This is a genomic window from Streptomyces sp. NPDC089424 (genome assembly GCF_044749345.1).
Classification (GTDB): domain Bacteria; phylum Actinomycetota; class Actinomycetes; order Streptomycetales; family Streptomycetaceae; genus Streptomyces.
The window spans coordinates 426,853-481,423 of the sequence record NZ_JBIVHU010000006.1; the positions used below are offsets into that span (position 1 = coordinate 426,853).

Here is a 54,571-nt window from a genome sequence, read left to right on the forward strand (position 1 = left end):
GGGAGACCTTCCTGAACCCGGCCCTGGCGACGATCTTCTCGACGTCGGGCACGTAGCCCGGTGTCATCAGCACGATGACGTCGTCGATGGAGTCGGCCTTCTCGAAGGTGGTCAGGGTGTGCTCGATGACTGCCTTGCCGGCGATCTTCAGCAGCTGCTTGGGGATCGACAGACCCACGCGCTGACCGGTACCACCGGCCAGGATCACGGCGGTGGTTCGGGGCTTGGCTATGTGCTGTGACACAGGTGACCTACCTCGTGGCGACTGGGAACTCGCAAAGGGTCGCACTTGCGGTAACCGCTGTGCAAGGCGAGGGACGGCGGCCGAAAATGTACACGCAACCTGCCATTCACCTTGCACTTCCCGTGCCCCGCGCGACGTTCCCCGAATATGCGTGCAAATGTTGTGAGTAACTCCACAAGGAGTTGCGATCTTCGGGTGACGCGCGAGTTCCGCGCACGTTCACCGCAAGGAACGCGGGGAACTTCACCAATTCCCGGCGAGAAGTCCGGGAAACCGGACGCGACATGGCGGTGCCGCGGTACCGCACCCGCACCCCGGCCGCGCCGGACGGGAGAGATGGCTCACTCGGCGGGTGCGGCCGGTGCCGATCTTCACAGCCCGCGGAGAAGGAGTGCACGCGTTCTTCATATGCGTCACGGCTTCCTTGCGGGAGATCCAGGAATACAGCTCGCCGTGCGGTCCATTGGCCCGCAATTCACTGCCGGGGATTGCGGGGCATTTCGGTCCCGGCGAGCAGATGTGAGCGATTCGCCGTATCCGCGACGGAGTGGAGCGACTTCTCCGCAAGGCCGAGGAGTGTCTCGAACATGCCCATCGGGCCGATCTCGTCAGGGTCGTTCACAATCACAACGACAACCCGCTCCGAGCCCGGCCCTCGGGCCCGTTCCCCGGCCCCGGAAGGCGTCAGACCACCCGCACTCCGGGACGTCCGGCGTCCACCCGCAGCCGCGCCAGCGTGCTCGGCGTCGCCCGGGGGCCGAGCACGGTGTCCACGATCCGCACCTGAGCGTCGATGCCGTGGCGGCCGATGTCGAACAGGTGGTAACCGCGATGGGCGTGAAGTAGCCGTGCTGCCGGTTCTGGCACGACGCCAGGGCCAGGCGCAGGGTGCCGGCGGAGCTCAGGGGGTGGGGCGCGGTACGGGTGCGGCCGACGGGCGAGATCCTGCCGCCGGCGCGGAAGCGGTACCAGTACGGGCGGCCCGGGCGCAGCCCTCGTACGTCCACGTGGACGCTGTGCCCGTACTCGGGCCGGGCCTGCGCCACCCCGCTCCGCAGGGGCCGCCCGAACCGCTCGCTCTCGCCGATCTCCCACTCCACCGGCACGGCGCGGTCGGGCATGCCGTCGCCGTTGAGCGGGTCCGGTGCGAGCCGGGTCCACAGCACGACGCCGTCGGGGAGCGGGTCGCCGGAGGCCACACCCAGAGCGAACACGTTCTCGGGCAGCGGGGTCCCGGCGGCTCGCGCGGCGGACGGCCGCCACAGGGGCGGAGGCGGCGGCCCCGACCGTCCCGGCCGACGCCGCGACGAAGCGGCGCCGGTCGGGTGACACGGGTCCGGTCTGTGCGGTCGTCCTGCGGAACTCCCTTGGGGCGACGGCCTCTTGGACCCTTCGGAAGCTCCACGTCCGGTTGGTCCGCCCGCTGAACCCAGGGAAGCTCGTGCATGACAAGTGGGCAGACGGAAAGGGGCCCGTTGCGGCAAGGCGACGGCGCGTGAAAACGCCACCTTGCCGCAACGGGCCCTCGGACCTTCTGGAGCCCCCCGCGGGGCCGGCCGTCTAGAACGGCTCGAAGTCGTCGAACTCCTTCTGCAGCTCGTCCCGTTCGGCCTGCCGGTCGCGGCGCCGCTGCACGGCCGGGCGCTGCTCCTCCAACCGGTGGTCCTCGCCACGGCGGCCCAGCATCTCCGCACCGGCCATGACGGTCGGCTCCCAGTCGAAGACCACGGCGTTGTCCTCGGGGCCGATGGCCACACCGTCTCCGGACCGGGCGCCGGCCTTGACCAGCTGCTCCTCCACGCCGAGCCGGTTGAGCCGGTCGGCGAGGTAGCCGACCGCCTCGTCGTTGTTGAAGTCCGTCTGCCGCACCCAGCGCTCCGGCTTCTCGCCCCGCACCCGGTACAGCCCGTCCTCCTCGCGCACCACGGTGAAGCCCGCGTCGTCCACGGCCTTGGGCCGGATGACGATCCGCGTCGACTCCTCCTTGGGCCGGGCGGCACGCGCCTGCGCCACCAACTCCGCCAGCGCGTAGGACAGTTCCTTCAGCCCGGTCCGGGCCACCGCCGACACCGTGAAGACACGGTAGCCGCGCGCCTCCAGATCCGGCCGCACCATCTCGGCGAGGTCCTTGCCGTCCGGTACGTCGATCTTGTTCAGGACGACGATCCGCGGCCGGTTGTCGAGGCCGCCGTACTCGCGCAGCTCCGCCTCGATGACGTCGAGGTCGGAGACCGGGTCGCGGTCGGATTCCAGCGTCGCGGTGTCCAGCACGTGCACCAGCACACTGCACCGCTCCACGTGCCGCAGGAACTCCAGGCCCAGCCCCTTGCCCTGGCTCGCGCCCGGGATCAGGCCGGGCACGTCGGCGATGGTGTAGACGGTCGAACCGGCCGTCACCACACCGAGGTTCGGCACCAGCGTGGTGAAGGGGTAGTCGGCGATCTTCGGCTTGGCGGCGCTGAGCACCGAGATCAGCGAGGACTTGCCGGCGCTCGGGTACCCCACCAGCGCCACGTCGGCGACGGTCTTGAGCTCCAGCACGACGTCCTGGAGGTCGCCCGGCTCACCGAGGAGCGCGAAACCGGGCGCCTTGCGCCGGGCGGAGGCCAGCGCGGCGTTGCCGAGCCCGCCCCGGCCGCCCTGCGCCGCGACGAACGCGGTGCCGTGTCCGACCAGGTCGGCGAGGACGTTGCCCGCCTTGTCGAGCACCACGGTGCCGTCCGGCACCGGCAGCACCAGGTCCTGACCGTCCTTGCCCGAGCGGTTGCCGCCCTCGCCCGGCTTGCCGTTGGTGGCCTTGCGGTGCGGCGAGTGGTGGTAGTCGAGCAGCGTGGTGATCGACTGGTCGACGGTGAGGATCACATCACCGCCGCGCCCGCCGTTGCCGCCGTCGGGTCCGCCGAGCGGCTTGAACTTCTCACGGTGGACGGAGGCACAGCCGTGGCCCCCGTTACCCGCGGCGACATGCAGTTCGACGCGGTCCACGAAGGTGGTCATGGTGCGGTGCCTCCAGTTACATACGGGAATGTCTCTTGTACAACACGCGAAAGGCGGACCCGCTTCCCCGGAGGGAAGTGAGGCCCGCCTCGCGAAAGCTTCCGATCAGGCGACCGGAACGATGTTCACGACCTTGCGGCCACGGTGGGTACCGAACTCCACCGAACCGGCCTGCAGCGCGAACAGCGTGTCGTCGCCGCCACGGCCCACACCGGCGCCGGGGTGGAAGTGCGTGCCACGCTGGCGGACCAGGATCTCGCCCGCGCTGACGACCTGACCGCCGAAGCGCTTCACGCCGAGGCGCTGAGCGTTGGAGTCACGACCGTTACGGGTGGACGATGCGCCCTTCTTGTGTGCCATCTCTCCTCAGTCCCTTACTTCGCAGCCGCGGGGATCTCAGTGACCTTGATCGCCGTGTACTGCTGGCGGTGGCCCTGACGACGGCGGTAGCCGGTCTTGTTCTTGTAGCGCAGAATGTCGATCTTCTGGCCCTTGTGGTGGTCCACGACCTCGGCCTGGACCTTGATGCCGGCCAGCACCCACGGGTCGCTGGTCACAGCGTCGCCGTCGACAACGAGCAGGGTCGAGAGCTCGACCGTGTCGCCAACCTGGGCGGTGGAAATCTTGTCAACCTCAACGATGTCGCCGACAGCAACCTTGTGCTGGCGACCACCGCTGCGCACGATGGCGTACACGCGGATCTCACTCTCTCGCTCGGGAACGGCACCCCCGCAGTCCAGCCACCGACATACCGACCGGCAGCCTCTCCCGACCAACCGAGTGCCCGGGAGGAAGAGGGTTTACGGGGATGTGGCGTGTTCGATGGACACGCCGACGGTCAAGGTTACGGGGCGGTGGCCGAGGGGGTCAAACCGGGCCCCGTCGGGTGGGGTGTGCGGCCGGTCACCCGGACGCCCACCCCACCCACGGCGTCAGCCCTCGTCGGTCGAGACCGACACGGTCGGCTGGGACTGCTCGGCCGCCGCCGTCTTCTTCGACGTCGCCTTGGTGGCCTTGGCGGCGGTCGACTTGGCGGTGGACTTCGCCGCCGCCTTCTTGGCCGTCGCCTTCTTCGCGACCGTCTTCTTGGCCGCAGTCTTCTTGGTGGCGGCCTTCTTGGCCGTCGCCTTCTTCGCCGTCTTGCGCGCGGCCGTCTTCCTGGCCGGGGCGGACTCGTCGCCCTCGGTCCCGGCGACGGCCTCGGCGGCGGCCTCCCTGGCCTCCACGAGGGCCTGCTCGGCCTCGTGGGCGGCCTGCTGCGCGACCGGCTCCTGCGTCTCCGCCGACGGGACGACCAGCACGGCCGTCTCCTCCGACGCGGTCGGCGCGGTGGCCTTGCGGACCGCACGGCGGCGCGGACGGGCCGGGGCGGCCGCCTCGGCGGGCGTCCCGTCCTCCTCCGGCTGCGCCACGTCCGCCACCGGCGCGGCCTCCGGCTCGGGCGACGGCACGGTCTCGGCGGCCGTCACCACCGTCTCCGCCGACGCCGAAGCCGACGCCGAAGCGGGCGAACCGGCCGGTGCGCTCACCTTGCGGGTGGCGCGACGGCGCGTACGGCCCTTGGGCGCGGCCTCCTCGGCGAGGACCGGGGCGGCCTCGACCACCGGGTCCTCGACCGCCATCGGCTCGGCGTGCGCCGCGGCGGCCGGCTCCGGCCGCACCGGGCGCGCGACCTCCTCCTCGGCCGTCACGTCCTGGGCCGTGGGCACCTCCACGCCGGTCTCGCTCTTCGGCGCGGGCGCGCCCGCCGGAGCGGACGCCCGGCGGCTCGAACGACGGCGCGAACGACCGCGCGACGCGGCGGCCTCGGCCTCGGCGACGCTGCTGTACAGCTCCTCGTCCGGCGCGAACTCCGGCGACGCCAGCGCCAACGGCTCGGCGACCTCGGCGGCGACCTCGGACTCGGTCTCCGCCTCCTCCTCGACGGTCCCGCCCGCCACCGCCTCGTGCGTGTGCTCCGGGTGCTCGCCGCCGGCCCGGGCGCGCTTCTTGCGCTTGCCGCCGCCGGCGCTCGCCGTCGGCTGGTCCAGGTGCACGATGACGCCGCGCCCGTTGCAGTGGACGCAGGTCTCGGAGAACGACTCCAACAGGCCCTGCCCGACCCGCTTCCGGGTCATCTGGACCAGGCCCAGCGAGGTCACCTCGGCGACCTGGTGCTTCGTCCGGTCCCGGCCCAGGCACTCCAGCAGACGCCGCAGCACCAGGTCCCGGTTGGACTCCAGCACCATGTCGATGAAGTCGATGACGATGATGCCGCCGAGGTCGCGCAGCCGCAGCTGACGCACGATCTCCTCGGCCGCCTCCAGGTTGTTCCTGGTGACCGTCTCCTCCAGGTTGCCGCCCTGGCCGGTGAACTTGCCGGTGTTGACGTCGACGACGACCATCGCCTCGGTCCGGTCGATCACCAGCGAACCGCCGCTGGGCAGCCAGACCTTGCGGTCCAGCGCCTTGGCGAGCTGCTCGTCGATCCGGTAGGTGGCGAAGACGTCGACCTCGGAGGTCCACTTCGACAGCCGCTCGGCCAGGTCGGGCGCGACGTGCGCGACGTAGCCGTGGATGGTGCTCCAGGCGTCCTCGCCGCTGACGACGACCTTGGAGAAGTCCTCGTTGAAGATGTCGCGCACGACGCGGACGGTCATGTCCGGCTCGCCGTACAGCAGAGTCGGCGCGTTGCCGCTCTTCGCCTTCTTCTGGATCTCCTCCCACTGCGCCTGGAGCCGCTCGACGTCACGGCGCAGTTCGTCCTCGCTCGCGCCCTCGGCCGCGGTGCGCACGATGACGCCCGCGTCCTCGGGGACGATCTTCTTGAGGATCGTCTTCAGCCGGGACCGCTCGGTGTCGGGCAGCTTGCGGCTGATACCGGTCATCGAGCCCTCGGGCACGTACACGAGGTAACGGCCCGGGAGGGAGACCTGGCTGGTCAGACGCGCGCCCTTGTGGCCGATCGGGTCCTTGGTGACCTGCACGAGGACCGACTGGCCGGACTTCAGGGCGGACTCGATGCGGCGCGGCCCGTTGGCCATGCCCAGCGCCTCGAAGTTGACCTCGCCGGCGTACAGCACGGCGTTGCGGCCCTTGCCGATGTCGATGAAGGCGGCCTCCATCGACGGCAGCACGTTCTGCACCTTGCCGAGGTAGACGTTGCCGACGTACGAGGTCGACTGCTCCTTGTTGACGTAGTGCTCGACGAGCACGCCGTCCTCCAGGACGCCGATCTGCGTACGGTCGCCGTGCTGACGCACGACCATCACGCGCTCGACGGCCTCGCGGCGGGCCAGGAACTCGGCCTCGGTGATGATCGGCACCCGGCGGCGGCCCTGCTCACGGCCCTCGCGGCGGCGCTGCTTCTTGGCCTCAAGGCGCGTGGAGCCCTTGATGGACTGCACCTCGTCGGAGGGCTCGCCCTTCTCCCGCGCGGGGCGCGGCTCACGGACCTTGACGACCGTGCGCTCCGGGTCGTCGGCGGACGGCTCGGCGTCCGGACCGCTGTCACCGGCGCGGCGGCGACGACGACGGCGACGACGGCTGCTGGAGGACGAACCCCCGTCACCGGCGGACCTGTCGTCCTCGTCGGCGTCCTCCTCGAGCTGCTCGGCGGTGTCCTCGGCGTCCTGCGCCGCCTGCTCGGCGGCGAGTTCGTCGCCGTCACCGTCGGCGAAGTCACCGGACTCGCCCCGGCGGCGGCGCCGGCCACCCCGGCGACGACGGCGACGGGAGCCGGTCTCCTCGCCCTCGTCGTCCTCGACGGCGTTCTCGGCGTCGCCCTCCTCGGGCTCCTCCGTCTCGTCGTCCACGACGGTCTCGGCGGTCTGCGTCTCGGGCTCCTCCGCGGGCCCGGCACCCCGGCGCCGGCGGCGACGCCGCGACCCGGTCGGCTCCTCGGGGAACTCCTCGGCCTCGGGGGCCTCGTCCGCCGCCTCGGCGGCGGCCTCGGCGGCCGCACGCTCGGGCGTCTGGAACCTCGGCTCGGTGAACACCGGCGGCTGGAACACCGCGACCGCGGGGCGCGCCGGCGGACGCAGCGCGTCTCCCTCGCCGGCCCCCGACTGCGCGGGTGCGGCGAAGCCGGTGGCCGCCTTGCGCACCACCCGCCGCCGCGCACGACGCGTGGCACCGCCCTGGTCGGCGGCCTCGGCCTCGCCGCCCTCGGCGGACCGGAGGGACTCCGCGGGCGTGGGCTCGGGGGCTTCGGCGGCGGCTTCCCGGCGGCGGCGCGTACGACGCGGCGCGGCGGCCTCGTCGGCCTGCTCACCTTCGGTCCCGGTGCCCTGCTCACCGGTGGCCTCGACGGCCTCGGCCGTCTCGACGGGCTCGTCGGCGGAGTCGCCGGCCGGCTCGGCGGGCGCCGTCACGCGGCGCGTGGCCCGGCGACGGGTGCGGCGCGGAGCGGCCTCGTCGGTCGTCGCGGACTCCTGCGCGCCGGTCGCGGCCGGGGCCTCGACGGCGGGTGCGACGTCGTCCTGCGGCAGCGTCTCGGCGACGGCTGCGACGCCGTCCTCCTGAGGCACGGTCTCGGCGGCGGCCGGTGCGTCGGCGGGCGCGGAGACGCGGCGGCTCGCCCGGCGGCGCGTGCGTCCGGCGGGGGCGGGCTCCTCGACGGGCGCGGACTCCCCGGCGGCGGTCGCGGCAGGTGCGGTGGACTCGGTGGGCTCGGCGCCCTCGACGGTCACCGGGGCACCGGCGGGCGCGGACGCCCGGCGGGTGGCACGGCGGCGCCGCGGCGCCGCGGGCTCGTCGACGACGTGCGCGACCGCGCTCTCGTCCACCGTCTCGGCGGGCGCGGTGGTCGGCACCACGGTCTCGGCGGCCTCCGCGGTCACGGGCGTACCGGCGGGCGCGGACGCCCGGCGCGTGGCGCGACGACGCGGACGTCCGGCGGGCGCTGCCTCCTCGGGAGCCTCGGGCTGTGTGGTGGCCGCCTCGGCACCGGCCTCCTCTGTCTCGGAGGCCTCCAGTGCCTCCTCGACGTCTCCTGCCTCCTCGGAAGCCGCGGAGGAGAGATCGGTCGAGGCGAGTGCGTCGGCCTCGGCGGAGGGCAGGTCGCCCGAGGCGAGCTCGGCGGCCTCGGCGGCCGGTATGGCCGGCTCCACCGTCTCCGCGGGCGTCCCGGAGGTGTCGACCGGCGGGCCCGCCGGTCGGGAAGCGGCCCGGCGCCGACGACGCGGCGGCAGGGTGTCGCTGGGTGTATTGAGTTCGGAACCCTCGGCGGGTTCGATCGGCTCGAGCATGCGGGCGTTTCTCCCGTCAGGCTCCCGGGCGCCGCACCTGGTCCGGCAGTGGTGCCGGTGACGTCCGCGGCTCGCGCGATGCGCGACTGCCGCCGTCCGGGGCGCGGGCGCCGCACGGGAGCTCTCTGTTGTCCTGTCTCGCCGGTTCCGTACGCCGTGTTGCGTACGGCCTGGCGAAAGTCTTCTGGTCGGTGCGCCGCCCGACCCAGGTGGCTCCCGAGTACGAGGGCTGCGCTACGACGTCCGTCCTACGCGGGACCCGCCTCGCGGTCAGGCGCGAGCGGGTCTGTCACCGTGCCGGTCTCTTCATCGAACAGCCCCTGCGCCAGCCTGGTCACCGCTGCGGGGACCGGCGGCGCCAGGTCGGCCACGGCGCGGAGACCGGACAGGACGTCGTCGGGTCGTACGGCAGGCGTCACGTGCCGAACAACCAGCCGCAGTATCGCACAGGGCTGGTCGGTCGGCCTATCAGCCTGCGAAAGCTGCGTTTCCGAAGCCGTACCGCCGTCACCGCTCTCGAGGCTCACGACGGCCGGCCGGGCGTCGAAGGTACGGACGCCGTTCTTGGTCATCCGCTGCACCTCGACGGCCTCGGCCGCGTTGAACGCGGCCACGGCGCGCGCGGCCTCGGCCGGGTCCACACCGATCAGGCGCAGCTCCCAGACGGAGGCCGTCAGCCGGTCGGCGAGGCCCGGCGTACGGGCCTCGACCGCGTCGACGATGTCGAGCCCGGTGGGCAGCGACTCGTCGAGCAGGATCCTGAGCTTGTCCGGATCGCGCGGCGCGGTGAGCGCGATCTCCAGGTACTCCGCCTCACTGCCCGTGCCGGTGGGTGCGGCATTGGCGTACGACACCTTCGGGTGCGGGGTGAACCCCGCCGAGTACGCCATGGGCACCTCGGCGCGGCGCAGCGCACGCTCGAAGGCGCGCTGGAAGTCACGGTGGCTGGTGAACCGGAGGCGGCCGCGCTTGGTGTAGCGCAGTCGGACGCGCTGCACCGCGGGTGCCGGCGGCGGGCCTTCGGGCTGTCGCTTGCCCAGTGTCTCAATCCTTCGTGAGAGCGGTCGTACTGCTACCAAGAGTACGTGTCTCGGCGGCCACAGGTTCCCGCCGGGCCACCGTCCGCGGCTGCCGGGCCCCCTCCTGCGGCTGCCTGGCCGCCTCCCGCGGCCGCCGGGGCTCGCCGAGGAGCATCCGCCGCAGGTCGGCCCGCGCCTGCCGCACGCTCGCCCGCGCCGACGCCAGGGCCTGCCGGGAGGCCCGTGCCGCGGCGCGCAGCGCCTCGCCCACCGGCCGCAGGACCGCGTCCCGCACGAGATGACCGGCGGGCGTGAGCACACGCGCGTACACCCAGCGCGCCGGATCCACGAGGATCCACCGCAGGAGCGTCCCGAGGAACCGGCCCACGGCGCGCGAGACATGCCCGGCCACCCGCCAGGCATGCCCCAGGGCGGCCCCGACCTCCCGCCCGACGACCGCGAGCACGTGCCCGACGGGCACCAGGACCCAGCGCCACACCGCGAGCGCGGGCAGCACGAACAGGATCCGGCAGATCCAGTACAGGGCCATTCCGACGCCCGTGAACAGCATGCCCACGAGCCGTACGAGCCCCGTCAGGCACCACACGATCGCCCGCCCCACCGGCGCGAGCACCCACGTGTACAGCAGGACGGCGGGCGCGACCAGGAGGTGGCGCACCAGCCACGCCACGGCGGTGAACACCCCGGCACCCACGGCGGCGAGCACGGCCCCGACGCCCCTGAGGACCCACATGGCCCCGTGTCCGAGGGGCGTGAGCACGCGCGCGTACACCCATGCACACCCGGCGGCGAAAACCCGGCCGACGGGGGTCAGGACGTATCGGTACAGCCATCCGCACGGCACGACGACGAGCACGTTCGCGAGCCAGGCGAGCGCCCGGCCCGCGGGCACCAGGACCCAGCGCCACAGCGCGACGAACGGCCACACGAACACCGCCCGCCCCAGCCACAGCAAGGCCCGCCCCACCGGCCTGAGCACCGTGTCGTTCAGGAACCGCCCCGCGACGACCAGCACGTCCCAGACCATGCGCACCGGCAGGACGAGGACGAGCATCACGATCCGCACCGGCACGCGGATCGCGACCGCGAGGCACCCGTCGGGCGGCGGCTGAGCTGGCGGTTTTTCCGGATCCATACCTCTGTGGACGCCACCGGACGGCCTTCGGATGCGTCGCGCCCCGAAAACCTGCTGACCGGAGCGATACAGGTGGAGGTTTTGGGAGACACGGGTGATTGACGATGGTTGGTGATGATATGCCCGACAACGAGCCCGGGACCGAGAGAGTCCCGGCACCGGAAGCGATGCGGCAGGCGTCCGAGCAACTCGCGGAGCTGCTCGGCCGGCGACCCGAGTCCGTCTCCGCGCTGAAGCCCACGGACGACGGCTGGGAGGCCGAGGTCGAGGTCCTCGAACTGGAGCGCATCCCCGAGACGACGAGCGTGATGGCCAGCTACGAGGTGGCGATGGACCCGGCCGGCCGGCTGCTGGCCTACAAGCGCAGGCGGCGCTACACGCGCGCCCAGCTCGACCGCAACGAAGGGAGCAGATCGTGACTGTGACGCCGGGCGGCGGTGCGGTGCCCGCCCCCAGTTCGGGCTCCGGGAACCTCTACGACGTACTGGAGTTGGTCCTGGACCGCGGTCTGGTGATCGACGCGTTCGTCCGGGTCTCCCTGGTCGGCATCGAGATAGCCAAGATCGACGCCCGTATCGTCGTGGCCAGCGTGGACACGTATCTGCGCTTCGCCGAGGCATGCAACCGACTGGACCTGGAAGCGGGCCGCAAGGCCCCGGCCCAGCTGCCCGACGTGATGGAGCGCGTCACCGAGGGCGGCGCCAAGGGCAAGAGCAAGGGCGCGCTGACCGGCGCCGTCGAAGCCTTCACGGAGTCCCTGCAGGGCGGCCGCGACGAGATCGAGAGCGGCGAACGACCCCGGCGCGGCAGGAGTGAGCGGCGGGAGCGGGAACGCGAACCGGTCGAGCGGAGCGAGCGCCGTTCCTCCAAGGACCGCGAGGAGTGAGCGATGTCCCTGTACGTCTACGCCATCACCAAGACGTCGCACCCCCTGCGCCTCGACGGCCTCAAGGGCGTCGGCGAGGGAGCCTCCGAACTGCGGGTGGTGCGCGGCGACTCGCTGTGCGCCGTGGTCAGTGAGGCCCCCGCGGACCTGTCGGTGGCCCGCCGGAACCTGGAGGCGCACCACACGGTGCAGGAGCGGCTGTGGTCCGACGGCGTCTCGCTGCCGTTGGGCTTCGGGTTCGTCGCCCAGGACGACGACGCGGTACGTGTCGTCCTGGAGCAGGGCGCCGACCAGTACACCCAGCGGATGGCGGAACTCGCCGACCGGGTGGAGTTCAACGTCAAGGGCGTGCAGGACGAGGACGCGCTGCTGCGGCGGATCATCGAGGAATCCGACCGGATAAGGGAGTTGAACGAGGCGACCCGCGAGGGCGGGCGTCCCGAGGAGCGGATGGAACTCGGCCAGCTCGTGGCCCAGGAGGTCCAGGCCCGCGAGGAGGCGCTCGCCACCCAGGTCGTCACCGCGCTGCGGCCCTTGGCGCAGGCGGAGAGCCTGTCCCCGTCCTCGGAGCAGTACTTCGTCAACGCCTCGTTCCTGGTGGACGACGAGAGCTCCGACGACTTCACCGAGGCCTGCGGGGAGCTCGCCGGGCAACTGCCCGAAGGGGCCGAGCTACGGCTGCGCGGTCCTCTGCCGCCCTACAGCTTCGCCTGACACCCGACGACGGCACTTGCCGCACGACACAAGGAGGCACCGTGGGACTGGTCTTCGAGGTCCTGGCACTGCCCTTCGCACCGGTGCGAGGCGTGGGCTGGGTGCTCGACAAGGTCGTTCAGGCCGCGGAGAACGAGTACTACGACCCCACCCCCATCCAGGCGGCACTCGCCGACCTGGAGCGGGCGCGCACGGAGGGCCGTATCGACGAGGAGGACTTCGCGGCACGCGAGGAGGAACTGCTGGGGCGGCTGGAGGAGATCAGGCTGTACCAGCTCGGAAGGTCGGCATCATGAGCAACGCCAAGATCGGAGCCGCCCTCGTCGGCGGCTACCTGCTGGGCCGTAACAAGAACGCCAAGGCCGCCCTGGGGCTCGCCATGGCCATCGCCGTGAAACGGGCGAAGGCCGGAGACCTCGCCGAGGTCATCGCACCCGTGCTCGGCAACCTCAACCAGCAGGCCCGCAATGAACTGGCCGGTGCCACCAAGGCCGCGGTGGGCTCCGTACTGAACGCCCAGGCAGGCCACCTGGCCGACGCCCTGCACCAGCGCACGGCAGGACTGCAGGGGCTGGCGGAGCAGACGGGGCAGACGGGGCAGAAGGGCAAGCGGAGCCAGGACGCGGACGAGGACCGCGACGACGAGCGCGACGAGCAGGACACGCACGACGAGCAGGACGAGCACGACACGCACGACGAACGGGACGACGAGGAACCGCGCGAGGAGGAGCGGCGGCCGCGGCCCAAGGCCAAGAAGACGGCACGCCGGCCCTCGTCGCAGTCGAAGTCCGGCAGCGGGGCGCCGCGCAGGACGTCCTCACGGTCCGGCGGTTCCTCGAGAGCGAGGGAGTCCGACGATGACTGACGGCAAGACGTCCGGACGTGGCTCGCAGGGCGGTACGGGACTTCTGAAGAGCCCCGGCGGCAACAAGCTGGTCGAGGAACTCGGCAACTACGCCGAGGCCCGTCTGGAACACACCCTGACCGGCGTGGGGCACAAGATGGGCGCCGCGGCGACCCGGATCGGCTCCGCCCACGTGGGGCCCGGCCCGCTGGTCCACGCCCTCGGCAAGGGCGGCAAGCTGCTCGGCGGGCAGGTGGCGTCCCAGGCCAAGGACACCGCCACGCACGCCAAGGACGCCGTGACGGACAAGCTCAAGGAGGCGACCGGGCACAAGCACGGGGCCTCGCACGGCGGCGGCGGCAAGAGCATCACCATCATCGAGGACATCGACGTCGGCGTCCCGGTGCGCGAGGCGTACGACCAGTGGACGCAGTTCACGGAGTTCGGCCGGTTCACCAAGGGCGTGGTCAGCGTCGAGCAGAAGGACGACACCACCACCCAGTGGCAGGTCAAGATCGCCAAGGCGAGCCGGGCGTGGACCGGGACGATCACCGAGCAGGTGCCCGACGAGCGGATCGCCTGGACCTCCGAGGGGGCCAAGGGCACCACACGGGGCGTGGTCACCTTCCATCCGGTGGCCGAGAACCTGACCAAGGTCCTGCTGGTCCTCGACTACTACCCCAAGGGCCTCGTCGAGAAGACCGCCAACGTCTGGCGGGCCCAGGGCCGCCGTACCCGGCTCGACCTGAAGCTGTTCCGCAAGTTCGTGATGCTGCGCGGAGAGGCCACGGGCGGCTGGCGCGGAGAGATCCGCGAGGGCGAGGTGGTCCGGGGCCCGGACGAGGAGGCCGAGGGCGAGGAGCGCGACGACCGCGAGGCCCGGGGCGAGGACGAGGAAGACGAGGAGGACGAGGAGGACGGCGAGGACGAGGCACAGCCGGAGGACCGCTACGACGTGCGGGACGAGGACGAAGAGCAGGACGAGGACGAAGAGCGCGACGAGGACGAGGAAGACGACGAGGACCGGGCGTCGTACGACGACTACGACGACGTGGACGACTTCGAGGAGGAGGACGAAGAGCCCGAGGACCGCGACGAAGAGGAACCCCCGGCCGAGAGCCGTCGGCGGAGCAGGTAGCCGGCGCGCCGAGCCGCTTCCAGGAACGAGGTCGAGGACACCGTGACCGAGCCCCCAGCTGCCGGCCCCTCCCCTGCGCGGACGCTGCAGCCGTACAACCAGGGAACGAGTGCCAACCTCGCCGACATCCTCGAGCGCGTGCTCGACAAGGGCATCGTCATCGTCGGCGACATCAAGATCGACCTGCTCGACATCGAGCTGCTCACCATCCGGCTCCGCCTGCTGGTCACCTCGGTGGACAAGGCCAAGGAGATCGGCATCGACTGGTGGGAGCGCGACCCGGCCCTGTCCTCGCGCGCCGACGGCACCCGCGACCTGGAGGAACAGAACGCCCGCCTGCGCGACGAGGTCAAGGAGTTGCGCAGGCAGATGGCGGAGTCCCAGGGCGAACTGGCGGAGGGCGCCGGCGCCTCCGGCGGACGCCGCCGCACCCGCGAGCGCGACCGCGATCAGGACCGTGAGCGAAGCCGTGACCGCGATCAGGACCGTGAGCGAAGCCGTGACCGCGATCAGGACCGTGAGCGAAGCCGTGATCGGGAGCGTGACCGGGATCCCGATCGGGAGCGTGATCCCGACGCCGAGCCCCGGCGCAGGCGGCGCAGGAGCGCCGAGGACGACGACGGCCGGAGTTGACCCATGGACGACCGACTCAGCTACGTGTACGGCGTGCTGCGCCCGGACGCCGCCTCCCCCGAGGACGCCGTGCCCCCCGGCGTCCGCGGCGTCGAGGACGCGCCCGTCGCGCTGGTGCGGCACGGCGGCATGGCGGCGGCGGTCAGCCACGTCGCGAAGTCGGACTTCTCCGAGGCGGCCCTCAAGGCCCATCTGGAGGACCTGGACTGGCTGGAGGGCGTCGCCAGGGCCCACGACGAGGTCGTGGCCGCGCTGGGAGCGCGCACCACGGTGCTTCCCCTGCGCCTCGCGACGGTCTACCTGGACGACAGCCGGGTCCGCGACATGCTGGAGGAGCGCGAACGGACCCTGACCGAGCTCCTGGACCGCCTCGCCGGCCAGGTCGAGTGGGGCGTGAAGGTCTACGCCGACACCTCCCCCGCCGCCGCCCGGCCGCAGGCGCCCTCCGGCGCCCCCGAGCCGCCCGATTCCGGCCGCGCCTACCTGCGGCAACGCCGGCAGCAGCGGCACGCGCGGGAGGACGCCTGGTCGTCCGCCGCCGAAGCCGTACGCCGGGTCGAGGCGCAGGCCGGCAGTCTCGCCGTGGCGCACGCGCGGCACCGGCCGCAACAGGGCCGGCTGGCCGGCGGCACCGGGGAGAACGTCGCCAACGACGCCTATCTCGTCCCGCGCGACCGCGCCGAGGAGTTCCGCGAGCGGGTCCAGGGGGCCGCCGAGGGGCTCGACGGCGTCCGCGTGGAGGTCACGGGGCCCTGGGTGCCGTACTCGTTCGCCCAGGTGCCGCATGACCCGGCCCCGGAGGAGGCGGGACAGCGGTGACCGCGTACGACGACCCCCCGCTCGCCCGGCGTCAGGTGGCCCTGATCGACCTGCTCGACCGGCTGCTGAGCGGCGGCGTGGTGCTCACCGGCGACATCATCCTGTCGATCGCGGACATCGACCTGGTCAGGGTCTCGCTGCGCGCGGTGATCGTCGCCGTGCAGGAGCAGCAGTGGGACGTCGCGCTTCCCGCGGAGGGCGCTGCGGCGCTGCCGGGAGCGGCGCCCGTCGAGGACGGCGGCCATGACGGGTTCCGCTGACCACCGGCCCTTCGATCCGCACTCCGGGGGCCCGCCCTCCGCGAGCGAGCCCTCCGAGGACCCGCGCTCCGGTCGCTTCGACGAGGTCGCCGACGCGGCCGCGCGTGCCTTCGCGCTGCTGCCCGCGCGGCCGGACGAGGTGCCGCCGCTGAGCGAGGACGCGGGGTCCTCGGTGGCCCGGCGCCTGAACACCGACCCGGAGTCGGTGGAACGCGACCTGGTGAAGCTCGTGCTCACGATCGTCGAACTGCTCCGCCAGCTGATGGAACGCCAGGCGCTGCGCCGTGTCGACCAGGGCGGGCTCAGCGAGCAGCAGGAGGAGCGGCTGGGCCTGACGCTGATGATCCTCCACGACCGTATGACGGAACTGTGCCGCCGCTACGACCTCACCATGGACGACCTCAACCTCGACCTGGGCCCCCTCGGCCCCCTCCTGCCGCCGCCCTGATCGCTAGGGCCGGATCTCGCTGGTCAGGCGCCCGGTCCAGGGGCACCAGTACAGGCCGGGCAGGAAGGGTCCGCCGGCCTCGTCCAGGTGGTCCTCGACGTAGGGGATCGTCGCGTCGCAGACCTCGATGGCCATGTCCGCGAAGCTGACGGTGTCCGGGTTGTAGTGGTAGCTCCACCGCCAGTTGTACGCGGCCTGCTGCTTCACGATGCGGCCGATGACGATCTTGCGCTCGCCGTTGGCGACGATCTCGCGGGCCTCGCTGATCCGCTGCGGATCGGTCAGCTTGATGACGAAGTCGGAGCCGGTGATGTCGCGCAGATTGAAGTACGCGGCTTCCGCCGCGGCGCTCGGGGCCCGCGTCGGCGGCCCGTCCGCCTGTGCGGCCGCGGTGCCGGTGAGGGTGAGCAGCGCTGCCGCCGCGAGGGCTCCGAACCTGCCGATGAAACGTCGCATGAGGCACAACTCCGTCCACTTCGGGCCGTGTTCGTCACGACCGCCCACCACTGAAAGTAGTCGTTCGACTACTTTCAGTGGTGGGCCGGCGGGCATATTCCTCCGGGATGATGGCGCGGAGCGACGGCGGGGACGCCTGATTCGCGCGTCCCGCTCGACTCTCGCGCACATGTACACGAAGCGACCGACCACACCGCCCTACGGCGCGCCTCCGGACACCAGCGGTGCGGGCCGAGGCGCCAGCAGGCCGGGCAGCAGGCGCACGGCGTCGACCGCGGTCAGGGCCTGCGCCGCGGACAACGCGGCGACATCGGCGGGCAGTTCCGCCCCGGCGCGGGGCACGGCGAGAACGGCCATCCCGGCGGCCGCGGCCGAGAGGATGCCGGCGGGAGAGTCCTCGACCGCCAGACACCGCTCCGGTGGAACGCCCAGTTCGGCGGCGGCACGCAGATACGGGTCCGGCGCGGGCTTGACCCGGACCACGTCCTCCCCGCACACGACGGCGCTCATCTCCCCGGCCAGACCGAGCCCTTGGAGCGCCGCGAGCACGAAGCGGCGAGGACTGGCGGTGGCCACACCCACGCGCCCGTGCCGCGCCGCCTCGCGCACCAGCTCCACCGCCCCGGGCAGCGCCCGCACCCGCCCGGCGGCGCAGTCGTCGACCATCGCGCCGGTGCAGACCTCCACCACCTCGGCACCGCTCACCGAGCCGCGGCACAACCCCGCCACATACGACGCCCATTCGCCGTTGCCATGGATCGCCACGTCGTCCTCGGCCCGCCACCGGTGCCCGTGACGGGCGGTGAAGGCGGCGCACACGCGCCCCCACGCCGCACCGCTGTCGATCAGGGTGTCGTCCAGGTCGAAGACCGTCGCCCGCCGTTCGGCCCTCACACCGAGGCCTCGTCCGGACGCCGCGGCAGCGCCCCCGAAAGCTCTTCGATCGACACCAGCGCCAGCGCGTGCTCGTCCGCGAACGCCCGCAGCCGATCGGACCGGGCCACCGAACCGTCGTCCTCACAGACCTCGCTGATCACTGCCACCGGGGACAGCCCGGCGAGGCGCATGAGGTCGACACTCGCCTCCGTGTGCCCCCGCCGCTCCCCGATCCCCCCGGGGCGGGCACGCAGCGGGAACACATGCCCAGGGCGCGTCAACCGGTCCGGGAGGCAGCCGGGTTCGGCGAGCGTCCGGACGGTCAGCGCCCGGTCCGCGGCCGAGATCCCGGAACCGACGCCGACCGCGTCCACGGAGACGGTGTACGCGGTCGCCTCCACACCGTCGGCGGCCGGGACCATCAGCGGCAAGTCCAGCCGGTCGGCGACCTCGGACGCCATCGGTACGCAGATCAGGCCACTGGTCCAGCGCACGAAGAAGGCCAGGGCCTCGGCGGTCGCGAACTGCGCCGCCATGACGAGATCGCCCTCGTCCTCACGATCCGCGTCGTCCACCACGATCACGGGCCGGCCGGCCCGCAACTCCTCGATGGCGACCGCCACCGTGCCGAAGCCCGCATCCGGACGCGGCACCGAAACTGACGTCACAGGAACCAGCCTTTCTTGAATCACCGTTCCTGCCCCATGGATCGGTGACCGCACCGGCGAGCTTGAGGCATCCCACAACGGCGCACGAATCACTACCGCCCCACAAAATCACCCCTCCCCCACGCCGGGCGCACACCCCCACGACGTACTGCTTCGCTCGGCCGCGCCGCCCTCGCCGCCCCGATCCGCTGCCGCCCCCTGCTGAATCCGCGGGACGCTCCGGCCCACCCCGCTGACCGGACAGCAGTGAGCCCCTCTGAAGTCAGAGGGGCTCATCATCGCCGTGCGGATCGCTCACTCAGTGCGTGTGACCGCTCGCCGCCGGCGCCGCGTTCTTCACCGTCAAGGGCAGCAGCTTCTTGCCCGTCGGGCCGATCTGGATCTGGGTGTCCATCTGAGGACACACCCCGCAATCGAAGCACGGAGTCCACCGGCAGTCCTCGACCTCGGTCTCGTCGAGGGAGTCCTGCCAGTCCTCCCAGAGCCAGTCCTTGTCGAGGCCGGAGTCCAGGTGGTCCCAGGGCAGGACCTCCTCGTACGTCCGCTCGCGGGTGGTGTACCAGTCGACGTCGACGCCGAACTGCGGCAGCGCCTTGTCCGCGCAGTCCATCCAGCGGTCGTAGGAGAAGTGCTCGCGCCAGCCGTCGAAGCGGCCGCCGTCCTCGTAGACCGCGCGGATGACCGCGCCGATGCGGCGGTCGCCGCGGGAGAGCAGGCCCTCGACGATGCCGGGCTTGCCGTCGTGGTAGCGGAAGCCGATGGAACGGCCGTACTTCTTGTCGCCGCGGATCTTGTCCCGGAGCTTTTCGAGACGGGCGTCCGTCTCCTCGGCCGACAGCTGCGGCGCCCACTGGAACGGGGTGTGCGGCTTGGGCACGAAGCCGCCGATCGACACCGTGCAGCGGATGTCGTTCGCGCCGGAGACCTCACGGCCCTTCTGGATCACGCGCGTGGCCATGTCGGCGATCTGGAGGACGTCGTCGTCGGTCTCGGTGGGCAGGCCGCACATGAAGTACAGCTTCACCTGCCGCCAGCCGTTGCCGTACGCCGTCGCGACGGTGCGGATCAGGTCGTCCTCGGAGACCATCTTGTTGATGACCTTGCGGATGCGCTCGCTGCCGCCCTCCGGCGCGAAGGTGAGGCCGGACCGGCGGCCGTTCCTGGTCAGCTCGTTGGCCAGGTCGATGTTGAAGGCGTCCACGCGGGTCGACGGCAGCGACAGTCCGATCTTGTCGTCCGTGTAGCGGTCGGCGAGGCCCTTGGCGATGTCGCCGATCTCGCTGTGGTCGGCCGACGACAGCGACAGCAGGCCGACCTCCTCGAAACCGGTCGCGTTCAGCCCCTTCTCGACCATGTCGCCGATGCCGGTGATCGAGCGCTCCCGCACCGGGCGGGTGATCATACCGGCCTGGCAGAAACGGCAGCCGCGCGTGCAGCCGCGGAAGATCTCGACGGACATCCGCTCGTGGACCGTCTCCGCCAGCGGCACCAGGGGCTGCTTGGGGTAGGGCCACTCGTCGAGGTCCATCACGGTGTGCTTGGACACCCGCCACGGCACACCCGACCTGTTCGGTACGACGCGCCCGATGCGCCCGTCCGGCAGGTACTCCACGTCGTAGAAGCCGGGCACGTACACGCCGCCGGTGCGCGCCAGGCGGAACAGCAGTTCCTCGCGCCCGCCCGGGCGGCCCTCCGCCTTCCAGGCCCGGATGATGTCCGTCATCTCCAGGACGGCCTGCTCGCCGTCACCGATCACCGCGCAGTCGATGAAGTCGGCGATCGGCTCGGGGTTGAAGGCCGCGTGGCCGCCGGCCACGACGATCGGGTCGTCGAGGGTGCGGTCCTTGGCCTCCAGCGGGATCCCCGACAGGTCCAGCGCGGTCAGCAGGTTCGTGTAGCCCAGCTCCGTGGAGAAGCTGACGCCGAGCACGTCGAAGGCCTTGACGGGGCGGTGGCCGTCCACCGTGAACTGCGGGACGCCGTGCTCCCGCATCAGCGCCTCCAGGTCCGGCCACACGCTGTACGTCCGCTCGGCGAGGACGCCCGCACGCTCGTTGAGGACCTCGTAGAGGATCATGACGCCCTGGTTGGGCAGACCCACCTCGTACGCGTCGGGGTACATGAGCGCCCAGCGGACATCACAGGCGTCCCAGTCCTTGACGGTGGAGTTGAGCTCTCCACCGACGTACTGGATCGGCTTCTGCACATGCGGGAGCAGGGCTTCGAGCTGCGGGAAAACCGACTCGGCAGACATCGTGGGACTTTCGTGAGCTGACTGGGGGCATCCCCCGGCCGGAGGCTGGGGGCGGGTGACCATCAAGCCTAACGCGACCGGGGCACCCCTCCGCACGCTCAGATCCCCGCCGTCCCCCTCGTCGCCTTCCAGACGCCCGGCAGTTCCTCCTCCACCTCGGTGGCCCGCCGCGCTTCCGCCGTGTGGAGCACGCCGTACGTGAACGAGTGCTCACCGGCCGCGTGCGCCTGCTCGGCCAGCTCCTTCAGGGTCTCCCGGCTCATCACGCTGTCCTGGTGCTCGCCGAGCAGCTTCTGCAGGTCCTTCACCGACGACACCAGCTTGGAGGCCGGCTTGCCGAGCGCGGGAGCCGCCAGCTCCGCCGCGTAGCGGACCCGCTTGGCCTTCTTGCGTGCCTCGTGCAGTGCCAGGTCGCGGTCGGTGCCGGGCGGGGTGACCAGGGCGTGCTCGACCAGTCCGGCGAGCACGTCGTACGACTTGTGCACGGCCTTGGCCAGCTCGGTCGACGGTTTCCCGGACGCCGCCGCGCGCAGCGGGGGGTCCGCGAGGAACGCGTCCAGGGAGTCGAGGAGCGCGAGGTAGCGGGGCCCGTTGAGCACGTCGACGATCTCACGCTTCGCGTCTCCGGCCCGCGCCGTGGACCAGGTCCGCATCCGGTTGCGGACCGGCCCCACGACCAGGGCGGGGGGCAGCTTCGCCACGGCCTCGCGGAGCCGCTCGGCCAGTACCTCGTGGTCCCGGCTGCCGCCCAGCTCGCCCGCCAGCCACTTCAGCTCGGCCCCGATCGGGTCGGTGACGGCCCGGTCGAGGATCTTGCTGTACGACCTGAAGGTGCTGCGCGTCCGGCGGGTGGCGACCCGCATCTGGTGCACCGAGTCCTCGACGTCCCGGCGGACGGCGGGATCCAGCTCGACGATCACGTCCCGCTGGGCCCGGACGTACGCGAGCACATGGTCACCGGCGGTGACCGGCTCGGCCCGGTCCTCCTTGCGGGGCTTTCCCTTGCCGCCGGTCTCGGCCAGTGCCTTGGCCAGCTTCGACGGGGCCGCGGAGGGGCGTACGCCGGCCTTGCGCAGCCGTTTGTCGACCTTGTCGAGGAACGCCGGGTCGCCGCCGTCGGCGAGCTCGACCTCGATCTCGGTCCACTCGGCCTTCCCGCCGCTGCCGGTGAGCCGCTCGGCTCGTACGGCGTCCAGGGCGACCTCGGCGAGCAGTTGCCCGTCGGCGTCCACGAGGTGGCGTACGTCACGGGTCGAGCGCAGCCGGACCACGGGGGCCAGCTCGTGGTCGCGTACCCGGGAGCGGACGAGGGCACCGAGGGTGGACGGCACGTGGTCCGCGAGCGGCGCGTGGATCTCGTCGCGGACGCCGGTGGCGACCGGGAGCTTCAGATGCCATCCGGCGTCCGAGCCGCCGGTGCGGCGCCGCAGGGTGATCGAGGCGTCCGCCAGTCGTTCGTCGAGGGTGTCGTAGTAGGTGGCGTCCAGTTCGGCGACGCCCTGGTCGAGGACGGCGCTCACGCCGGCGACGCCGGTCAGGTCCGGCAGCCCGCTGTCGTCGGACTCGTACTTGCGCTCGATCTCACGCTTCGTATCCGCCATGCCCCGAATCTAATGCGCGTCGGGGCACAACGGCAGGTGACCAGAGGGTTGAATCGGGAGAAACTTCGCGCGGCCCCCGGTTCGACGGGCACCTGGGGCTACGCGGACATGGGTCTCTGGACCCGGATGGACTGGAGCAGTCCGACCGCCACCCAGATCGCGAACATCGACGATCCTCCGTAGGAGACGAACGGGAGCGGCAGGCCGGTGACCGGCATGATCCCCAGGGTCATCCCGATGTTCTCGAAGGCCTGGAAGGCGAACCAGGCCACGATCCCGGCGGCGACGATGGTGCCGTACAGCTCGGTCGTCTCCAGCGCGATCCGACAGGCCCGCCAGAGCACCACACCCAGCAGAAGGATTATCAGGCCGCCGCCGAGGAAGCCGAGCTCCTCGCCCGCGACGGTGAACACGAAGTCCGTCTGCTGCTCCGGCACGAACTGTCCGGTGGTCTGCGAGCCCTGGAACAGGCCCGAGCCGGTCAGGCCGCCGGAACCGATGGCGATGCGCGCCTGGTTCGTGTTGTAGCCGACGCCCGCCGGGTCGAGGTCGGGGTTGGCGAACGCCGCGAAGCGGTTGATCTGGTAGTCGTCGAGGATGTGCAGCTGCCAGACCGCGATGGCGCCCATCGCGCCGGCGCCGAGCAGTCCGAACACCCACCGGTTGGACGCGCCGGACGCCAGCAGGACGCCCAGCACGATCACCACCATGACCATGACCGACCCGAGGTCGGGCATCAGCATCACGATCATCATCGGAACCGCGGCCAGGCCGAGCGCCTGAAGGACCGTGCGATGGTCGGGGTACGTCTTGTCGCCCGCGTCCACCCGGGCCGCCAGCAGCATCGCCATGCCGAGGATGATCGTGACCTTCACGAACTCGGACGGCTGGAGGGAGAAGCCGCCGCCGACCGCGATCCACGAGTGGGCGCCGTTGACCGTGGTGCCGAGCGGGGTCAGGACGAGCAGGACCAGGAAGACCGACGCCCCGTACAGGACCGGCACCGCGCCGCGCAGGGTGCGGTGGCCGAGCCAGACCGTGCCGATCATCAGGGCGAAGCCGATGCCGGTGTTGAGCAGGTGCCGCACCAGGAAGTAGTACGGGTCGCCCTGGTTGATCTCGGTGCGGTTGCGGGTCGCCGAGTACACCAGCATCGCGCCGATCAGCGACAGCGTCAGCGCCGACAGCAGTATCGGCCAGTCGAGCCGCCGGGCGAGCGAGTCACGGGCGAACAGCCGGGTCCAGCCCGCGCGCTCGGGTCCGTAACCGGAGACCTGGAAGCTGTTCGCGCCCGTCATGTGAGCATCCTTCGGCTGAGCGCCCCACGGCGGTTGCGGGGGCCCCGGCGGCCCTGCCGTCGGGTGTTGCGGTTGCCCTCGGGCGAGGACGGCAGGGTCGCCGCCGTCTGTACCTGCCCGCCCTCGTCCACCGGCGCCTTCTGGCTGGCCTGCTGGTCCTTGGCCGGGTCCTTGGAGACCTTCGGCGCGATGATCGAGCCGTCGGGCTGGATCTTCGGCAGGTTCTTCTGCGGGGTGGGCAGCAGGGCGTTCTTCTGGTTGATGGCGCCGTCGTCGGCGACGCCGTACAGCGCGTCGTAGATGTTGCGCACGGCCGGGCCCGAGGCGCCGGAACCCGTACCACCCTGGGAGATGGTCATCACGATCGCGTAGTCGTCGGTGTAGGTCGCGAACCACGAGGTGGTCTGCTTGCCGTAGACCTCCGCCGTACCGGTCTTGGCGTGCATCGGGATCTTGTCCTGCGGCCAGCCGCCGAACCGCCAGGCCGCCGTGCCCCGGGTGGCCACGCCCTCCAGTGCCTCGTCCATCTGGGCCAGCGTCTGCTGGGTGACCGGCAGCTTCCCGTGCGACCTTGGCTTGATCTCCGAGACGCGCTTGCCGTCGGGGCTGATGATCGCCTTGCCGACGGAGGGGTCGTAGAGCGTGCCGCCGTTGGCGATGGCCGCGTAGATCGTCGCCATCTGAATCGGCGTCACCAGCGTGTCGCCCTGGCCGATGGAGTAGTTGATCTCGTCACCGGCGCGCATCTTGTTGCCTTCGAGGCAGTTCTCGTAGGAGATGCGCTGGACGTAGTCGCCGTCCTTCTTGCCGGTCTTGCACCAGGCGTCCTTGTTGGCCTCCCAGTACTGCTGCTTCCACTGGCGGTCGGGGACGCGGCCGGTGACCTCGTTGGGCAGGTCGATGCCGGTCTCCTTGCCGAGGCCGAACTGGTGGGCGGCCTTGTAGAAGTGGTCCTTGGGCTGGCCCTTCTTGGGGTTGATGCCGCCGTCCTTCTTCCACTCGTTGTGCGCGAGCTGGTAGAAGACCGTGTCGCAGGAGACCTCCAGGGCGCGGCCCAGGCTGATCGGGCCGTGGTTCTGCGATTCGAAGTTCTTGAAGACCTGGCCGCCGACCGAGTAGGCGCTGGAGCAGTTGTAGCGGCCGTCGAAGGCGTAGCCGGCCTGGACCGCGGCCGCGGTGGAGACCACCTTGAAGATGGAGCCCGGCGCCGCCTGACCCTGTATGGCCCTGTTGAGCAGCGGGTAGTTGGACTTCTTGCCGGTGAGCTGGGCGTAGTCCTTGGCGGAGATGCCGCCGACCCAGGCGTTCGGGTCGTAGGCCGGGTTGGAGGCCATGGCGACGACCCGGCCGGTCTTGGCCTCCATCACCACCACCGCGCCGGAGTCGGCCTTGTAGCGCTCGTTGGTGTTGCGGTCCCACTCCTTGCGGGCGGTCTTCATCGCCTCGTTCAGCTCGAACTCGGCGACCCGCTGGACGCGGGCGTCGATGCTGGTGACGAGGTTGGAGCCGGGCTCGGCGGCGTCCGCCTCGGCCTGGCCGATGACGCGGCCGAGGTTGTCCACCTCGTAGCGGGTGACGCCGGCCTTGCCGCGCAGCTCCTTGTCGTACGTCCGCTCCAGGCCGCTGCGGCCGACCTGGTCGGAGCGCAGATAGGGCGAGTCGGTGTCCTGGGCCTGCTGGATCTCCTGGTCGGTGACCGGGGAGAGGTAGCCGAGCACCTGGGCGCTGTTGGCCGCGCCGGGGCTCGCGTACCGGCGGACGGCCTGCGGCTCGGCGGTGATGCCGGGGAAGTCCTCGGCACGCTCACGGATCTGCAGGGCCTGGCGCGCGGTGGCCTCGTCGGTGATGGGGATCGGCTGGTAGGGCGAGCCGTTCCAGCACGGTTGCGGCGTCTGGGAGTCGCACAGCCGCACCTTGGCCATGACGTCCTTGGGCGCCATGCCGAGCACGGCCGCCAGCTTGGTGAGGACGGCCTTGCCGTCGTCCTTCATCTTCAGCAGCTCGGTGCGGGAGGCGGAGACCACCAGCCGGGTCTCGTTGTCGGCGAGGGCCACTCCGCGGGCGTCCAGGATCGAGCCGCGCACCGCGGGCTCGACCACCTGCTGGACGTGGTTGCCCGAGGCCTCCTTGGCGTAGGCCTCGCCCTCACGGATCTGGAGATACCACAGCCGGCCTCCGAGGGTGGCCAGGAGGGAGAGGACGAGGATCTGGATCACGACGAGCCGGGTCTGGACCCGTGGGGTCCGTCCGGTCTCGGGAATGTTGGTCACTGCGGCTGCCTCCCCCTCTCAGAGCGCGTACGCGTGTGCGGGTACGAGTGATGAACGGCCGACCCGCGAGGCCGGGTTCCTCCTGAGCTCCCCCGTTCGGGTGAACTGACCTGCCCTCACAGCCGCTTGACCCCCTTGATGCGCCCGGCCCGGGCCACCCGCGCTCGGGCCGCCTTCACCTTCAGGCCCCCGAATCCGCCGCGCTGGCCTCCGATGCGCAGGCCGGTCCCGGAGGAGAGCCAGCCGGAGGAGATGTCGGTCGCCTTGGCCGACGAGCCGGCCTCCAGCGGGTTGTTGTCCGCGCGGCGGGCGAGCGCCATCAGTCCTGGGACGACGAAGGGGGCGAGCAGCAGGTCGTACAGGGCGGCCGTGAACAGCAGTCCGGGCAGGCCGACGTGGCGGGCGGCGGTGTCGCCGACGAGTGCGCCCACCCCGGCGTACAGCAGGGTGCTGCCGACCGCGGCGGCGACGACCACGGCCATCGGGCCGGTCGCCGACTTGAGCTGGCCGTTCTCCGGCTTGACCAGGCCCGCGAGGTAGCCGATGACGCAGAGCACCAGCGCGTAGCGGCCGGCGGCGTGGTCGGCGGGCGGGGCCAGGTCGGCGAGGAGTCCGGCGCCGAAGCCGATCAGGGCGCCGCCGACGTGTCCGTAGACCAGGGCGAGGGCCAGCACGGTGAGCAGTACCAGGTCGGGGACGGCGCCCGGGAGGTGCAGCCGGGCCAGCACGCTCACCTGGAGCACCAGGGCGACGACGACCAGTGCGGAGGAGAGCAGAATCCTGTTGAAGCGCATGGGTACAGCTCCCCCTACTGGTCTTCCTCTTGCTGGGACTGGCCGTCGTCGGGTGACGGGTCGTCGGTGGCCGAGTCGCTGTCGGTCGCCGCGTCGCCGTCCGTGACCGCGTCATCGTCGGCGGACGCGTCGGCGTTCTCCGCGCCCGGGGTCACGGTCACCGTGACGGTGGGCGTCGGCGTGGGCTTGGGCTTGGCCGGCAGCACCGTGTCGCGCGGGTCCCGCTCAGGCGTCTGGACGACCACGCCGACGATGTCGAGCTTGCTGAAGCCGACGAACGGGGTGACGTACAGGGTGCGGGTCAGGCCGCCGCCGGAGGGGTCGACGCGGGAGACCACCCCGACCGGGACGCCGGGCACGAACGGCTTGTCGGCCTGCGAGCCGAAGGTGACCAGGCGGTCGCCCTTCTTGATCTGGGCCTTGCCGTTGAGGAGTTCGACGCGCAGCGGGCGGTCGCCCTGGCCGGAGGCGAAGCCGAGTTCGTCGCTGCCTTCCATACGGGTGCCGACGGTGAAGTCGGGGTCGCTGGCGAGCAGCACGGTCGCGGTGTTCGGGCCGACGGTGGTGACGCGGCCGACGAGGCCGTCGCCGTTGAGGACGGTCATGTCGCGCTTGATGCCGTCGTCGGCGCCGATGTCGATGGTGATGGTCCAGGAGAAGCCCTGGGCCGCTCCTATGGCGATGACCTCGGCGCCCTTGATGCCGTACTGGCCCTGACCGGCGATCTTCAGCATCTTGTCGAGCTGCTTCAGGCGGCTGCGGTTGCGGTCGTCGCTGCCGAGCTTCGCCTTCAGATCGGCGTTCTGCCGCTCCAGTTCGGCGAGTCGGTCGTGCCGCTCGCCGGAGTCGCGGATCGCTGCGATCGCGTTGCCCACCGGGTCGACCGCGGACGACACGCCGTTCTCGACCGGGCCGAAGGCGGCGGCCGCGGCACCACGGGCACCGTCGACCGGTGAATCCTCCCCGCCGCGAATGTCCACCGTGATCAGCGCGAACGCGATGGCGACCAGCAGCACCAGAAGCAGCCGGCTCTCTCGTGTGTCCCTCACGTGCGGCGGCCGTGCCCTTCCTCATAGGAATCCGGGAAATCGGGTGGCCCGCCGGGAATCCGAACGGCTGATTCCCACGGGCTGTTTGTGGCAGCTTATGCCTCTATATCAACGATCCGCCGTACGAGAGGCGATGGTCTCGTACGGCGGAATCGAAGAGTTACCTCATCTGCGCGGCTGGGCGTCCAGAACCTGCTGGAGCGCCTCGAACTCCTCGACGCACTTGCCGGACCCGAGCGCCACGCTGTCCAGCGGGTCCTCGGCGATGTGGATCGGCATTCCGGTCTCCCGGCGCAACCGCTCGTCCAGGCCGCGCAGCATCGCGCCGCCGCCGGTCAGAACGATTCCGCGGTCCATGATGTCGCCGGACAGCTCGGGCGGGCACTTGTCGAGCGTCGTCTTCACCGCGTCCACGATGGCGTTGACAGGTTCCTCGATCGCCTTGCGGACTTCGGCGGCCGAGATGACGACGGTCTTGGGCAGCCCGGAGACGAGGTCCCGGCCGCGGATTTCGGTGTGCTCGTCGGAGTCGAGGTCGTACGCCGAACCGATCGTGATCTTGATCTGCTCGGCCGTGCGCTCACCCAGCAGGAGCGAGTACTCCTTCTTGATGTGCTGGATGATCGCGTTGTCCAGCTCGTCGCCCGCGACCCGGATGGACTGGGCGGTGACGATGCCGCCGAGGGAGATGACCGCGACCTCCGTGGTGCCGCCGCCGATGTCCACCACCATGTTGCCCGTGGCCTCGTGGACCGGCAGGCCGGAGCCGATGGCCGCGGCCATGGGCTCCTCGATGATGTGCACCTGACGGGCGCCGGCCTGGGACGACGCCTCGATGACGGCGCGGCGCTCGACACCCGTGATGCCCGAGGGCACACAGACGACGACCCGCGGACGAGCCAGATAACGCCGCTTGTGGATCTTCAGGATGAAGTAGCGGAGCATCCGCTCGGTGATCTCGAAGTCGGCGATCACGCCGTCCTTCAGCGGACGGACGGCAACGATGTTGCCGGGCGTGCGCCCGATCATCTTCTTCGCTTCGGCACCGACCGCGAGGATGCCACCGGTGTTGGTGTTGATCGCGACGACGGACGGCTCGTTGAGTACGATCCCGCGACCCCTGACGTACACCAGCGTGTTGGCGGTCCCGAGGTCGACAGCCATGTCACGGCCGATGAACGACATTGAGTTCCCCATCAGGATTCGTCTGGCCTTCCCACGGAGCTTTTGAGGGCTTTTCAGGTCGGCGAGGTGGGTGCTGTGACGTGAAGGCTTCCATCGTAGACGCGCCTTCGCGAACACTGCGCGAGGGTCTTCGCCATTGTCATCAGATGGCGCGTCGCCTCGCTTGTGGAGACGGGCCATCGGGGGCACTCGTTCCCCCGATCGGCACGGATATGCGGCGGGACGGCCGGAAATGCGCGGCCGCCCCAGGTCAGACGGTTTGAAAAGGTGACGGTCCCTCAGAAGGACGCGCGGTGAATTCGTTCCGCTTCCGCGGCGGCGTGTCAGGCGCGACCGGGGAAGAAGATCTTCACCTCACGTTCGGCCGACTCCTCGGAGTCGGACGCGTGGATCAGGTTCTCCCGGACGATGACGCCGTAGTCGCCGCGGATCGAGCCGGGCGCGGCGGCGATCGGGTCGGTCGGGCCGGCCAGCGCGCGCACCCCCTCGATGACCCGCTCGCCCTCGACGATCAGCGCCACGACCGGACCGGACGCCATGAACGCGACCAGCGGCTCGTAGAAGGGCTTGCCCTTGTGCTCGCCGTAGTGCAGCTCCAGGGTCTCCTGGTCCAGGGTGCGCAGCTCCAGCGCCGTGATCCGCCAGTCCGCCTTGCGCTCGATGCGGCTGATGATCTCGCCGGTCAGGCCACGACGTACGGCGTCGGGCTTGAGCAGGACGAGGGTGCGCTGGGTCACGACGGGGCTCCTTCTGGGATCACGCGATGTGCGGGGTGATGAGGCTACAGGGCCCGACCGGGCCTTCGTCACGCAGTGTCAGCCTGGGCGGCGAATCGGGCCTTGGCCTCGTCGATCTTCCTGCCGTAGTGGACGGAAGCCCACCACAGCGCGGCGAACATCGCCCCCAGAAAGAACATCGTGGGGACGAAGAATCCGGAAGCAATGAGTCCGAGCTGGAGCGCCCAGCCCATGGCCACCCCGCCCGGCCGGGTCACCAGGCCGCACAGCACCAGGCACAGGAACATCGCGATGCCGCTGACCGTCCAGACCGTCGACATGGCCAGATCGGGGTCCTTCATCGCGACCAGACCGGCGAAGCCGATGACGAAGACCTCGCCGATGAGGGTGGAGGCGCAGAGCGTACGCATCGAGGGTCAGCCCCTTCCCAGCAGCAGTCGGGCCTCGCCGACGGTGATGACGGATCCGGTGACGAGGACGCCGCCGCCCGCGAACTCGCCCTCCTCCTCGGCCAAGGTGATCGCGGCCTCCAGCGCGTCCGGCAGCCGCGGCTCCACCTGGACCCGGTCCTCGCCGAACACCTCGACGGCGACGCCCGCCAACTCGTCGGCGTCCATCGCGCGGTGGCTGGAGTTCTGGGTGACGACGACCTCCGCGAACACGGGCTCGAAGGCCTCCAGCAGCCCGCGTACGTCCTTGTCGCCGCTGGCTCCGACGACCCCGATGAGCCGGCTGAACTGGAAGGCCTCACCGACCGCCTCGGCGACGGCGCGGGCGCCCGCCGGGTTGTGCGCGGCGTCGAGGACGACGGTGGGCGAGCGCCGGACGACCTCCAGGCGGCCCGGCGAGGCGACGGCGGCGAAGGCCTTGCGCACGGTGTCGATGTTCAGCGGCTCGGGCCGCTGCGCGCCGACGCCGAAGAACGCCTCCACCGCGGCCAGCGCGACGGCGGCGTTGTGCGCCTGGTGCGCGCCGTGCAGCGGCAGGAACACCTCGGGGTACTCGCCGCCGAGCCCGCGCAGCGTCAGCAGCTGGCCGCCGACGGCGACCTGCCGCGACACGACGCCGAACTCCAGCCCCTCACGGGCCACGGTCGCGTCGACGTCCACGGACTTCTTCAGCAGCACCTGCGCGGCGTCGACCGGCTGCTGGGCCATGATCACGGTGGCGCCGGACTTGATGATCCCGGCCTTCTCACCGGCGATCTCGCCGGGCGTGCCGCCGAGCCGGTCGGTGTGGTCGAGGTCGATCGGCGTCACGACAGCGACGTCGGAGTCGATGACGTTGGTGGCGTCCCAGCTCCCGCCCATGCCCACCTCGACCACGGCGACGTCCACCGGCGCGTCGGCGAAGGCGGCGTACGCCATGCCGGTCAGCACCTCGAAGAACGACAGCCGGTAGTCCTGCTGGGCGTCGACCATCTCGACGTACGGCTTGATGTCCTGGTACGTCTCGATGAAGCGTTCGGCTGCGATCGGCGCTCCGTCGAGGCTGATCCGCTCGGTGACGGACTGCACGTGGGGTGAGGTGTACCGCCCGGTCCGCAGCTCGAAGGCGCCCAGCAGGGCCTCGATCATGCGTGCGGTGGAGGTCTTGCCGTTGGTGCCCGTGATGTGGATCGAGGGGTACGCACGCTGCGGCTCGCCGAGCACGTCCATCAGCGCGGTGATGCGCGTGACGGACGGCTCCAGCTTGGTCTCGCCCCAGCGGGTCGCGAGCTCCGCCTCGACCTCACGCAGCGCCTTGTCCGTCTCGGGGTCCTCGGGGCGCGCCGGTACATCGGGCTCCGGCGGGCCGTCCTGCGTGCGCAGGGTGCGGCTGCCTGCCTCGATGACGGCGAGGTCGGGGTCGCGCTCGGTCTCGGCGGCGATGATCTCGTCGAACGACTCGCCGGGGTCGGACTGGTCGCCGCTGTCGTGCGGGGGGAACTCACTCACGGGGACCAGTCTACGGAGGGGGGCCGACAGCGCGTGCGGTGGCTTCTCGGTGGTGCGGGGCCGCGGGGTGGGTGGCCGGGTTCGTCGCCGGGTGCGGGGCGGTACGTGGTCGCTCGCGCGGTTCCCCGCGCCCCTTGGTGGCGTACACGTTCCGTGCGTCGGTCAGGGGTCGGGGTCCCCGGTGCCGTGCAGGCACCGGGGCCCCGTACGCAGGGGGTGTCGTCAGGACTGCGGCAGACGCTCCAGCTGGGACTGGATGCGGGCGATGTCCTCGTCCGCCTTGGCCAGCCGCGTGCGGATCTTGTCCACGACCGCGTCCGGCGCCTTGGCGAGGAACGCCTCGTTGCCGAGCTTCGCCGTGGCCTGGGCCTTCTCCTTCTCGGCGGCGGCGAGGTCCTTGGCGAGCCGCTTGCGCTCCGCCGCGACATCGATCACGCCGGAGAGGTCCAGCGCGACCTCGACCCCCGCCACCGGCAGCGTCGCCGTCGCCGCGAAGCTCTCGCCCTCGGGCTGGAGCCGCAGCAGCTGGCGGATGGCCGGCTCGTGCGGAGCCAGCGCCGTACCGCCGAGGCCAAGGCGCGCCGGCACCCGCTGGCCGGGCTGGAGGCCCTGGTCGGCGCGGAAGCGGCGGACCTCGGTGATGACCGACTGGAGCGTCTCGATCTCCCGCTCCGCGTCCGCGTCACGGAAGCCGCTGTCCGTGGGCCACTCGGCCACGACGACCGACTCGCCGCCGGTCAGCGTGGTCCACAGCGTCTCCGTGACGAACGGGACGACCGGGTGGAGCAGCCGCAGGGTGACGTCCAGGACCTCGCCGAGGACCCGCTTGCTGACCTCGGCCGCCTCGCCGCCCGCCTGGAAGGTGGTCTTGGACAGCTCGACGTACCAGTCGAAGACCTCGTCCCACGCGAAGTGGAACAGGGCGTCGGACAGCTTCGCGAACTGGTAGTCCTCGTAGTACGCGTCCACCTCGGCGACGACCGAGTTGAGGCGCGAGAGGATCCAGCGGTCGGTCGGGGACATCCTCGACGCGTCCGGCAGCGGGCCGTCCACCGTCGCGCCGTTCATCAGCGCGAAGCGCGTGGCGTTCCAGATCTTGTTGGCGAAGTTGCGCGACCCCTGGACCCAGTCCTCGCCGATCGGGACGTCGACACCGGGGTTGGCGCCGCGGGCCAGCGTGAAGCGCAGGGCGTCGCTGCCGTACTTGTCCATCCAGTCCAGCGGATTGACCACGTTCCCGAAGGACTTGGACATCTTCTTGCCGTTCTGGTCACGGACCATGCCGTGCAGCGCGATGGTGTGGAACGGCGGGGTGCCGTCCATCGCGTACAGCCCGAACATCATCATCCGGGCGACCCAGAAGAAGAGGATGTCGTAGCCGGTGACCAGGACGGAGTTCGGGTAGAACTTCGCGAGCGACTCGGTCCGCTCGGGCCAGCCCAGCGTGGAGAAGGGCCACAGGCCGGAGGAGAACCAGGTGTCGAGGACGTCGGAGTCCTGACGCCAGCCTTCACCGCTCGGCGGCTCCTCGTCGGGGCCGACGCAGACGACCTCGCCCTGCGGGCCGTACCAGACCGGGATGCGGTGGCCCCACCACAACTGCCGCGAGATGCACCAGTCGTGGAGGTTGTCGACCCAGTCGAAGTACCGCTTCTCCATCTCCTGCGGGTGGATCTTGACCTTGCCCTCGCGGACCGCGTCACCGGCGGCCTTGGCGAGCGGGCCGACCTTGACCCACCACTGCATGGACAGGCGCGGCTCGACGGTGGTCTTGCAGCGCGAGCAGTGGCCGACGGAGTGGACGTAGGGGCGCTTCTCGGCGACGATCCGGCCCTCGGCGCGCAGCGCGGCGACGATGGCGGAGCGGGCCTCCAGCCGGTCCAGGCCCTGGAAGGGGCCGTGGGCGGTGATGACGGCGTGCTCGTCCATGACCGTGATGGCGGGCAGGTCGTGACGCCGGCCGATCTCGAAGTCGTTCGGGTCGTGCGCCGGGGTCACCTTGACGGCGCCCGTGCCGAACTCGGGGTCGACGTGCTCGTCCGCGACGACCGGGATGGAACGGTCGGTCAGCGGCAGCTTGATGAGCTTGCCGACCAGGTGCCGGTAGCGCTCGTCGTCGGGGTGGACGGCGACGGCGGTGTCACCGAGCATCGTCTCGGCGCGGGTGGTGGCGACGACGATGGTCTCGTCCCCGTCGCCGTACTTCATGGAGACGAGCTCGCCGTCGTCGTCCTGGTACTCGACCTCGATGTCCGAGATGGCCGTCAGACAGCGGGGGCACCAGTTGATGATGCGCTCGGCGCGGTAGATCAGCTCGTCGTCGTAGAGCCGCTTGAAGATGGTCTGGACGGCCTTCGAGAGGCCCTCGTCCATGGTGAAGCGCTCACGCGACCAGGCGACGGCGTCACCGAGGCGGCGCATCTGCCCGGAGATCTGCCCGCCGGACTCGGCCTTCCACTGCCAGACGCGCTCGACGAACGCCTCACGGCCGAGGTCGTGCCGGGACTTGCCCTCCTTGGCCAGCTCCCGCTCGACGACGTTCTGCGTGGCGATGCCGGCGTGGTCCATGCCGGGCTGCCACAGCGTCTCGTACCCCTGCATCCGCTTGCGGCGGGTCAGGGCGTCGATGAGGGTGTGCTCGAAGGCGTGCCCGAGGTGCAGGCTGCCCGTGACGTTCGGCGGCGGGATGACGACGGTGAACGGCGGCTTGTCGCTCTTCGCGTCCGCCTCGAAGTAACCCCGCTCCACCCAGCGCTCGTACAGCGGCCCCTCTACGTCGGCCGGCGCGTACTGGGTCGGCAGTTCGGTGTGGGGCGCTGGTGGCTGCTGCTGAGCGTTCTCGGTCACCCGCTCAGTTTAGGGGTGTCACCGGGTGGTCCCGAAACACGATTCTTGTGTAACGGTGATGCCCCCGATGCGGTGCGTTTCCTGTGACTGCGCCAGGATGTCGTGAACACATAAGCATCTGGAGGGGAACCCAGGAATGAGCTACAACCAGCCGGGCCCGTACGGCGGGCAGCCCCAGCAGCCCGGTCCGTACGGCCAGCCGGGTCCGTACGGCCAGCAGCCGCAGGCCCCCCAGCCCGGCTACGGCTACCCCCAGCAGCCCGGCCAGCCGCAGCAGCCGGGATACGGCTACCCGCAGCAGCCTCCGCAGGGCGTCCCGCCCCAGACCCCGCCGTACGGCCAGCCGCCTTACGGCCAGGCCCCCTACGGCGCCCCGATGCCGCCGGCCCCGGGTGGCGGCAAGAAGAAGACCGGCCTCATCATCGGCGCGGTCGCGGTCGTGGCGGCGATCGCGGTGGGCGCGTACTTCGTGATCGGCGGGGGCGGCGGCGCGGGCGTCGAGGACGACGGCGCGCACAAGGTGGCGACCCCGGAGACCGTGCTCACCGACTACAAGCGGGTCTCCGACGACGGCGCGAGCGCCGGCGACGACTCGGTGGCCGAGCTGGAGAAGAGCGGCGTCAAGAACGCCAAGACGGTGCTCGGCATCTACTCGACCGCGGACCTGACGGGTTACGACCCCTCCGACCCGAGCACCGCGCCCGACCCGAGCGAACTCGCCAACGCCAAGGGCCTCACGTTCGCCGGCGCCTACGGCGACATCGCGGACCCGGAGCAGGCCCTCGACACGTTCTTCGCCAACTTCAAGAAGTCGGCCGAGGAGGACACCTCCAGCGACCCGAGCACCCCGAAGACCGAACTGGTCGGGGAGCCCGAGGAGGCCGACCTGGACGGCGCCTACATGAAGTGCCAGGCGGCCAAAGGCACCGACCCGGCCACCAAGAAGGAGAAGACCGACTGGTTCTGCGCCTGGGCTGACTACAGCACCATCGTCATGGTCTCCCCCGGTGACACCACCAAGGGCGTGACGAAGGACGTCGCGATCGACCTCACCTCCAAGCTTCGCCCCGAGATCCGCGTCAAGGCCTGACGTCGCAGCGACCGAGAAGGGGCCCCGGTCGGTTGACCGGGGCCCCTTCTCGTGTGTCGTGCTCCGCGGGCTACGCGGACTTCTGCTCGCCCGGGCCCCGCCCCCGCGCGTCACGCGGGATCAGGGTCGGGTTGACGTTGGAGTGGACGACGTCCGCCGTGACGACGACGCGGGCGACGTCCTTGCGGGACGGCACCTCGTACATCACGGACATCAGGACTTCCTCCATGATGGCGCGCAGGCCGCGGGCGCCGGTCTGGCGGAGGATGGCCTGGTCGGCGATGGCCTCCAGGGCCTCGCGCTCGAAGTCCAGCTCCACGCCGTCGAGTTCGAAGAGGCGCTGGTACTGCTTCACCAGGGCGTTGCGCGGCTCGACCAGGATCTGGAGCAGGGCCTCGCGGTCGAGGTTGTGGACCGAGGTGATGACGGGCAGACGGCCGATGAACTCGGGGATCATGCCGAACTTGACCAGGTCCTCCGGCATGACGTCCTGGAACTGGTCCTTGGCCTCCAGCTCGCGCTTGGAGCGGATCGTCGCGCCGAAGCCGATGCCCTTCGCGCCGGCCCGGGACTCGATGATCTTCTCCAGTCCGGCGAAGGCACCGCCCACGATGAACAGCACGTTCGTCGTGTCGATCTGGATGAACTCCTGGTGCGGGTGCTTGCGTCCGCCCTGCGGCGGCACGGAGGCGGTGGTCCCCTCCAGGATCTTCAGCAGGGCCTGCTGCACGCCCTCGCCGCTCACGTCCCGGGTGATGGACGGGTTTTCACTCTTCCGCGCGACCTTGTCGATCTCGTCGATGTAGATGATCCCGGTCTCGGCCTTCTTGACGTCGTAGTCGGCCGCCTGGATCAGCTTCAGCAGGATGTTCTCGACGTCCTCGCCGACGTAGCCCGCCTCCGTGAGCGCCGTCGCGTCGGCGATGGCGAACGGGACGTTCAGCATCCGCGCCAGGGTCTGGGCGAGGAGGGTCTTGCCGGAGCCCGTCGGGCCCAGCAGCAGGATGTTCGACTTCGCCAACTCGATGGCGTCGTCGCGGCCTTGGGCGCCGCCGTTCTCCCCGGCCTGGACGCGCTTGTAGTGGTTGTAGACGGCGACGGAGAGGGCCTTCTTCGCCGCCTCCTGGCCGACCACGTACCCCTCGAGGAACTCGTAGATCTCACGGGGCTTGGGCAGCTCCTCCCAGCGCACCTCGCTGGTCTCCGCGAGTTCTTCCTCGATGATCTCGTTGCAGAGATCGATGCACTCGTCGCAGATGTACACACCGGGGCCTGCGATGAGCTTCTTGACCTGCTTCTGGCTCTTGCCGCAGAACGAGCACTTGAGCAGATCGCCGCCGTCACCGATGCGTGCCACGGTGTGCTTCCCCTTCGCCTGGGAGACGACTGGACACCTGGTCCAGCGTCTCCTGGTGCTGCCTTATGTCCGACGGTACCTTGCCGAGCCCCCCGTTCGGGCCCCCCTTGGCACGGTTCACTTTGACGTGCACCTTGCCACGCACAGTGTCACACCGTGCCAAGGAGCGGCGTACATTACCCGATCCGCGTCAGCGGACCGTCGAGTTGTTCATCTTGCGCGTCGAGATGATCTGGTCGATCAGGCCGTACTCCAGCGCGTCCTCGGCGGTGAGGATCTTGTCGCGCTCGATGTCCTCACGGATCTTCTCGATCGACTGGGTGGAGTGCTTGGACAGCATCTCCTCCAGCTGCGAGCGCATCCGCAGGATCTCGTTCGCGGCGATCTCCAGGTCGGAGACCTGGCCACGGCCGGTCTCGCTGTACGGCTGGTGGATCAGGACGCGCGCGTTCGGCAGCGCCATGCGCTTGCCGGGCGTACCGGCGGCCAGCAGCACGGCCGCGGCGGAGGCCGCCTGGCCCATGCAGACCGTCTGGACGTCCGGCTTCACGAACTGCATCGTGTCGTAGATCGCCGTCAGCGCGGTGAAGGAACCGCCGGGGCTGTTGATGTAGACCGAGATGTCCCGGTCGGGGTCCATCGACTCCAGGCACAGCAGCTGTGCCATGACGTCGTTGGCGGAGGCGTCGTCGATCTGGACGCCGAGGAAGATCACGCGCTCCTCGAAGAGCTTCGCGTACGGGTCGTACTCGCGAATGCCCTGGGAGGTGCGCTCCACGAAGCGCGGGATGACGTAGCGGGACTCGGCCTGCGGGCCGGTGTACTCGGCGCGCGTACGGTCGTAGAGGCCGCTGCCGGGGAAGTCGTTCACGGTGTCTCCTGAAAGGGGCTGGGGCGGTGGCTGGGGCGCTGGGCGGCTCACGGGGCCCTGGAGGGGCCCCGGAGGCCGCTAGGCCGCCCCGGTGCCGCCGCCGCCCGGCATGCCGGCAGCCGTGGGGATGACGTCGTCGATGAGGCCGTACTCCTTGGCCTCGAAGGCGTCGAACCAGCGGTCGCGGTCCGAGTCGCGGGTGATCTGCTCGACCGACTGGCCGGTGTGCTGGGAGGTCAGCTCGGCCATGCGCTTCTTGGTGTGCAGCAGCCGCTCAGCGTGGATCTTGATGTCCGAGGCCGAGCCGGCGAGTCCGGCGGACGGCTGGTGGATCAGGATCTCGGCGTTCGGCAGCGCGAAGCGCTTGCCGGGCGTGCCCGCGCTGAGCAGGAACTGCCCCATCGAGGCCGCGAGGCCCATGGCGATGGTCACCACGTCGTTCTTGATGAACTGCATGGTGTCGTAGATCGCCATACCGGCCGTGATCGAGCCGCCGGGGCTGTTGATGTAGAGGTAGATGTCCTTGTCCGGGTCGGCGGCAAGGAGCAGCAGCTGTGCGGTGATCTTGTTGGCGATGTCGTCGTCGACCGGCTGGCCGAGGAAGATGATCCGCTCGCCGAGCAGCCGGTTGTAGACCTGGTCGCCGAGGCCGCCACCGATGGAGGGCTCGCCGGCGGCGGAGGGCATCAGATTCGTCACGTATCCACCTGCTCGTCTTGCGACGGCGCGGGGCCGTCTCACGTGTCGTATTCATGGACCCTAACGCGCGGGTCCCTTCGGGGAATCCCGGAGACGGGAGTGTTCGCCGGGGGCGTAGCGACGTGCGTCGGGGGTGTGGCGACGCGGGCCGGGGGGCGGCCGTACGGCAAAGGGCCCCGGGCATGATCGTCCCGGGGCCCTCGCTACGGCTGCTTACGCCTCGTCGTCCTTCTTGTCACCCTCGGTGACCTCGGCGGACTCGGACTCGGCGGCCTCGGCGGTCTCGCCGGCCTCGTCCTCCTCGTCGTCCAGGTCGACGATCTCGCCGTTGGTGTCCTTGACCGTGGCGGACTCGACGACGACCGCGAGGGCCTTGCCGCGCGCGACCTCGCCGACCAGGAGCGGAACCTGGCCCTGCTCGACGACGGCCTGGGCGAACTGGTCGGGGGACATGCCCGAGGAGGCGGCCCGGCGCATCAGGTGCTCGGTGAGCTCGTCCTGGCTGACGTTGAGCTTCTCCTGCTTGACCAGCTCGTCGAGGACGAACTGGGTCTTGATGCCCTTGACCGCGGCTTCGCGGGTCTCGGTCTCGAACTCCTCGGCGGTCTTGCCCTGGATCTCCAGGTACTTGTCGAGGTCGAGGCCCATCTGGCCGAGCTGGTGGTGCTCCAGGTTGTGCTTGCGGGTGTTGATCTCGTCCTCGAGGAGCTTCTCGGGGACGGGCACCTCGACGAGCTCCAGCAGCTTCTCCAGCACGCGCTCCTGGGCCTGCGTGGCCTGGTCGAACTGCTTCATGTTCTCCAGCCGCTTGCGGCTGTCGGCCTTCAGCTCGTCCAGCGTGTCGAACTCGGAGGCGAGCTGCGCGAACTCGTCGTCCAGCTCGGGCAGTTCACGCTTGGCGACCTGGGTGACCTTGACGGTGACCTCGGCCTCCTGGCCGGCCGCGGAGCCGCCCTTGAGCTCGGAGGTGAAGGTGGCCTCGCCACCGGCCTCCACGCCCGTCACGGCCTCGTCGATGCCGTCCAGCAGCTCGCCGGAGCCGATGGTGTAGGAGACACCGTTCGCGATGCCGTCCTCCAGGACCTCGCCGCCGACCTTGGCCTCCAGGTCGATGGTGACGACGTCGCCGTCCTCGGCGGCGCGCTCCACCGGGGTGGTGGAGGCGAAGCGCTCACGCAGCTGCTCGACCGACTTGTCGATGTCCTCTTCGGTGACCTCGACGGCGTCGACCTCGACCTCGATGCCGGAGTAGTCCGGGATCTCGATGGCCGGGCGGACGTCCACCTCGGCGGTGAAGGACAGCAGCTCGTTGTCCTTCAGCTCGGTGATGTCGACCTCGGGCTGGCCCAGCACGTTGAGCTCGGCCTCGTTGACCGCCTCCGTGTAGAACTTCGGAAGCGCGTCGTTGACGGCCTCCTCCAGCACGGCACCGCGGCCGAACCGCTGGTCGATGACCCGGGCGGGGATCTTGCCCTTGCGGAAGCCCTTCACCGTGACCTGCTGGTTGATCTTCTTGTACGCCGCGTCGAGGCTGTCCTTGAGCTCCTCGAAGGGCACCTCGACAGTGAGCCGAACCCGGGTCGGGTTCAGGTTCTCCACGGCGCTCTTCACGGTTCGGTCTCCTTGTGGCTGACTTCTCGGGGTTCTGCCGGCGCCCGACGGGCCCGGCGGATGTGGCCGCCCGGAGGACTATCAGTGGACCATCAGTGATGAGACACACGGGCGTGCAGCTTGCATAGTAACGGCAGCGGCTACACGGCCCAAAAGGCGATCACGTGTGGTGATCGGGTGAGTGGTCGGGGTGGCGGGATTTGAACCCACGGCCTTCCGCTCCCAAAGCGGACGCGCTACCAAGCTGCGCCACACCCCGTCTGGTGCGACACGTAGGGTACATGCCCGCAGGCAGCGGAGCTGCCGCATTTCCCGAGCACGGTGCGATGTCGGCGTCCGGGCGGAGCGGGGTGTGCGGCGAGGGGGGCCGACCCGCTAGGATGCCTCCAGTGCCGCGGTCCACTGACCTGCGGCGCGTTGTGCGCGGGCGTAGCTCAATGGTAGAGCCCCAGTCTTCCAAACTGGCTACGCGGGTTCGATTCCCGTCGCCCGCTCTGTCGGCTCAGGGCCCGGCAGGAGGTTCACCCTCCTGCCGGGCCCTGAGGCGTTCCCGGACCGCTCCTCGACCACCGGTCGACGTCAGAAGTTGATCGAGTTGATCGTCTCCGCTATCGAGTCGAGAAAGCGGTTGATCGACGGGGCCATCCCGGTCGAGGCGAGGAAGAAGCCGAAGAGGATCGCCACTACGGCGGGTCCCGCCTTGATCGAGCCCCCTCGCATCATCACCACCAGGATGATCGCCAACAGCAGCACCACTGACAGTGAAATGGCCACAACTGATCACACCCTCGGTCGGTCCGCTCTCCCGGCCGGGGCCACGTGCCCGCGCAACCCCCGCCAGAACCATCGTGCCACCAACAGGCCTCCCCTATGCGGCGCGTGACGTAACGCAGACCACAGCCGCGCCGCACCCCGGCGTGTTCCGCCATGCCCCGCACGCCCACCGCGTGCGCCCCGTAAGGGAATTGACAAGCCGCCGTCGCGGGAATTCAACCTGATCGTTTCCACACCCACACAACGTCGCCCACAACGCGCACGCACTTATTTCCAATTGCCCGATTTCTCGTTTTTCCGAGGTATCTCAGCACCTAAACGAAGGTGACCGGGGACTGAACCCGGAATGACGTGGAGAGTTTTACGGCAGCCCTGGGGCGGGGCTAGGGTGCCTCAGATGTCTCAGGCACAGGTCACACAGCGCGATGCCTTCTTCGACAACGCCAAATACCTGGCGATCGTCCTGGTGGCGGTGGCTCACTCGTGGGAGCCGCTGAAGGAGGACAGCCGCATCCTGGAGGGCGTGTACCACGTGGTGTACGCCTTCCACATGCCGGCGTTCATCATCATCTCCGGCTACTTCTCGCGCAGTTTCGACATGCGCCCCGACCGGTTGAAAAGACTGGTCACCGGCGTCGCCGTGCCCTATGTCATCTTCGAGACCGCTTATCCGCTCTTCAAGCGGGTCATGGACGACGATCCGGGTCAGGACATCAGTCTGCTGGACCCCTGGTATCTGACCTGGTTCCTGGTCGCGCTGTTCGTCTGGCGGCTCACCACTCCCCTGTGGAATCTGGTGCGTTGGCCGCTTCCCCTCGCGCTCGGCATCGCCATGCTGGCCTCCCTCTCCCCGTCGATCGGGGAGGACCTCGACCTCCAGCGGGTGCTCCAGTTCCTGCCGTACTTCGTGCTGGGCCTGTGCATGAAGCCCGAGCACTTCCGGCTCGTGCGTCGGCGGTCCATGCGGATCCTGGCGGTGCCGGTGTTCGCGGCCGCCCTGGCGGTCGGCTGGTGGACGGTGCCGCGGATGGGCACCGGATGGTTCTTCCACCGGGACGCCGCCCAGCAGATGGGCGCGCCGTGGTGGGTCGGTCCGGTGATGGTGCTCGCGATGTTCGGCTGCTCGCTGCTGCTGACCGCCTGCTTCTTCGCCTGGGTGCCGGGCCGGCGGATGTGGTTCACGGCACTGGGCGCGGGCACCCTGTACGGCTATCTGCTGCACGGCTTCCTGGTGAAGGCCGGTGAGTACCGCGGCTGGTTCGAGCCCGAGTGGCTGCACCGGCCGTCCGGCCAGATCCTCGTCAGCGCGCTCGCGGCGGTCGCCGTCACGCTGCTGTGCACCGGGCCGGTGCAGCGCGCCTTCCGGTTCGCGATGGAGCCGAAGATGGCCTGGGCGTTCCGGCAGGACCCGGCCCAGGGGGCACGGGAGCGGGAGAAGGCGGCGCGCGAGGCGGCGGAGAAGTCCCCGGCCGGCCGCGCGGAGAAGGGGCGGGAGAAGTCCCCGGTGGGATGAGGACGCAGGGCCGGGAGAAGTCCTCGACGGGATGAAGTCGCTGGGCCGGGAGAAGTCCTCGACGGGATGAAGTCGCAGGGCCGGGCCGCCACCACGGTACGCGTGGGGCGGCCCGGCCCTGCGCTCAGGAACCGGCTTCAGGAACCCGCGCGGTTCAGGACGCGCCCTTCAGGTGCCGCATGAGGCGTTCGAAGTCCTGCCAGCCCGACAGGTCCGAGGGGTCGCCGGGCAGCGGGTAGTAAAGCGCCGGGCGGGTGCGTGGGCCGAGTTCCCGCGGACGTTCCGGCAGCGGGGTGCGCCGGGCCCGGTCGCCGGGCATCGTGCGGACCTCCTCGGCGCCCAGCACGAACGCGTACGGCACGCCCGGGCCCTCGAACCGGGGCGGCACCGAGAGGTCGCGGCGGGCCCGGCGGATCTGCACCAGCATGGACTGCAGGTCGTGCCGGGTGGCGAGCTCCTCCGCGGCGGCGGGCACGGCGTCGTGCGGCACCTGCTCGTGCGCGCCGTAGCCGAACGCCAGGGTGACGTCCTCCTCGACACCGGCCTTGGTGCGGGTGACGCGCACGGTCGCGAGGCCGGGCCGCTCGGGCGTGCCGACGACCACCAGCCAGGTCGACGCGGGCGTCCGCTCGTGGGCCACGTCGGTCAGCTGCCGCAGCGACCAGGGCAGGTTGGCGGGTTCCTCGGTGCCCCAGCCGGCCGGCGGCTCGCCGGTGACCGCCCGCCACACGGCCTCCACGGCGCCGCCGAGCACCAGGCGGTCGTCGGCCGGGTGGACGGTGCGGAAGGAGATCGCCAGTTGGCGTTCGCCGGTGTCCTCGACGCCCTCCCCGAAGGTGCGGGCGACGGGCGTGCGCGGGTCCGCGGGGGTCGCCTCCGGCGAGTCGACGGTGACGAAGAGACCGTTGTCCCAGCGCAGGACGGCCCCGGACAGCCCGTCGTAGTAACCGTCCCGCTCGTCCTGCACCACCCAGCGCGAGGGCCAGCCCGGCAGGGCGTTCCGCACCGCCGGGGACATACGGGTGCCCGCGGGGGTGACGATCTGCAGGCCGCGTCCGGCCTCGCCGGCGGCGCGGAAGGCGTCCGCGAGCCACGCCGTCATCGCCACGACGGGGCGGTCCTGGATGACGACGGCGACCTTGTCGGTGAGGACGTCGACGGCGGGCTGTGCGGCGGCCTGGGCCGGCACGACGCTGATGCCGTCCGTGCGGACCAGGGCCATCGAGCGCGCGGCCTCCCGGGGCCAGGCGGTGCCGCCGACGAGCGTGGCCAGCCGGGCGGCGAACGTCCCGGCGAGGTCCTCGGCCTCCTTGACGCCGGTCGTGGCGCGGGCCTCGGTCCACCAGTACGGCGTCTCCGGCTCCCGCGCCCCGAGCAGCCGCTCGGCCTCGCCCCGGACCTGCACGAGCAGGGGCGCCTCGACGGAGACCAGCGGACGGCCCTGTTCGTCGCAGAGCCGCACCACCGCTCCGTCGCCCTCGGCGCCCACCAGCTTGTCGGGGCCGCCGGAGAGCAGGCCCGCGAGCACGCTCAGCGGGTCGGGCATCTTCTTCGTGAGGGCGATGACGTCCTTGGTCATGGGTTCACCTGGTCCCCGCGTAGACGGTCTGGATGAGGCGGGTGGCCTCGCCGCGGCGGAGCAGGGTGCCCCGGCCCGGCGGCTGCTGGCTCGCGTACACGCCCGGGAAGAGCTGGCCCTCGCTGCGGTCGCCGGCCATCACCAGCGCCGAGGCGCCGGACTCGCGCAGGCTCTGCAGCATCGGCTCGTACAGGCCGCGGGAGGCGCCTGCGACCCGCCGGGTCAGGACGAAGTGCAGGCCGATGTCGACGGCGGAGGGGATGTACGGCACGAAGGGCGCCAGCGGCTGCTGGCCGGCGGTGGTCAGGACGTCGTAGTCGTCGACGAGGATCACGATCCGCGGTCCCGAGAAGCTGCCGGGCTCCAGGTCGGCGCCGTCGGCGCCCTCGTCGGGCAGCCGCTTCTCCAGTTCGGAGGCGATGCCGGCGGCGAGGCCCGCGCACAGCTTGGCGTTGTAGGCGTAACCGCCCCGGTACTCCTCGGGGATGGCGCCGCGCAGGCCGCGGCGGGGGTCGAAGACGCCGAAGACCAGCTCGTCGTCGCTGTAGCGCTCCATCAGCCCCTGGGTGATCACCTTGAGCAGGTTGGTCTTGCCGCACTCGCTGTCGCCCATGATCAGCAGGTGCTGGTCGTGGTGGAACAGGTCCAGCAGGACCGGGGCGAGCTGCGTCTGGTCCAGGCCGATGGGGACGCGGCGCGGCTCGGCCGCCGGGGTGGGCAGCTGCTGGGGTTCCAGGACGTGCGGCAGCACCCGCACCGGCTGGGCGACCTCACCGGTCCAGGTGGCGCGGACCGTACGGGCGGTGCGCTCCAGGACGGCGCCGAGGTCGGCGGTGTCGGCGAGGGAGTCGGTGCGGGGCAGGGCGACCTGGGCGAACAGCTTGCCGTCGGTGAGGACGCGGCCCTTCTCCTCGGGCGAGAGGGTCTGGGCGAGCTTGCGTTCGATGCTGGACTCGCTGGGGTCGTTCAGGCGCAGCTCGACGCGGGTGCCGAACTGGGACTGGGTGGCGATGCGCACGTCGTTCCAGCGGAGCATGCCGGCGACGACGTGGATGCCGTAGCCGCTGCCGCGCTTGAGGATGTCGGCGACCGCGTCGTCCAGTTCCTCGAAGTCGTCGCGCAGCGCGCCGAATCCGTCGATGAGCAGCACGATCTCCGTGGAGGCCAGCTCGGTGACCCGGCCCGCGGCGCGCAGGGTGCGCAGCTGTTCGAGCGAGTCGACGGAGTGGACGCGGAAGAGCTCCTCGCGCTGGTCGAGCATGGCCCGCACCGAGTCGATGGTGCGGGCGGCCCGCTCCCGGTCGGCGCGGCCTGCGATGCCGCCGACGTGCGGCAGCCCGGACAGTGCCTGCAGACCGCCGCCGACCAGGTCGAGGCCGTAGACGCCGACCTCCTGCGGGGTGTGGGTCAGCGCCAGGGAGAGGGCGAGGGTGCGCAGCAGGGTGGTCTTGCCGGACGCGGGGCCGCCGATGACGGCCGCGTGGCCGCCGGCCAGCGTGAGGTCCAGGTACCACTGGCCCTGCCACTGCTTGGTGGGGTCGTCGAGCACGCCGAGCGGCACCCGCAGCGGACCGCTCCGCTTGGCCAGCTGCATGCCGCGCGGGCCGACCTCGACGGGGCCGGCGACCTTGTCCAGGGCGACGGCGGCCGGCAGCGGCGGCAGCCAGATCTGCCGCACCGGGCGGGCGCCGGCGCCTTCGAGCTGGTCGATCATCACGCCCATCTCGGTGGGCCCGGTCTCCCTGCGCCGCATCTGCGGCTGCTCCACGGGAGCGGCGGCGGACTCCTCGCCGAGCGAGTTGTACGCGTCGTAGGCCAGGGCGAGCGGGCCGGTGTCCTCGCTCTCGCGCTGCACGGGGCCGCTGTAGCCGCCGGAGACGTAGCTCGCCTTGAACCGCTCGTAGTGGCTGGTGTCGACCTTGAGGTAGCCGAAGCCGGGCAGCGGCGGCAGGTGGAAGGCGTCCGTGGTGTCCAGCACGGTGCGGGACTCGTCGGCGGAGAAGGTGCGCAGGCCCAGCCGGTACGACAGGTAGGTGTCCAGGCCCTTGAGCTTGCCGCCCTCGATGCGCTGGCTGGACAGCAGCAGGTGCACGCCGATGGAGCGGCCGATCCGGCCGATGGAGAGGAACAGGTCGATGAAGTCCGGCTTGGCGGTGAGCAGTTCACCGAACTCGTCGATCACCACGAACAGGTGCGGCAGCGGCTCCAGGTCGGGGCGCTTCTCGGCGCGCAGCGCGGCGTAGTGGCCGATGTCGGCGACGTTGCCGGCGTTCTTGAGCACCTGCTGGCGGCGCTTGACCTCGCCGGCCAGGGAGGAGTGGACGCGTTCGACGAGGCCGGCCTGGTTCTCCAGGTTGGTGATGACGCCGGCCACGTGCGGCAGGTCGGCGAAGGGGGCGAAGGTGGCGCCGCCCTTGTAGTCGACGAGGACGAGGGCGAGGTCCTCCGGCGGATGGGTGGCGACCAGCGCGAGCACCAGGGTGCGCAGCAGCTCCGACTTGCCGGAGCCGGTGGCGCCGACGCACAGGCCGTGCGGGCCCATGCCCAGCTCGGAGGACTCCTTCAGGTCGAGCAGGACGGGCTCGCGGGAGTCGCTGATGCCGATCGGCACGCGCAGGAACGCCCGTTCGCCGCGCGGCGCCCACAGCCGGTCCAGGTCCAGGCGGGCCACGTCGTCGATGCCGATCAGCTCGGCGAAGTCGACGGGGCCGGTCAGCGGGGCGTCGGCGCCCATGGAGTCGGCGGACAGCCTGAGCGGGGCCAGCATCCGGGCCAGTCCCTCGGCGAAGGCGGTGCCGACCTCGTCGACGGTGCCGTGGGCGCTGATCGGCTCGCTCTCGCGCAGGTCCTCGATGACGACGCGTTCGCCCTCGACGGTGATGCGGACGCCGACGCTGCCGGGTTCCTGCACCCGCTCGTCGAGCAGGTGGAGCACGCTGACGCCCATGTCGCGCAGGCCGACCGCGTCGTCGGGGCGGGGCAGGTCCACGGCGTCGTCGCCGTGCGCGTCGGCGACGACGATCAGCCGGGAGGACATGGCGAGCGCGTCGCGGCCGGACAGACCGCGGCGCACCTCGGCGGCGTAGGAGGCGCGGCGGCGCAGCTCGGGGCCGATCTGCCGGGCCAGCTGGGGCATGGAGGGGGCGATCCGGCGGGCGGCGACAGGCCCGTCGAACTGCTCGCCGTCGAGCAGGTGGGGCAGCCACTTGGCCCACTCCCAGTCGCCGATGCGCTCGCCCGGCGCGGCCAGCGCCATGGCCACGTCGTCGGGCGCGTGGGTGGCGGCGGCCTGCGCGAGCAGGGCGCGGGCGACCCGGAGGGTGTCCTCGCGGCGGCCGATGACGCTGATGTTGCCGACCCGGTCGAGCGGGACGGTGAGCGGCAGTTCGGTGCCGGTGCCGAAGCGGGAGACCAGCGCGGAGGCCTCGTTCAGCATGAACTGGTCGGGCGGGGTGAGCACGGAGGAGCCCTGGTCGCCGATCTTCAGGTCGCGTACCGGCATCTCGCCGGTGCCGACCCGCACGCGCAGGAAGTCGCCGTCCATGCGGCGCCGTTCCCACAGCCGGGCGGGGTCGCGCACGATGTCGTACAGGGCGTCCGGCGGCGGGTTGAGGACCTGGGCGCGTTCCCGGCGTTCGCGCTCCTCCGTGGACAGTTCCTCCCGCAGGTCCTCCAGGTAGGCGAGGTAGGCCTCGCGCTGGGTGCGGCGGGTGCGCTGGGCCTTGCCGCGCTGGGAGAACACCAGGATCAGCGAGCCGATGATGGTGACGACGAGGATGATCGCGCCCAGCGCCGCGAACTGGCTGTTGCGCACGACGGTCATCATCACGACGGACGACATCACACCGGCGACGGGCAGCAGCGAGGTCGCGATCGAACCCGTCTTGCCGTCGGGCAGGTTGGGCGGTGCCTCTATGGTGCGCGACGCGGGGGCGGCCGGGGGACGGGTGGTCCGGGCCGGGCGGTGGATCAGTCGGGTGCTCATCGTCGGTGCCTCTGCGGGTTCCCTTCCGGGGAGCTCAACGGCGCTTCTGGGACAGCTGGAAGACCTCCGCGGCGAGGCCGGCGGCGGCCTGCCGGGTGGCCCGCGCGAGCAGGTCGGTGCGGATGGCGCCGCCCGCCGCGAGATGCCGGTCGTACGGCAGGATCCGCACGCTCGCGCCGGTCGCCTTCAGCGGTTCGGCGGCCTTGGCGAGGTCGACGCCGGCGTGCGGGACCGTCTCGGTGAGCACGACGACCGTCGAGGTGGTGATGTCCCGGGGCAGTCCGCGCATCCACTGGAGCACGGCGTGGGTGCTGGCGACGCCCTCCAGCGTGGCGGGCACGGTCAGCACCCGCGCCTGGGCGGCCGACAGCGCGGTACGGGCCACCTCGGCGGGCAGCGTCTCGCAGTCGACGACGGTCACCCCGAAGTAGCGGCGCAGCGACACCATGACGCGCTCGTAGGCCTTGGTGTCGAGCATGGCGCCGACCTGGCCCTGGCTGCCGGGCAGCAGCCAGGCGTTGTCGGGCAGTTGGACGAGGTAGCCGGTGACGTCGAGCAGCGACATCTGCGGCTCGACGACGTCGGCGAGGTCGCCCGTGGTCCAGCGCAGGTTCTCCGCACCGAGCCGCAGCGGCAGGGAGCCGAGCGCCGGGTCGGCCTCGATGACGAGGACCGGGTCCTGCCGGTAGTGCGCGTAGGTGGTGCCGAGCAGGGCGGCGACCGTCGTCTTTCCTGAGCCGCCGCGGATGGAGGTGACCGCGATCTGCCGGCCGGTGGTGACGGCCTGCTGGAGCACCTCGGCGGTGGCGGTCGTCTCGGCGACCTCGCGCGCGGCGGAGGAGGAGACGGTACGGCGTACCGCGCGCAGGGCGCGGGCGGCGAACGGTTCGCCGCGGCGGGGCTTGAGGCCGGTGTCCGCGATCCGCCTCTCGACGGCCGGGCGGGAGTCCGGGGTGGCGCGGGAGGCCGGGGCGCGGCGGGCGGGCGCGGGCCGTGCGGGGGCGGGCGCCGGGGCCTGCTGCTGGGGGTGGGCGGCGTAGGCCTGGCCCTGGTCGGGGTACTGCTGTGCCGGGTCGGGGTACTGCGCCGGGACGGCGGACTGCCCGCCGTGGCCGGGGTGTCCCTGCTGCGGGTGGTGGGCGGCCTGCGGCGGGTGGCCGTGCGGCGACTGCTGCTGCGGGTGGCCGTGCGGCGACTGCTGCTGCGGGACGTCCGGGGTGGGCTGCTGCGGGTAGCCGTAGGCGGGGCCGGGACCGGGCTGGGAGGCCTGGGCCTGGGGGTAGCCGTACGCCGGGGCGGGGCCGGGCTGCGGGCCCGGCTGCCCCGCGGACCCCTGCTGCGGTTGCTCCTGTGGTGGGTGCGCCTGGTCCGGCTGCGCGCCGGGCTGTTCCCCGGACCGGGCGCCCGGCTGCGCGGCACGCGCTCCGCCCGCGCCGGCCCTCAGGTCGCGCAGGACGTCGCCCTGCCAGTTGTCCCCGCTCGGCATGTCGCCCTTTCCCTCCCGCGGCGCTCCCGCTTCGTCGTCCCGCCCGGAGCGACGCGCGTCGGCGTCTGGTATTCGAAGCCTCAGAACTTGTTGAGCAGTTGCCCGTAGATGCCGAACACCCCGACGGCGAGCGGGAAGAGCCCGATCACACCGAGGGACTCGATCAGGTCGGCCACGCGCCGCAGCCGCACCCGCACGTGCTCCGGCGGCTCGATCGCGAGGACGAGCAGCGGCAGCAGCGCCGCGGCGGCCAGCAGGACGAGCGCGCCTGCACCGCCCGCGTGGTCCAGCCACAGCACCGCGAGCCGTACGACGAGCAGCGCCGCGGCGCCGAACAGCGCCACGACCTCGGCGACCAGCGGGAAGGCCCGCGCCCGGGACAGCAGGACCACCGCGGTGAGCGAGGCCAGGACCACCGACCACGCGGCCGGGTCCTCACCGGTGGTCAGCAGCCAGCCGCCGGCGGCGGCCGAGGCGGCGGTGACCACGGTGGCGAGCGCGAGGCCGCGATGGGTGGCCGCGAGCGCGTTGCCCACCTCGTGCCGGCTGACCGAAGTGCCCGTCGAGCGGCGGTCGTCGAGCCCGGTGAGCCCGGAGGCCATCAGCGCGAGCCGGGGCAGCAGGCCGAGCAGCACCACGGAGAAGACCGCCATCACGGCGCCGAGCCGCTCCGGCCGGTCCTGCACGGCGGCGACGGCCTCCCACACGACGGTGATCAGGGCGGCCGCGCCGGCCCCGATGAGTCCGCCGCGGCCCAGCGGCGAGAAGAAGGCCAGCAGGACCAGCGTGACCACCAGGGCGGCGACGACCCCGGCCAGCCGGGCGGTGCCCGGCCAGTCGTAGGCGTCGGCCGTCGTCCAGGCGGCGAGCACGCCGAGTCCGCCGGACGCCATCAACAGGGCGCTGGCGAGCGCCACGTTGCCGCCGCCGGTCTTCGCCGCCACCGCGCCGGCGATCAGGAAGACGGCGGTCACGGCGAGCAGAGCGGTCGCGACGGACTCCGGCCCGAACTCCCGGCGGGCCAGCACCGCCGCGGCCACGGCGAAGGCGAAGGTGGCCACCCCGGCGCTGGCCCGGCGCGCGGCCGGACGCCAGCGCCAGGCGCGCAGGTCGAGGTCGTCGGCGACCTGGTCGGTGACGTCGTGCACGACCGGGGCGGGAGGAGCGGCGTGGGCGCGCACCAGGCGCAGTACGGCGCCGTCCGGGACCTCGGCCGAGGACAGCGTGGCCTCGTGCGGGAGCACCGAGCCGTCGGTGCTGATGAGTTGCCGTGTGGTCGGCCGGGTGGCGGCCCGGTCGTCGAGCAACTGCAGTATGTCGGGGAGCAGTTGGCCGATCGGCGTGTCCGAGGGCAGAACGATGTCGGCGCGTCGCCGCTCACCGACCAGGGTGACCCGGCTCAGTTGAGTCCGGGACGTCGTTGATGTGCTCACCACTCACCGGAACCTATCATCGCGTCGTTTCGGCCATCGTCGTCGGCCGACGTGCTCACGTCAGTCACGCACACCGGGTTCACTGCTTCTCCCCACCGTCGGCGGCGGACCTGCCGGGCGACGGGTTGTACATCTGCTCCTGCTGCTGGCGCTGCTTCTCCTGCTCGGCCCGCTGCTTGGCGAGGGTGGACTGGACGAAGGACCAGCCGATGCAGCCGGCGCACAGGACGGCGGCGATGGCGATGCCCGCGAAGATCTTGCCGAGCCGCTCGTCGGCCGTGCGCCGGGCGCGCTGCGCGCCGAACAGCAGCGCGTCGCGCATCCGGCGCCGGCGCACCGCCACCGACTCCAGCAGTTGGCTGTCGTAGTCCCGTGCCATTCAGTCGTCGTCCCGTGCCGTAGAGGTCGTCGTCGTCGTTCGTTCGTCGTCGTTCGTTCGTTCGTCAAGCGTGCGTCGTCGGTCGGCGCGTTGCCGTCCGGTGCGTGGGTGCGCGCGCCGGGGGCGCGTCAGTCGTCGGGGGTGAGACCGAGGAGGCCGCGCATGGTGGCGTACTTCTGCGTCAGCCGCCGCGCCGTGTGCTCGTCGAGCACGGCGAGACGGTCCGGGTCCGCGTTGTGCGCGAGGTCGGCGGCCTTGACGAGCCGGGCCCCCGGGGTGGTGAGAATCCGGCGCGCGTACGCCTGCGGCTCCTCATCCGGCTGTTTGGTCACGGCCCTGACGACGTCCTTGGTGCGCTGCGGCAGCGCGGCGTGCGTCAGCCACTCCTCGCCGAGCGCCCCGTCCTCGACCGCGTCGTGCAGCCAGGCGGCGGCGACGAGGTCGTCCTCCCCGCCCCGTGCGCGCACCCCTTCGGCGACGGCCGACAGGTGCTCGGCGTAAGGCCGTCCGGCCTTGTCCGTCTGCCCGGCGTGCGCGGTGCGGGCGACGGCCTCGACCTCGGTGAGACTCATCTCCTGCGGCATGCGGTTCCCCCTGACTTCGCTTCCGCAACATAAGACATGGACGCGCCATGCGTACAGCCGGGGTGCGACGGCCTCTCGCGGCTTTTCACACCCCTCCCGACAGCCCTGTGACGATCATGAAGAGCACCCACAGGGCCGGGACGAGGGCGACGTACGCGCGCGGGCGCCGGCGTACCGGCACGCCCGGGTCGCGACGCGGGCCGAGGGTCCCCGGGCCCGGGGCGGGCAGCCGCTTCACCCGGCGCACCGCGAGGACGTTGCGGACCAGCGTCAACGGCGCGAAGACGAACAGCGAGAGGGGGCTCCACCAGCCGACGCAGAGGGTGTGGGTGGTGTAGGCCCGGTACACGGCCAGCCCGCAGGTCATGCACAAGGGCCCGGCCGTCTTCTTGAACCCCATGAGGACGACGAGCCCGCGGTGGGCCCGGAAGGCGACGTCCACGGCGGGGGAACCTCCGCAGAACCTGCACATGAGGAGGGAACCCTCGCGGTCGCCGGCGGGTTCCGGCCGGTCCTGCGAGGCCTCGTCGCCGGCTTGGTCGAGGGGGCGCCGCTCGTGGTCCGGTGCGGCGGGGCGTCGGGCCATGTCCTCGATCGCGGCGACATCAGGGGCCTGCGCGACCGGGCCGATGCCGGGTTCACGGCTGAGCAGGCTGAGGACGCCGCGCGGGGCCAGGCCACGTCCGTGCAGTTCCCGCGCCCTCTCGTGCCACTCCGCTCCCGCGAGGCCGTCCACCGGGCGCTGCACCCAGCCGACGCCGGCGGCATCGCCCCAGAGGTACCCGGCGGTTTCGCCGCCGGGAGCGGTGACGGTGACGTAGTGCACGGGGTCGGGTGTGCTGGTCGGGCCCTGCGGCACGGATCAGCCTCCCGCAGCCAGTTCCTTGAGCGCGGCCAGGGACGGGGCCTCGGTGCGGGAGCCCGGCACGACGTGGCTGTGCTCGTTGTCGTTCCCGCCCTGCGCGAGCTCGGTGAGCAGCGCGGTCGGCGCCAGCTCACGGGCCCGCCCACCCCGCAACGCCCGCACCCACCGCCCACCGGCGTTGACGGCCTGCGGCGAAAGGCCCTGCGGCACCACCCAGCCGGCCGCGCCGTCCTTGTCGTTCGCCCACACGTACCCGATGACGGTCCCGGCCCGGTCGGCGACCTCCAGGTACGCGACCGGTCCGTCGGTGTTCCGGTTGTACGTCGCGGGACCTGCCACCTGCTTCATCTGCAGGTCTTCCGCGAAACGCGAGTTGAGTGGTTGCTCGCTGCTCATGATGTCCACATTCCTGTATGTCTGCGCGATCCGCAAAGACGGCCCCGTCACCCTCGTCAAGGGCCGATCAGTGCGACCTCGGCAGGACCTCCCCGTACGCGTGCCACTTGCCCGCCGAGTCCATGAAGACGCGTGTCACCTTGTACTGCGTGCCGCGCGCCAGCAGCAGCTCCCGCTCACCCTTGTTGGCGGAGATGTAGTCGATCCACAGAGCGGGCGTGCCCTTGGGCACACGCCAGTGCATGACCACCGGCTGGTGCTCGAAGGCCGGGTCCTTGCCGAGCGACGTGGAAGTGTAGCCGTCGTCGCCGTAGGTCCCGCCCTGCATGTCGAGCGGCGAGTCCAGTTCCAGGTGGTCGATCCGGGTACCGCGGACGACCATGATGTCCTCCGGTACGGGGCGGGTGCCCATCACCCGGTCCATGTTGTCGACGATGTCGGTGACCGGCGGCCGTACGGTGCCGTCCCGCAGCTGGCCGTTGATCTGCGTGTAGTAGAAGTCGCTGTACTTGTTCAGCGCATCCTTGGCGGCGGGGTCGAGCTGGTCGATGTAGTTGTTCCAGTACGCGTCGCCGTACTCCTGTCCGGCACGGTTGCTGGAGCTCGGGTACGGGTTCGTCCCCCGCTCCAGCTCCGCCGTCGCCACCGCGTGCCGCTCCGCGTCGGTGGCCAAGTTGTCGAAGTCGTCCGCCGACATGACGGGCTTGTACTCGAAGGGCTCTGCCGTGCCGCTGCCCGGGAGGTCCGTGCCCTGGTGGGGCGGGGTGCCCGGGGCGTCGGTGCCGTGGTGTGCGGCGCCGTCCACGACGTCGTCCCCGAGGCCCGTGTGGTCGCCGAGGTCGGTGTGGTCGCCGGTGTGCGCCGCGTCGTCCCCGTGATCGGCGCCGTGAGCGGCGTCGTCGGCGTGACCGCCGCCGGGGAGGTCGTGACCCGGTCCGTGCGGGGCGTCCGGGGTGTGGCCGCCCGGGCCGGGGGTGTCGGTGTGCGGCGTGGCCGGGAAGTCGTGCACCGGGTTGGCCCCGGCGGTCTGGTGGTACCAGGGGGTGCCGCCGGGGTGACCACCGCCGGTGTGCGGTGCGGTGGTCGGCGTCTGGTCGTACGCCGACGGCGACGGCGCGTGGTCGTAGGCCGACGGTGACGGCACGTGGCCGTACGGCGTCGACGTGGGCGGCGGTCCGAACTGGCCGCCGGGAGCGTTGTGGTGCGCGGCGTTGTCGACCGTGTGCGGCACGCCGTCCCCCGCGTGCACGCCCGCGTACACCGGCGGCTGGCCGGCGCCCTGGATCGTCCAGTGGGCCGGAAGCGTCGGGGTGGTCGTGCCGTGCGGAACCGTCGGCCCGGTCTCGTGCGGGACCGGCGTGGTGTCGATGACGCCGTTCGGCGTCACGAGGTTGCCGTTCGGGTCCATCAGACGGCCGTCGGGCAACTGGACGGAGCCGTCCGGGAGGGTGGGGATGTCGATGTTGCCGACACCCTTGAGGCTTGTGGCGATGTCGCCGATCTTGGACAGGCCGGCGCCTGCGCCCTTGGCGATGTACGTCATCGGGTCGATGACCTTCGCCGTGGTGCCCAGCACCTTCGCGACCGCGCC

Annotated in this window: 48 protein-coding genes, 2 tRNA genes and 1 pseudogene (1 of these 51 cut by a window edge); 13 read left to right on the forward strand and 38 right to left on the reverse strand. The window is 71.3% G+C overall.

Annotation, left to right across the window (positions count from 1 at the left end; genetic code table 11):
• The 9 genes and pseudogenes from ACIP2X_RS26800 to ACIP2X_RS26840 form a co-directional block, all read right to left on the reverse strand.
• A protein-coding gene (locus tag ACIP2X_RS26800; protein WP_401677149.1) for an SDR family NAD(P)-dependent oxidoreductase crosses the window boundary here: on the reverse strand, positions 1-244 show its start. It extends 1,256 nt beyond the left edge of the window; 244 of the gene's 1,500 nt are visible here — the first part of the coding sequence; the start codon lies at positions 242-244; the stop codon falls past the left edge of the window.
• A 684-nt stretch (positions 245-928) separates the two neighbouring features.
• Positions 929-1,111 carry a hypothetical protein gene (locus tag ACIP2X_RS26805; protein WP_401677260.1) on the reverse strand — a complete coding sequence of 61 codons (183 nt, stop codon included), beginning with the start codon at positions 1,109-1,111 and terminating at the stop codon, positions 929-931.
• Positions 1,072-1,576, reverse strand: a pseudogene (locus ACIP2X_RS26810) (alkaline phosphatase D family protein); the annotation flags it as partial. The pseudogene ACIP2X_RS26810 and the gene ACIP2X_RS26805, both read right to left, overlap by 40 nt.
• A gap of 228 nt (positions 1,577-1,804) precedes the next feature.
• Positions 1,805-3,241, reverse strand: coding sequence for a GTPase ObgE (gene obgE / locus ACIP2X_RS26815; RefSeq protein WP_401677151.1), 1,437 nt, complete (start codon positions 3,239-3,241; stop codon positions 1,805-1,807).
• 105 nt (positions 3,242-3,346) lie between these two features.
• Positions 3,347-3,601 carry a 50S ribosomal protein L27 gene (gene rpmA, locus ACIP2X_RS26820; protein WP_365448950.1) on the reverse strand — a complete coding sequence of 85 codons (255 nt, stop codon included), beginning with the start codon at positions 3,599-3,601 and terminating at the stop codon, positions 3,347-3,349.
• A gap of 14 nt (positions 3,602-3,615) precedes the next feature.
• The gene (gene rplU, locus ACIP2X_RS26825) at positions 3,616-3,936 is read right to left on the reverse strand and encodes a 50S ribosomal protein L21 (protein ID WP_007449531.1); all 321 of its coding nucleotides are present in this window, start codon (positions 3,934-3,936) and stop codon (positions 3,616-3,618) included.
• Between the two features lie 237 nt (positions 3,937-4,173).
• Positions 4,174-8,469 carry a ribonuclease E/G gene (locus tag ACIP2X_RS26830; protein ID WP_401677154.1) on the reverse strand — a complete coding sequence of 1,432 codons (4,296 nt, stop codon included), beginning with the start codon at positions 8,467-8,469 and terminating at the stop codon, positions 4,174-4,176.
• Between the two features lie 248 nt (positions 8,470-8,717).
• Positions 8,718-9,467 carry a TIGR03936 family radical SAM-associated protein gene (locus ACIP2X_RS26835; RefSeq protein WP_401677156.1) on the reverse strand — a complete coding sequence of 250 codons (750 nt, stop codon included), beginning with the start codon at positions 9,465-9,467 and terminating at the stop codon, positions 8,718-8,720.
• Between the two features lie 46 nt (positions 9,468-9,513).
• Positions 9,514-10,644, reverse strand: coding sequence for a hypothetical protein (locus ACIP2X_RS26840; RefSeq protein ID WP_401677158.1), 1,131 nt, complete (start codon positions 10,642-10,644; stop codon positions 9,514-9,516).
• A gap of 119 nt (positions 10,645-10,763) precedes the next feature.
• Here ACIP2X_RS26840 and ACIP2X_RS26845 point away from each other — a divergent pair, with 119 nt between their 5' ends.
• Genes ACIP2X_RS26845 through ACIP2X_RS26890 form a run of 10 tightly spaced genes read left to right on the forward strand, consistent with a single transcriptional unit; the run spans position 10,764 to position 16,386 of the window.
• Positions 10,764-11,063 carry a gas vesicle protein gene (locus ACIP2X_RS26845; protein ID WP_401677160.1) on the forward strand — a complete coding sequence of 100 codons (300 nt, stop codon included), beginning with the start codon at positions 10,764-10,766 and terminating at the stop codon, positions 11,061-11,063.
• Positions 11,060-11,530: a gas vesicle structural protein GvpA gene (locus ACIP2X_RS26850; RefSeq protein WP_401677162.1), complete on the forward strand. Its 471-nt coding sequence runs from the start codon at positions 11,060-11,062 to the stop codon at positions 11,528-11,530. Before ACIP2X_RS26845 ends, ACIP2X_RS26850 begins: the two co-directional genes overlap by 4 nt.
• 3 nt (positions 11,531-11,533) lie before the next feature.
• Positions 11,534-12,244, forward strand: a complete 711-nt coding sequence (locus tag ACIP2X_RS26855; RefSeq protein ID WP_401677164.1) for a GvpL/GvpF family gas vesicle protein — start codon at positions 11,534-11,536, stop codon at positions 12,242-12,244.
• 41 nt (positions 12,245-12,285) lie between these two features.
• Positions 12,286-12,540, forward strand: a complete 255-nt coding sequence (locus ACIP2X_RS26860) for a gas vesicle protein GvpG (protein ID WP_401677166.1) — start codon at positions 12,286-12,288, stop codon at positions 12,538-12,540.
• Positions 12,537-13,109 carry a hypothetical protein gene (locus ACIP2X_RS26865; protein ID WP_401677168.1) on the forward strand — a complete coding sequence of 191 codons (573 nt, stop codon included), beginning with the start codon at positions 12,537-12,539 and terminating at the stop codon, positions 13,107-13,109. Before ACIP2X_RS26860 ends, ACIP2X_RS26865 begins: the two co-directional genes overlap by 4 nt.
• A complete protein-coding gene (locus ACIP2X_RS26870; protein WP_401677170.1) occupies positions 13,102-14,226 on the forward strand; it encodes an SRPBCC family protein in 1,125 nt (374 codons plus the stop codon). The genes ACIP2X_RS26865 and ACIP2X_RS26870 overlap by 8 nt, the downstream gene beginning before the upstream one ends.
• Before the next feature lie 42 nt (positions 14,227-14,268).
• Positions 14,269-14,859, forward strand: coding sequence for a gas vesicle protein (locus tag ACIP2X_RS26875; protein WP_401677172.1), 591 nt, complete (start codon positions 14,269-14,271; stop codon positions 14,857-14,859).
• 3 nt (positions 14,860-14,862) lie between these two features.
• Positions 14,863-15,678, forward strand: a complete 816-nt coding sequence (locus ACIP2X_RS26880) for a GvpL/GvpF family gas vesicle protein (RefSeq protein ID WP_401677174.1) — start codon at positions 14,863-14,865, stop codon at positions 15,676-15,678.
• Entirely contained in the window at positions 15,675-15,938 is a 264-nt protein-coding gene (locus tag ACIP2X_RS26885) for a gas vesicle protein (RefSeq protein ID WP_401677176.1), read from the forward strand. Before ACIP2X_RS26880 ends, ACIP2X_RS26885 begins: the two co-directional genes overlap by 4 nt.
• A complete protein-coding gene (locus ACIP2X_RS26890; protein WP_401677178.1) occupies positions 15,922-16,386 on the forward strand; it encodes a gas vesicle protein K in 465 nt (154 codons plus the stop codon). Before ACIP2X_RS26885 ends, ACIP2X_RS26890 begins: the two co-directional genes overlap by 17 nt.
• A gap of 3 nt (positions 16,387-16,389) precedes the next feature.
• Here ACIP2X_RS26890 and ACIP2X_RS26895 read toward each other — a convergent pair whose 3' ends face one another.
• From ACIP2X_RS26895 to ACIP2X_RS26960, 14 genes are all read right to left on the reverse strand, one after another.
• Positions 16,390-16,842: a calmodulin-binding protein gene (locus ACIP2X_RS26895; RefSeq protein WP_401677180.1), complete on the reverse strand. Its 453-nt coding sequence runs from the start codon at positions 16,840-16,842 to the stop codon at positions 16,390-16,392.
• Positions 16,843-17,040: 198 nt separating this feature from the next.
• Positions 17,041-17,736 carry an HAD family hydrolase gene (locus tag ACIP2X_RS26900; protein WP_401677182.1) on the reverse strand — a complete coding sequence of 232 codons (696 nt, stop codon included), beginning with the start codon at positions 17,734-17,736 and terminating at the stop codon, positions 17,041-17,043.
• Entirely contained in the window at positions 17,733-18,386 is a 654-nt protein-coding gene (gene ribB / locus ACIP2X_RS26905; RefSeq protein WP_401677184.1) for a 3,4-dihydroxy-2-butanone-4-phosphate synthase, read from the reverse strand. The genes ACIP2X_RS26900 and ribB overlap by 4 nt, the downstream gene beginning before the upstream one ends.
• Before the next feature lie 298 nt (positions 18,387-18,684).
• On the reverse strand, positions 18,685-20,640 hold the full coding sequence (locus tag ACIP2X_RS26910) for a TIGR03960 family B12-binding radical SAM protein (protein WP_401677186.1): 1,956 nt from the start codon (positions 20,638-20,640) through the stop codon (positions 18,685-18,687).
• A gap of 98 nt (positions 20,641-20,738) precedes the next feature.
• Positions 20,739-22,241: a CHAD domain-containing protein gene (locus ACIP2X_RS26915; RefSeq protein WP_401677188.1), complete on the reverse strand. Its 1,503-nt coding sequence runs from the start codon at positions 22,239-22,241 to the stop codon at positions 20,739-20,741.
• Positions 22,242-22,339: 98 nt separating this feature from the next.
• Positions 22,340-23,539 carry a rod shape-determining protein RodA gene (rodA, locus tag ACIP2X_RS26920; protein WP_401677190.1) on the reverse strand — a complete coding sequence of 400 codons (1,200 nt, stop codon included), beginning with the start codon at positions 23,537-23,539 and terminating at the stop codon, positions 22,340-22,342.
• A complete protein-coding gene (gene mrdA / locus ACIP2X_RS26925) occupies positions 23,536-25,809 on the reverse strand; it encodes a penicillin-binding protein 2 (RefSeq protein WP_401677192.1) in 2,274 nt (757 codons plus the stop codon). Before mrdA ends, rodA begins: the two co-directional genes overlap by 4 nt.
• 116 nt (positions 25,810-25,925) lie before the next feature.
• A complete protein-coding gene (mreD, locus tag ACIP2X_RS26930) occupies positions 25,926-26,603 on the reverse strand; it encodes a rod shape-determining protein MreD (RefSeq protein WP_401677194.1) in 678 nt (225 codons plus the stop codon).
• A 14-nt stretch (positions 26,604-26,617) separates the two neighbouring features.
• Complete coding sequence (gene mreC, locus ACIP2X_RS26935) at positions 26,618-27,652, reverse strand: rod shape-determining protein MreC (RefSeq protein ID WP_401677196.1); 1,035 nt, start codon at positions 27,650-27,652, stop codon at positions 26,618-26,620.
• Positions 27,653-27,817: 165 nt separating this feature from the next.
• On the reverse strand, positions 27,818-28,837 hold the full coding sequence (locus tag ACIP2X_RS26940; RefSeq protein ID WP_365452312.1) for a rod shape-determining protein: 1,020 nt from the start codon (positions 28,835-28,837) through the stop codon (positions 27,818-27,820).
• A 323-nt stretch (positions 28,838-29,160) separates the two neighbouring features.
• The gene (gene ndk / locus ACIP2X_RS26945; RefSeq protein ID WP_401677198.1) at positions 29,161-29,574 is read right to left on the reverse strand and encodes a nucleoside-diphosphate kinase; all 414 of its coding nucleotides are present in this window, start codon (positions 29,572-29,574) and stop codon (positions 29,161-29,163) included.
• Positions 29,575-29,642: 68 nt separating this feature from the next.
• On the reverse strand, positions 29,643-29,984 hold the full coding sequence (locus ACIP2X_RS26950; RefSeq protein WP_365452308.1) for a DUF4233 domain-containing protein: 342 nt from the start codon (positions 29,982-29,984) through the stop codon (positions 29,643-29,645).
• Positions 29,985-29,990: 6 nt separating this feature from the next.
• Positions 29,991-31,511: a bifunctional folylpolyglutamate synthase/dihydrofolate synthase gene (locus ACIP2X_RS26955; protein ID WP_401677200.1), complete on the reverse strand. Its 1,521-nt coding sequence runs from the start codon at positions 31,509-31,511 to the stop codon at positions 29,991-29,993.
• 222 nt (positions 31,512-31,733) lie between these two features.
• Positions 31,734-34,358, reverse strand: a complete 2,625-nt coding sequence (locus ACIP2X_RS26960) for a valine--tRNA ligase (protein ID WP_401677202.1) — start codon at positions 34,356-34,358, stop codon at positions 31,734-31,736.
• Between the two features lie 136 nt (positions 34,359-34,494).
• On the opposite strand from ACIP2X_RS26960, the gene ACIP2X_RS26965 reads away from it, so the two are divergent.
• Positions 34,495-35,448, forward strand: coding sequence for a hypothetical protein (locus tag ACIP2X_RS26965; protein ID WP_401677204.1), 954 nt, complete (start codon positions 34,495-34,497; stop codon positions 35,446-35,448).
• Positions 35,449-35,518: 70 nt separating this feature from the next.
• On the opposite strand, the gene clpX is transcribed toward ACIP2X_RS26965, so the two are convergent.
• The 5 genes from clpX to ACIP2X_RS26990 all read right to left on the reverse strand — a co-directional run bounded on the left by clpX (position 35,519) and on the right by ACIP2X_RS26990 (position 40,245).
• On the reverse strand, positions 35,519-36,805 hold the full coding sequence (clpX, locus tag ACIP2X_RS26970) for an ATP-dependent Clp protease ATP-binding subunit ClpX (RefSeq protein ID WP_401677206.1): 1,287 nt from the start codon (positions 36,803-36,805) through the stop codon (positions 35,519-35,521).
• 190 nt (positions 36,806-36,995) lie between these two features.
• The gene (locus ACIP2X_RS26975) at positions 36,996-37,676 is read right to left on the reverse strand and encodes an ATP-dependent Clp protease proteolytic subunit (protein WP_401677208.1); all 681 of its coding nucleotides are present in this window, start codon (positions 37,674-37,676) and stop codon (positions 36,996-36,998) included.
• 78 nt (positions 37,677-37,754) lie between these two features.
• On the reverse strand, positions 37,755-38,363 hold the full coding sequence (locus tag ACIP2X_RS26980) for an ATP-dependent Clp protease proteolytic subunit (protein ID WP_030779489.1): 609 nt from the start codon (positions 38,361-38,363) through the stop codon (positions 37,755-37,757).
• Between the two features lie 225 nt (positions 38,364-38,588).
• A complete protein-coding gene (gene tig / locus ACIP2X_RS26985; protein ID WP_401677210.1) occupies positions 38,589-39,986 on the reverse strand; it encodes a trigger factor in 1,398 nt (465 codons plus the stop codon).
• Positions 39,987-40,168: 182 nt separating this feature from the next.
• Positions 40,169-40,245, reverse strand: a tRNA-Pro gene (locus ACIP2X_RS26990).
• Positions 40,246-40,409: 164 nt separating this feature from the next.
• On the opposite strand from ACIP2X_RS26990, the gene ACIP2X_RS26995 reads away from it, so the two are divergent.
• Positions 40,410-40,480, forward strand: a tRNA-Gly gene (locus ACIP2X_RS26995).
• 85 nt (positions 40,481-40,565) lie between these two features.
• Here ACIP2X_RS26995 and ACIP2X_RS27000 read toward each other — a convergent pair.
• Positions 40,566-40,760, reverse strand: coding sequence for a hypothetical protein (locus ACIP2X_RS27000; protein ID WP_401677213.1), 195 nt, complete (start codon positions 40,758-40,760; stop codon positions 40,566-40,568).
• A gap of 397 nt (positions 40,761-41,157) precedes the next feature.
• Between ACIP2X_RS27000 and ACIP2X_RS27005 the strand changes: the two genes are divergently transcribed.
• Positions 41,158-42,273 (forward strand): acyltransferase family protein, encoded by a 1,116-nt coding sequence (locus tag ACIP2X_RS27005; protein WP_401677214.1) that lies wholly within the window; start codon positions 41,158-41,160, stop codon positions 42,271-42,273.
• 154 nt (positions 42,274-42,427) lie between these two features.
• Here ACIP2X_RS27005 and ACIP2X_RS27010 read toward each other — a convergent pair whose 3' ends face one another.
• The 9 genes from ACIP2X_RS27010 to ACIP2X_RS27050 all read right to left on the reverse strand — a co-directional run.
• Positions 42,428-43,852, reverse strand: a complete 1,425-nt coding sequence (locus ACIP2X_RS27010; RefSeq protein WP_401677216.1) for a DUF6177 family protein — start codon at positions 43,850-43,852, stop codon at positions 42,428-42,430.
• Positions 43,853-43,856: 4 nt separating this feature from the next.
• Complete coding sequence (gene eccCa / locus ACIP2X_RS27015) at positions 43,857-47,837, reverse strand: type VII secretion protein EccCa (RefSeq protein ID WP_401677218.1); 3,981 nt, start codon at positions 47,835-47,837, stop codon at positions 43,857-43,859.
• Between the two features lie 34 nt (positions 47,838-47,871).
• Positions 47,872-49,323 (reverse strand): hypothetical protein, encoded by a 1,452-nt coding sequence (locus ACIP2X_RS27020; RefSeq protein ID WP_401677220.1) that lies wholly within the window; start codon positions 49,321-49,323, stop codon positions 47,872-47,874.
• Between the two features lie 80 nt (positions 49,324-49,403).
• The gene (gene eccD, locus ACIP2X_RS27025) at positions 49,404-50,759 is read right to left on the reverse strand and encodes a type VII secretion integral membrane protein EccD (protein WP_401677222.1); all 1,356 of its coding nucleotides are present in this window, start codon (positions 50,757-50,759) and stop codon (positions 49,404-49,406) included.
• A 76-nt stretch (positions 50,760-50,835) separates the two neighbouring features.
• Positions 50,836-51,135: a hypothetical protein gene (locus ACIP2X_RS27030; RefSeq protein ID WP_401677224.1), complete on the reverse strand. Its 300-nt coding sequence runs from the start codon at positions 51,133-51,135 to the stop codon at positions 50,836-50,838.
• 128 nt (positions 51,136-51,263) lie between these two features.
• Positions 51,264-51,719 carry an HD domain-containing protein gene (locus ACIP2X_RS27035; RefSeq protein WP_401677226.1) on the reverse strand — a complete coding sequence of 152 codons (456 nt, stop codon included), beginning with the start codon at positions 51,717-51,719 and terminating at the stop codon, positions 51,264-51,266.
• An 85-nt stretch (positions 51,720-51,804) separates the two neighbouring features.
• On the reverse strand, positions 51,805-52,578 hold the full coding sequence (locus tag ACIP2X_RS27040; protein ID WP_401677228.1) for a hypothetical protein: 774 nt from the start codon (positions 52,576-52,578) through the stop codon (positions 51,805-51,807).
• 3 nt (positions 52,579-52,581) lie between these two features.
• Positions 52,582-52,980 carry a hypothetical protein gene (locus ACIP2X_RS27045; protein WP_401677230.1) on the reverse strand — a complete coding sequence of 133 codons (399 nt, stop codon included), beginning with the start codon at positions 52,978-52,980 and terminating at the stop codon, positions 52,582-52,584.
• A 67-nt stretch (positions 52,981-53,047) separates the two neighbouring features.
• On the reverse strand, positions 53,048-54,571 hold a 1,524-nt coding region (locus ACIP2X_RS27050; protein ID WP_401677232.1), incomplete at its 5' end, for an ADP-ribosyltransferase.

What these genes read in the sequence shown, in the direction of transcription:
- obgE (WP_401677151.1), bottom strand. Translation starts at nt 3,241, where the DNA reads ATGACCACCTTCGTGGACCGCGTCGAACTGCATGTCGCCGCGGGTAAC.
- rpmA (WP_365448950.1), bottom strand. Translation starts at nt 3,601, where the DNA reads ATGGCACACAAGAAGGGCGCATCGTCCACCCGTAACGGTCGTGACTCC.
- ACIP2X_RS26830 (WP_401677154.1), bottom strand. Translation starts at nt 8,469, where the DNA reads ATGCTCGAGCCGATCGAACCCGCCGAGGGTTCCGAACTCAATACACCC.
- ACIP2X_RS26840 (WP_401677158.1), bottom strand. Translation starts at nt 10,644, where the DNA reads ATGGATCCGGAAAAACCGCCAGCTCAGCCGCCGCCCGACGGGTGCCTC.
- ACIP2X_RS26845 (WP_401677160.1), top strand. Translation starts at nt 10,764, where the DNA reads ATGCCCGACAACGAGCCCGGGACCGAGAGAGTCCCGGCACCGGAAGCG.
- ACIP2X_RS26855 (WP_401677164.1), top strand. Translation starts at nt 11,534, where the DNA reads ATGTCCCTGTACGTCTACGCCATCACCAAGACGTCGCACCCCCTGCGC.
- ACIP2X_RS26865 (WP_401677168.1), top strand. Translation starts at nt 12,537, where the DNA reads ATGAGCAACGCCAAGATCGGAGCCGCCCTCGTCGGCGGCTACCTGCTG.
- ACIP2X_RS26870 (WP_401677170.1), top strand. Translation starts at nt 13,102, where the DNA reads ATGACTGACGGCAAGACGTCCGGACGTGGCTCGCAGGGCGGTACGGGA.
- ACIP2X_RS26880 (WP_401677174.1), top strand. Translation starts at nt 14,863, where the DNA reads ATGGACGACCGACTCAGCTACGTGTACGGCGTGCTGCGCCCGGACGCC.
- ACIP2X_RS26890 (WP_401677178.1), top strand. Translation starts at nt 15,922, where the DNA reads ATGACGGGTTCCGCTGACCACCGGCCCTTCGATCCGCACTCCGGGGGC.
- ACIP2X_RS26895 (WP_401677180.1), bottom strand. Translation starts at nt 16,842, where the DNA reads ATGCGACGTTTCATCGGCAGGTTCGGAGCCCTCGCGGCGGCAGCGCTG.
- ACIP2X_RS26910 (WP_401677186.1), bottom strand. Translation starts at nt 20,640, where the DNA reads ATGTCTGCCGAGTCGGTTTTCCCGCAGCTCGAAGCCCTGCTCCCGCAT.
- ACIP2X_RS26915 (WP_401677188.1), bottom strand. Translation starts at nt 22,241, where the DNA reads ATGGCGGATACGAAGCGTGAGATCGAGCGCAAGTACGAGTCCGACGAC.
- rodA (WP_401677190.1), bottom strand. Translation starts at nt 23,539, where the DNA reads ATGACGGGCGCGAACAGCTTCCAGGTCTCCGGTTACGGACCCGAGCGC.
- mreD (WP_401677194.1), bottom strand. Translation starts at nt 26,603, where the DNA reads ATGCGCTTCAACAGGATTCTGCTCTCCTCCGCACTGGTCGTCGTCGCC.
- ACIP2X_RS26940 (WP_365452312.1), bottom strand. Translation starts at nt 28,837, where the DNA reads ATGTCGTTCATCGGCCGTGACATGGCTGTCGACCTCGGGACCGCCAAC.
- ACIP2X_RS26950 (WP_365452308.1), bottom strand. Translation starts at nt 29,984, where the DNA reads ATGCGTACGCTCTGCGCCTCCACCCTCATCGGCGAGGTCTTCGTCATC.
- ACIP2X_RS26965 (WP_401677204.1), top strand. Translation starts at nt 34,495, where the DNA reads ATGAGCTACAACCAGCCGGGCCCGTACGGCGGGCAGCCCCAGCAGCCC.
- ACIP2X_RS26980 (WP_030779489.1), bottom strand. Translation starts at nt 38,363, where the DNA reads ATGCCCTCCGCCGCCGGCGAGCCCTCCATCGGTGGCGGCCTCGGCGAC.
- ACIP2X_RS27005 (WP_401677214.1), top strand. Translation starts at nt 41,158, where the DNA reads ATGTCTCAGGCACAGGTCACACAGCGCGATGCCTTCTTCGACAACGCC.
- ACIP2X_RS27010 (WP_401677216.1), bottom strand. Translation starts at nt 43,852, where the DNA reads ATGACCAAGGACGTCATCGCCCTCACGAAGAAGATGCCCGACCCGCTG.
- eccCa (WP_401677218.1), bottom strand. Translation starts at nt 47,837, where the DNA reads ATGAGCACCCGACTGATCCACCGCCCGGCCCGGACCACCCGTCCCCCG.
- ACIP2X_RS27020 (WP_401677220.1), bottom strand. Translation starts at nt 49,323, where the DNA reads ATGCCGAGCGGGGACAACTGGCAGGGCGACGTCCTGCGCGACCTGAGG.
- ACIP2X_RS27030 (WP_401677224.1), bottom strand. Translation starts at nt 51,135, where the DNA reads ATGGCACGGGACTACGACAGCCAACTGCTGGAGTCGGTGGCGGTGCGC.
- ACIP2X_RS27035 (WP_401677226.1), bottom strand. Translation starts at nt 51,719, where the DNA reads ATGCCGCAGGAGATGAGTCTCACCGAGGTCGAGGCCGTCGCCCGCACC.
- ACIP2X_RS27045 (WP_401677230.1), bottom strand. Translation starts at nt 52,980, where the DNA reads ATGAGCAGCGAGCAACCACTCAACTCGCGTTTCGCGGAAGACCTGCAG.